Raw genomic sequence first — 44,183 nt, forward strand, 5'->3', positions numbered from 1 at the left:
CCCGGGACAGCGCCTCCCACAGCGTCTCGGCGCCGACGAACGCGCCCGCCGTGGTGGGCCGCCCGTCCGGCAGCGTCAGCGTGATGCGGACGGGCCGGACCGGGGTCCCCGAGTCGAGCGCGGCCTGGAACACGGCCCGCCGGAAGGGCCCGGACGCCGACCCGCACCAGGTCGTCCCCTCGGGGAAGCAGCCCACTGTGGCGCCCTCGCGCAGCGCCCCCGCGGTCCGGTCGACGATCCCGGGCAGGCTGCGCAGCCCGGCCCGGTCGACGAAGAGGGCACCGGTCCGCCGGGCCAGCGCCCCGATCAGCGGCCAGCTCCCGACCTCGGCCTTCGCCAGCATCCGCACGGGCGCGACCGCACCGAGCGCGACGACGTCGATCCACGACAGGTGGTTGGCCACGACGAGCCCGCCGATCCGCCCCTCCCCGGCAACCCGCAGCCGGATCCCCGCGGCCCGCAGCACCGCCCGGTAGGGCAGCCGCCGCGCCCCGACCAGGAGCAACGGTGCCGCCACCAGCAGGGCCGTGACCAGCGCCGTCACCCGCAGCGAGACCCGCAGCCCGGTCCGCAGCGAGCCCGGCCCGGAGGCCGGCAGGCAGGCCGGACCACAGGGTGACGACGGCGCCCACGCCGGCCGCTCGGCGATCGGCGCCAGACCCGGGTGGGTCGGGTGATCGGGTGCGGACGGGTACGGGGGCGTCGGCCCGCCGGGCGCAACGCCGACCGTGCGGAAGGGGACCGAGCCGGCGCCCACCGCGGCACCGGCGGTGACTCCCGTGGACCCGCCCACCACGGCGGCGGACACGATCCCGGGGCTGTTCAGCGCCGAGCTCAGCACCGCACCCAGCTCCTGCTCGGGCGCCCGGGCCGAGAGCCCCGCCGCGGGCTCCGGGGCTGCCTGTTCGGCACGGCGGGCCGCATCGAGCGCGGGCACGGGGTCCGCGTTGCGCTCCCGCTCCGGCGCCGACAGCACCGATGGATCGCTCGCACGCTCGCTCACCGCCCCTCCCCGAGGAAGAACCGCAGGTACCGCTCGTCCATCCGGTCCAGGCCCAGCAGCACCAGGAAGTCGGCGCAGTCGAAGTCCGGATCGTGGGCCGGCGGCCCGCACACCCACGCCCCCAGCCGCAGGTAGCCCTTGAGCAGCGGCGGGACCGACGTCCGCCGGTACCCGGAGCCCACCGGCGCGGTCCACGGCCGGTGCGGGACGACCCGGCGGTCCACCGGGGAGAGGTGCCTCGCCTGCGCGGTCTCCCACACCCCCGCGGCCTGCGCCCCGCCGTCGGACAGGCCGACGCTCGCACAGCCCGTCAGCCATCGGTGGCCCGTGAGCAGCAGGTAGCGCGCGATCCCGGCCCACACCAGCCCCACGACGGCGCCGGCCCGGTGGTCGGGGTGGACGCACGAGCGCCCGGCCTCGACGAGGGAGTCCCGCAGCGGGGCGAGGGCGGTGAGGTCGAACTCGCCGTCGGAGTAGAGGCCCCCGGCGGCGCGGGCGCGGCGCGGCGGCAGCATCCGGTAGGTCCCGACGACCTCGCCCGTCTCGTCGTCGCGGACGATCAGGTGGTCGCAGAACTCGTCGAAGCGGTCGGCGTCGAGGCCCTCCCGCGGACTGTGCAGCGTCGCGCCGAGCTCCTCGGCGAACACGCGGTACCGGAGCCGCTGGGCGGCCTCGACGTCGTCGGAGTCGGTGGTCAGCAGCAGCGAGTAGCGCGCGGCGGCCGCCTCGGGCGTCGTGACGAGCACCTGTGAAGAGGTCACGGGCGTTTCGTAACGAATCCGTCCGAACGCCCCGGCCACCCGGCGCGACCGGAGTGTGAAACCGACGTGAACGGCCCCGCCCCCGAGTGCGGGGACGGGGCCGTGGGAGCCGAGAGAACTCAGCCCTTGCGCTTGGTGATCTCCTCCTGGAGCTGCGGCGCGACCTTGAACAGGTCACCCACCACGCCGAAGTCGGCGATCTCGAAGATCGGCGCCTCGGCGTCCTTGTTCACGGCGATGATCGTCTTCGACGTCTGCATGCCCGCCCGGTGCTGGATGGCGCCGGAGATGCCCAGGGCGATGTAGAGCTGCGGCGACACCGTCTTGCCGGTCTGCCCGACCTGGAACTGGTGCGGGTAGAAGCCCGAGTCGACCGCGGCGCGCGAGGCACCCACGGCCGCACCGAGCGAGTCCGCCAGGCCCTCGACCACGGTGAACTGGTCCGCCGAGCCGACCCCACGGCCACCGGACACGATCACCGACGCCTCGGTGAGCTCCGGCCGGTCGCCGCCCACGATCGGCTCGCGCGACTGCACCTGCGCCGAGCGGCCCGGGCCCTCGGGGACCGCGACGGTCTCCTCGGCGCCGGCCCCGTCGGCCTGCTCGACCTCGACCGCACCCGGGCGCACCGTGATCACCGGGTGCGCCGTGGCGGCCTCGGCCTTGGCGATGAACGCGCCACCGAACACGGAGTGCGTGGCCCCGACGACTCCACTCTCGGAACCCGCGGACACGTCCACCACGTCGGTCAGCAGACCCGAGCCGGTGCGGATCGCCACCCGGCCCGCGATCTCCTTGCCGTCGGCGGACACGCCGATCAGCACCGCCGCCGGGTCCGCGGACTCGATCAGCGACACCAGCACCTCGACCTGCGGGGTGAGGAAGTCCGCCACGTCGGTCTCGGCCACGTAGATCTTCGCGGCGCCGTGGGCCTTGAGGCCCTCCGACAGCTTCCCGGCGGTGCCCGCCGGCCCGACGACGACCGCGGACGGCTCACCCAGCGTGCGGGCCGCCGTCAGCAGCTCGAACGTGCTCTTCTTGATCTCCCCGTCGAGATGGTCGACGAGGACCAGGACCTCAGCCATGATTCTCTTCCTTGTCTCGGTGGGGTTCTCAGATGAGCTTCTGGCCGACCAGGAACGCGGCGATCTTGCTACCGCCGTCGCCCTCGTCCTCGACCTTCTCGCCACCGGACTTCGGCGGCTTCGGGTTCGCCTCGGAAACCTGGGTCCAGGCGTTGGCCAGGCCGACGTTCTCCGCGTCGATCCCCGCGTCCGCCAGCGACAGCGTGGTCACCGGCTTCTTCTTCGCGGCCATGATCCCCTTGAACGACGGGTACCGCGGCTCGTTGATCTTCTCGTTCACCGACACCACGGCGGGCAGCTCGGCCGACAGCACGGTCACGCCGTCGTCGGTCTCGCGGCGGACGGTCACGGTCGAGCCCTCGACGGTCAGCTCGCGGCCGTGGGTCAGCGCCGGCAGCCCGAGCAGCTCGGCGATCATCGCCGGCACCGCGCCGGTGCGCCCGTCCGAGGCCTCGTTGCCGGCCAGGATCAGGTCGACGTCCTCCAGGGTGCCGATCACCGTGGCCAGCGCGATCGTGGTCCCGATCGCGTCCGTGCCGTGCAGCGCCTCGTCCGACAGGTGCACGGCCTTGTCCGCACCCATCGACAGCGCCTTGCGGATCGCGTCCGTCGTCCGGTCCGGGCCCATCGCGACCACGGTCACCTCGGAGCCCTCGTTGGCCTCCTTGAGCTGCAGCGCGGACTCCACCGCACGCTCGTCGATCTCGTCCAGAACCGCGTCCGTGGCGTCCCGGTCCAGGGTGTGGTCCCCCGAGGACAGTTTCCGCTCGGAGTAGGTGTCCGGCACCTGCTTGACCAGCACGACGATGTTCATCGGACCTCTTCGACCTCCTGCCGATGGCACATCACCCCGCACCACACGGGACGACGGCACCACGTGATTCCTCGCCTGACTGCCTGCGAACCTAGCGCCGATCGCGACGCTGCGCGTCGGCAGCGGCGGCGCGGTCTGACTCGGCAACCGATTGTTACCGCGTGGTATCGGTGCGGCAAACCCACAGGGGGGTGAGACTGCTCACCGAGGTCTCTCACCAGCGACGTTGCCCCGGACGGTCGTTCACCCCGCGTCACCGCGCGGCGACCGGCGCTAGGGTCGCCCCCGCAGGGCGCGACGGCCGTCCGGCGGACGGGGGCACGCGCGTGCGGGTGACGGGTTTCGACGACCGGACGGGCCAGGGGTACGTGGTGCGCACCGGTGGCGACCTCGCGGGCGGGGACCCGGCGGACGCGGCGGGCACCCGCACGGTGACCCACCAGGGCGTCTCGGTCTCGCTCACCGACGGCCTCGCGCTGCTGCTCGACGACTCCCTGGCCAACCGCCCCGTCACGCTGCTCTCGTGGTCGGGTCCGGAGGTCCCGCTGACCCTCGACGACCACACGCTGCTCGCCTGGCTGACCAACGTCGTGGGCGGGATCGTGGCGGTCAGCGGGGACCCCGGCCCGGACCCGCGCCTGTGAGCGGCGCCCGCCGCCTGTCGCCGGGATGATCGGCGACCGCTGGGGCGTCACCGACGCCGAGACCCGGCTGCACTTCCCGTGCGACGACGTCGTGCCGCGGCCGGTCCTCCAGGCCTGGCGCGGCGTCACCGTCCACGCGCCACCGGAGCGGGTGTGGCCGTGGATCGCGCAGATCCGGCTGGCGCCCTACTCCTACGACTGGATCGACAACCTCGGGCGGCGCTCGCCGCAGGAGCTCCGGGGCCTGCCCGAGCCGACGCCCGGCGAGCCGTTCAGCCGCTCCGGCGGCCGTCCCCTCGGCCGCATCCTCTCCGTCACGCCGGGCACCCAGCTCACGGCCCGGATCATGGGCGCCGCGATGTCCTACCTGCTCGCACCGGAGGGCGCGCGGACCCGGCTGCTGCTGAAGGTCGTCACCGGCGGCGGCCGCCTGCTCGCCCCGTTCGTCTCGGTCGGCGACCTGGTGATGGCCCGGCGGCAGCTGCTGAAACTGAAGGCCCTGGCCGAGTCCTCGTGAACGGTGCCCTGCCCGGCAGGAGGGCAGCGCGGTGCCGGGCTCAGGCCGGGGCGCCGGCCGCCAGCGGCACGATCACGCGGACCTTCCCCTGCTCCGCGGCGTAGGCCAGCGTGTACCAGGTTCCGCCACCGCCGGACTCGGACCCACGCGGGAAGCCGATCACGAGGTCGCTGCGATCGACGATCCACCGGTCCCGCGCGTGGTAGGCGGCCTTGCCGAGCAGCGTCGCGCCCAGCTCGACGACGGCGAGCCGCCCCTGGTCGCGCAGCGTCTCGATGACCTCCACGGACCCGGCGGGCTGGTCGAGGATCCGGCAGGGCACGACCACGGTCAGCGCGGCCTCGGTGTTCTTCGCGAGCCACTGCAGCGCAGCGGTGTCCACGCCGGACGCCCCACCGACGAGGAACTGCGCCGTGGGGTCCGCGAACGGGCGCAGATAGGTCTCGAACGCCCCCGCCAGCTCGTCGTCGGGCGCATCGCCGATGCTCCGGGTGCCCGTGACAGCCACACGTCGTTCCACTCGGGCACACTCCTCGGCGAGTCCTGGGTACTGCTGGGCCGCGTCCGAACCTACGTGACCGCGGCAGCAACCACGGCGGGAGAACCCGCGAGCGGTAGGGTTCCCCCACGATGACGGACGTCTCAGCAGCTCAGGCCCCTGGTCTGCCGATCACGGGCGAGCGGACGGTCCCCGGCGTCGCCGTGGAGAACTACTGGTTCCGGCGCCACGAGGCCGTGTACGCGGCGATCGCGGGGCGGTGTGCCGGCGGCGTCGTGCTGGAGGCGGGCTGCGGCGAGGGCTACGGCGCCGACCTCCTCGCGGAGGCGGGCGCCCAGGTGCTCGCCCTCGACTACGACGTGGCGACGGCGGCGCACGTGCGGCGCCGCTACCCGCGGCTCGGGATCGCGCGGGCCAACCTGGTCGCGCTGCCGGTGTCGTCTGGCGCGATCGACGCCGTGGTGTCGCTGCAGGTGATCGAGCACCTCTGGGAGCAGGAGCGGTTCCTGCGCGAGTGCCGCCGGGTGCTCGCCCCGGGCGGCACGCTGCTCGTCTCCACCCCGAACCGGCTCACCTTCTCCCCCGGCCGCGACACCCCGCTCAATCCCTTCCACACCCGCGAGCTGTCCCCTGTGGAGCTCGCGGACCTGGTGTCCGCCGGCGGGTTCACCGACGTCAAGGTGCTCGGCCTGCACCACGGCCCCCGGCTGCGGGAGCTGGACGCGAGGCACGGCGGGCTCGTCGACGCGCAGGTCGCGGTGGCCCTGAACGGCGGCGACTGGCCGCCCGAGCTGCTCGCGGACGTCGCCTCCGTGACCGTGGACGACTTCGTGCTCGGCGCCGACGACCTCGACGCGAGCCTCGACCTGCTGGTGATCGCGCAGAGGCCGGCGGAGCCGGGGAGCGCATGAGGGGCACCTTCTGCCTGGTCCTGCACTCCCACCTGCCCTGGCTCGCGCACCACGGGCGCTGGCCGGTCGGCGAGGAGTGGCTCTACCAGGCGTGGGCCCAGTCCTACCTGCCGCTGTCCGCCATGCTGCGCCGCCTCGCCGCCGAGGGCCGCCGCGACCTGCTCACCCTCGGCGTCACCCCGGTGCTGGCCGCCCAGCTCGACGACCCGCACTGTCTGCGCGGCGCCCACGACTGGCTCGCGGGCTGGCAGCTGCGCGCGCACTCCACCGCGGGCCGGCTCGCGGTCGCCGCCGACGAGCACCGGCGCTCCGCCGCGGCCCTGCGGGAGTTCGAGGAGCACTGGCGCCACGGCGCCTCCCCGGTCCTGCGCACGCTCCCCGTCGAGCTGCTGGGCGGGCCCGCGACGCACCCGTTCGGCCCGCTGCTCGACCCCCGCGTCCGCCGCTTCGCGCTCGCCGAGGGGCTCACGGATGCCGTGTGGCGCACCGGTTCCCGACCCGGCGGCATCTGGGCGCCCGAGTGCGGCTACGCCCCCGGGATGGAGGCCGAGTACGCCGCCGCGGGCGTGCACCACTTCCTCGTCGACGGCCCCTCCCTGCACGGCGAGACCGCGTTCGCGCGCCCCGTCGGCGACGTGCTGTGCGTCGGGCGGGACCTCGAGGTCACCTACCGGGTCTGGTCGCCGCGCAAGGGCTATCCCGGCCACCGCGACTACCGGGACTTCCACACCTACGACCACGACTCCGGGCTCAAGCCCGCCCGCGTGACCGGGCACCAGGTCCCGCCGCACGAGAAGGCCCCGTACGACCCGGCACGCGCCGCGGCACAGGTGGAACGGGACGCGGCGGACTTCGTGGCCACCGTCGGGGCCAGGCTCGACGCGCTGCGCGAGCGGCACGGGCGCCCCGCGCTGACCGTCGCCGCCTTCGACACCGAGCTGTTCGGGCACTGGTGGCACGAGGGCCCGGCGTGGCTGGAGGCGGTGCTGCGGGCGCTGCCGGCGACCGGGGTGCGGGTGACGACGCTGGCCGGCGCCCTGGCGGACGAGTCCCTGATCGGCGAGCCCGTCGACCTCCCCGCCGGCTCGTGGGGATCGGGGAAGGACTGGCGGGTCTGGGCGGGGTCCGCCGTGACCGATCTCGTGGAGCTGAACGCGCGGGTCCAGGAGACGCTCCTCGCCGCCGTCGACAAACAGGGGGGCGGGTTCCGCGACCGGATCCTCGACGCCCTGGCCACCCAGGCCCTGCTCGCCCTGTCCAGCGACTGGGCCTTCATGGTCACGACCGGGTCCACCGTGGAGTACGCCCGCGAGCGCGCCCACCGGCACGCCGGGCGCGTGGAGGAGCTGGCCGGGCTGCTGGCGGCCGGGCGGCGCCCGGCGGCGGAGCACCTGGTGGCGGGCTGGGAGCCGGCGCCCTTCGGTCAGCTCGACGCGCGGGTGCTCAGCCGGACGCCCGAGCTCAGCCCGAGGCCCTGTTGACCGTGGTCGAGTCCGAGTCCCCGACCGCCTGCGCCTCCAGCGTGCCGAAGTCCGGGCTCAGGTAGGTCGAGTACGAGGTGTCGAAGTCGTAGCCGCCCTGCTCGTAGCCGCCCGTCACCCCCACGATCTGCAGCCCGGAGGCCGAGTCGCGCAGCCACGGGCCGCCGCTCGTCCCGTTCTCGAGGCCGGGGGCCGGGAGCTCGAGCTGGGTCGGCGAGTAGAGCTTCGTGACGCCGGACCGCGTGGTGGGGGCGTTGATCCGGATCGGGTAGCCGATCGCCTGCACCTGGTCGCCGGTGCCGGGATCGAGCGCCACGCCGAAGCCGCCGGTGACGTCCTGGATCGCGGGCGCGCCGTTGTCCGGGACGACGGTCAGGAAGGCCACGTCGAAGTCGGGATCGGCGTTGTCGAGGAAGTGCTGGTCGACGTAGGCGCTCTGCACCGTCCACACGCCGTAGGGCACCGTGCCGTCGTGGTAGCCGGGCACGAAGGACTGCCCGGTGTGCGCCGGGGTCCCGTCCCCGTCGGCCACGCAGTGCGCCGCCGTCATCACGACGTCGCCCGCCGGGCTGTCGATCACCGAACCGCTGCAGAAGTGGTCCCCGAGATCGTCGGCGTCGCCGCCGAAGATGGCGCCGACCGCGCTCTGCGGGGTCGCGGCCGGGCGCACGATGCTCGTCGCCGTGGGCGCCGGGGTGTCGGGCGTCTGGGGCAGGGTCGACACCGCGGCGGCCGAGGGCGTGCCGCAGGCGGCCACGAGGGCCAGGGTCGAGAGGAATGCGCCGGCGGCGGCGAGCACCCCGAGCCGGGTTCCGCGCATCGCTCCTCCGATCGTTCCGGCACGCAATACCCAGGGTATCCGGGCTCCGCGAGGCACGCTCGCTACCCCGGGTAACACCACACCGGAGGTTTTGCCAGGATCTTCCCGATGCGCGTGCTGCTGGTGTCCTGGGAGTACCCGCCGGTCGTGGTCGGCGGGCTGGGCCGGCACGTGCACGCGCTGGCCCGCGAGCTGCACGCCGCGGGGCACGACGTGGTGGTCCTCACCCGGCAGCCGGCGGGCACGGACGCGAGCACCCACCCGACCGTCGACCAGATCGTGCACGGGGTGCGGGTAGTCCGCGCGGCCGAGGACCCGGCACACCTGGAGTTCGCCCGCGACCTCGTGGCCTGGACACTCGCGATGGGCCACACGCTGGTCCGGGCCGCCCTCACCCGGCTCGGCGGCTGGCGCCCCGACGTCGTCCACGCCCACGACTGGCTCGTCGCCCACCCCGCGATCACCCTCGCGGACGCCTTCGAGGTCCCGCTCGTCGCCACGGTCCACGCCACCGAGGCCGGCCGGCACGCGGGCTGGCTCTCCGCGCCGCTCAACCGCCAGGTGCACTCGGTCGAGTGGACGCTCGCCGCCCGCGCCGACGCCGTCGTCACCTGCTCGCAGGCGATGCGCGCCGAGGCGGCCCAGCTGTTCGACCTCGATCCGGATGCCGTCCACGTCGTGCACAACGGCATCGACGCCCGGGGGTGGCGGGTCCGGCGCGATCGTGCGACGAACGTGCGGGCCCGGTACGCGCCCGGTGACGCACCGCTGCTGCTCTTCCTCGGGCGGCTGGAGTACGAGAAGGGCGTGCAGGACCTGCTCGCGGCCCTGCCCCGGATCCGCCGCCGGCATCCCGGCACCCGGCTGCTGGTCGCCGGCACCGGCACCCAGGCGGAGTTCCTGCGCGCCGAGGCCGTCCGGCTGCGGGTGAGCCGCTCGGCGACCTTCACCGGGCACCTCCCGGACCGCGACCTCGCCGCCCTGCTCGTCGCCGCGGACGCCGTGGTCCTCCCGAGCCGCTACGAACCGTTCGGGATCGTGGCGCTCGAGGCCGCGGCCGCGGGAGCCACGATCGTCGCCTCCACGGCGGGCGGCCTCGGCGAGCTCGTGGTGGAACACGAGACGGGCTGGTCGTTCACCCCGGGCGACGTGGTGGGTCTGGCCGGGGCGGTCGACCGGGCCCTTCTCGACCCGCACGAGTCCGCCCTCCGCGCCCGCGAGGCCCGCGCCCGCCTGCGGTCCGACTTCGCGTGGCCGGCCCTGGCCCGACGGGTGTCCGAGATCTACGCGAGCACCCGGTTCGGCGGTCCCCGCGACCTGCCGCGCCCCAAGATCCCGACCGGCAACGTCCTCAGCGGTCCGTGAGTGGCAATAGTCGCCATGGCGACCATTGCCACTCACGACCGTTCGAGCCGCCTCCGCACCGCCGCCTGCTGCTTGCGGGCCATGTCCGCCACGGCCTCGCGCTCCGCGGCGGCGGCCCCGTAGTCGTCGAGCCGGTTGCGGACCACCCGGGCCGGCGCGCCCACCGCGATCGAGAACTCCGGCACGTCCCCCCGCACGACCGCGTGGGCGCCGATCACCGAGCCGCGCCCGATCCGCGTCCCGCGCAGCACCGAGGACTTCACGCCCAGCCAGGTGTCCGGCCCGATCCGCACCGGCGCCTTGACGATCCCCTGGTCCTTGATCGGCGTGTGGACGTCGTCGATGCGGTGGTCGAAGTCCGTGACGTACACCCAGTCCGCGACGAGCGTGGCCGCGCCGATCTCGACGTCGAGGTAGCAGTTGACGGTGTTGTTGCGCCCCATGACGACCTTGTCCCCGATCCGCATGGAGCCCTCGTGGCAGCGGATCGAGTTGCCGTCACCGAGGTGCACCCAGCGGCCGATCTCGAGGCGCCCGTAGCCGGGCCGCACGACGATCTCCACGCGCCGGCCGAGGAACACCATGCCGCGCAGCACGACGTGCGGGTTCGCGATCCGGAAGCGCAGCAGCCGCCAGTAGCGGAGCAGGTACCAGGGCGTCCAGGCCCGGTGGCGGACGATCCAGCGCAGCGAGGCCAGGGTGAGGAAACGGGCCTGCCCGGGATCCCTGCTGCGCACCCCGCGACCCTAGCGAGCACCGGCACCTCCCCGCCCCACGCCCGCCCCCACCGGCCCCATGATCGCGTGGGGCGGCAGGGGACGGTCGTGATCACTTCCGGCGGCACCAGGCGGCCGTCGAGTGCCGATCACCGGTTTGCCCGACGGCGGACGGGGCAGCCCGGCCCATGACCTCCTCCAGAACCGGCGACGCCCCCGGCGACGAGGGCTCCGACTCCGCCCTGACCGGCGCGGGTGGCGGCACCGCCCGCGACCGCGGCCACCAGGGCGAACCCCGCCCGGAGCACCTCCCCCACGACTCCGGCGCCACCGACGAGGCCGCCCGGGAGCTCGACGAGGAGAACGAGAGCGAACCCACCCGCAGCGAGTAACCACCCGCGAGTCGGCACTATCGGGAGGCCGAAACACACATCTGCGACGTCGTGAGCGTGGAGTTCACCCTCCCGAATGTGCCGACTCGCGGACGGGGGTGGGCGGCGGGAGGCACTGCGGGGGCGGGCGGCGGCGCTACTGTCCGGGGCGTGCCGACCCCCCTGATCATCGACACGGACCCGGGTGTCGACGACGCCGTCGCGATCCTGCTGGCCCTGCGCAGCCCCGAGGTGGATGTGCGGGCGGTGACCGTCGCCTTCGGCAACGTCGGGATCGAGCACACCCTGCCGAACGCGCGGAAGCTCGTCGCGCTGGCCGGCCGTCACGACGTCCCGGTCGCCGCGGGAGCCGCCCGGCCCCTCGTCCACCCCCGGGCCGAGCAGGCCGGGGACGTCCATGGCGCGGACGGCCTGGGAGGGCGTGCGGCGGAGCTCACCGCGCTCGCCCCGCTCGATCCCCGGCCCGCCGTCGAGGTGATGGCCGCGGTGTTGCGCGAGGCATCCGAGCCCGTGACGGTCGCGTCCATCGGTCCGGCGACCAACAGCGCCGTCCTGCTCGCCGCGCATCCCGAGCTGGCCGGGCGGATCGGCCGCTTCGTGGTGATGGGCGGCGCGCTGAGCGGCGGCAACATCACCGGTGCCGCCGAGTTCAACGTGCACTGCGATCCCGAGGCGATGCAGCGCCTGCTCACCCAGGCCGACGTCCCGGTGACGATGGTGCCCCTCGACCTCACCCTGCGCTGCGCCGCCGGTGGCGAGTGGGTGGAACGGCTGGCGGCGGGCGGCCCGGTCGGCGCGACCCTCGCCGGGATCATCGCGTCCTACCGGGCCGTCTACTCGAAGTACTTCGGCCGGGACGCCGTGGCCGTCCACGACGCCGTCGCCCTGCTGGAGGCGATCCACCCCGGAGTCCTGCGGACCACACCCCTGCCGATCCAGGTCGCCTGCGACCTCGGCCCGGCACGCGGCGCCACCGTCCCGAACCGGCGCGCGGACGCCGCGGGCCCACCCGTCCACGTCGCCCTCGACGCCGACATCCCGGCGGTCCTCGACGACATCGCCACCCGCCTCACCGACTGATCTCCCACGAGCCGGCGGGGCCGACCACGGATCAGGGCCGGCAGCCCGACACACCTCCACGACGGCACCCCCGCCGCCGCCCCCAGCCGACAGCGACAGCCCTCGTGAGTGGCGATAGTCGCCATGGCGACTATCGCCACTCACGGGGCGGCGGGGTGAGCGTTGCTCCGCACGGGCGACGACGGGCACGGACGGTGCCCGATCCGGCACACGTCGTGATCCGAAACGGTGATTCGCCGCGCGCCGCCCTCGCGCCCGGGGCCCGGCTCCGGAAATGATCGACTTCTCGCGGGGGGAGGGGGAACGCCGTGGATCTGGTCGTGCTGGCCGTCGGGCAGGTGCCGGAGCTGCCGGTCGGCCTGACCGTGCGCGCCGTCGCCGCGCCGTCCGAGGCGGTCGCCCTGGCCCGCACCGTGATGCCGGACGTCGTCCTCGTCGACCTGGGCGGTGGGACCGCCGCGGCCGCCGCGGTCGGGGCCCTGGCCGCCGAGCTGCCGGCCCTGCCCGTCGTCACCATCGCCGACGGGCCCGACCAGGTGCTCGACGTCGTCCGGGCCGGGGCCACCGGCTACGTGCTGCGGACCGATCCCGCCCTGCCGGAGATCGTGCGGGCCGCGGCGGCGGGCGGCACGGCGTTCGGCGACGGGCTCGCCGCGCACGTCCTCGACGCCACCGCGCTCGCCGACGACAGCGAGCTCCCGCGGCTCACCGGCCGCGAGACGGAGGTGCTCAAGCTGGTCGTCGAAGGGCTCACGGCCCGGCAGATCGCGACCCGGCTGACCCTCTCCCCACGGACCGTGGAGAACCACATCCAGAACATCCTGCGGAAGTTCTCCGTGCCCGGCCGCGCGGCGCTGGTGCGCTACGCGATCGAGCACGGTCTCGCCTGAGCCGTCGGGAGAGTCCTAGTCGTCCGCCAACCCCTGCTCGATCGCGTACCGGACGAGCTGGGAGCGGTTGTGCAGCTGCAGCTTCCGCAGCGTGTTCTGCACGTGGCTCTCCACGGTCCGGTGCGACACCGCCAGCCGCTCCCCGATCTGCTTCGCGGTCAGCCCCTTCGCGACGAACCGCAGCACCTCGGTCTCCCGGTCCGTGAGTGCCGGGACCGCCGGCCCGTCGCCCGCGATCCGCCGGTACTCCCCCAGCACCAGCCCGGCGAGCCCCGGGGTGAACACCGGGACCCCCTCGGCGGTGCGCTGCACGGCGTCCACCAGCTCGTCGACGCTCGCGGACTTGACCAGGTAGCCGGTCGCCCCGGCCTTGAGCGCCTCCAGCACGTCCGCGTGCTCGCCGGAGGCCGACAGCACCAGCACCCGCGTCTGCGGCAGCGTCGCGACGATCCCGGTGATCGCGTCCACCCCGGACGTCTCGCCGAGGTTGAGGTCCATGAGCACGACGTCCGGCCGCACGGCGGGCGCGATACGCACCGCGGCACCGGCGTCCGGGGCGGTGGCCACCACCTCCAGGCCGCGTTCGCCCAGGTCACGGGCCACGCCCTCGCGCCAGATGGGGTGGTCGTCGACCACCATGACCGTCACGCCCACAGCTCCCCCTCGACGGTCACGCCGGGATCCGGATCGTCCACTCGGTGCCCCGCCCGGGCCCGGTGTCGAGCTCGAGGCTCCCCCCGAGGTCGGCGACCCGCCCCCGCATCGACCGCGCGACGCCGATCCGGCCCTGCTCGGCGGCCTCCGCGAGCCGGCCCGCGGGGATGCCGGGGCCGTCGTCGCGCACGCAGACCTCCACGGCGTCTCCCAGTTCCTCGACGAGCACCCAGGCCGGCGCGCCCGCGCCGACGTGCCGCTCGACGTTGGCCAGCGCCGCCCGCACCACCCCGTCCAGCTCCGTGACGACGGCGGCGGACAGCTCCACCGGATGCGCCGGCGCCGACACGGTGACGGACGCCGAGGCGAGCGCCCGCAGCGTGGCCGCGAGATCGCGCCGACCGTCCCGCTCGTCGGTGCGCCCGCGCGTCAGCAAGGTCCGCAGGGCGAGCTCCTGCTCACCGGCGAGGGTGCCGAGCTCGGCCGCGCCGCCGCCCAGCTCCGCGGCCCGGCGCTTGACGTGCGAGAGGACCTGCAGGGTGCCGTCGTGCACCGCGCGGGCGAGGCGCTCGCGTTCCGCCGTCGCCGCCTCCTCCGCCGCGGCCAGGCGCACCCGCTCGGCGGCCCGCCGCAGCACGACCGACGCGTACCCGACCGTCAGCCCGGCGAGGGCCAGGATCTGGATGTCGCTGAGCTCGACCAGCGTGGCCCGCGACTTCGCGACGACGAGCACCCCCGAGATCACCGCGGCGGCGACGACCCCGCCGGGGATCCGGTAGGCGACGGCGCAGGCCAGCACCGCGCCGGAGGTCCAGATCGAGCCCATCCCGGGCGTCGACGCGTCGAGCTGCGCGTCGGTGACGATCAGCGGCGTGGTCAGCATGATCGCCGCGCAGAGCACGAGGTCCGCGATCGCGAGCGCGTCGCGGTGGGAGCTCAGGTACCCGCGCGCGAGCACGCCGGTCCAGATCGTCATGACGCCGAGGACCAGCCCCGCGCCCAGGGGCGAGGCGTACGAACCCATGTGGAACGCGGCCACGGCGATCACGAGCACCAGGGTCAGCACCCGGTACACCACGACCCCGCGCCACAACGGCTCCAACGGGCGGTCCACGTCGATCAGTGTGGCGGGTTGCGGCGCACGACGGAACACGAGCCCACCCTGCCCCGCGCCCCCGCGCGCGAGATCCGCAGAACTACCGACCCCGTGGGTGTCTCTGCCCCTGCGGAGGAGCCGACGTCCTCCCTACCCCCACTGACCTGCGGTTCCGGTGATCAGGGCGTTGTAGAACCAGGCCCGCGGGACGACCCGGCTCAGCACCGCGTCGAGGGCCGAGAGCCGCTGCCACGAGTGGTAGGCGAACATCGCCCAGTTCCAGCCCAGCTTCCCCGGCGGCACGGCGGCCTCGAAGGTCCGCACCGGCCAGCCCAGCATCGCGGCCGTGAGCTCCTCGGTGACCGCGCGAACCTGCTGCGCCCCGGCCCGCGTCGCCATCGCCTCGAGGTCCGCGGGATCGAAGGTGTGGATGTCCACCACCGACTCCAGCGCCGCCACGCGGCTCGACTCGTCGAGCTCCGCCTGCGGCCGTCGCCAGCCCTGCAGCGGCGGCAGCTTCGTGACGGTCGTGGCGGCCTTCCAGGTGAGCCGGGAGAGCGTGCGCGCGTAGGCGTCCCCGACCGTGGTGGGCTCGCCCGCGAACACGAACCGGCCCCCCGGCTTCAGCACGCGCAGCACCTCGCGGAACGCCTGCTCGACGTCCGGGATGTGGTGCAGCACCGCATGTCCGACGACGAGATCGAACGTGTCGTCGTCGTACGGGAGGATCTCGGCGTCGGCCACCGTCCCGTCGACCGGCAGGCCGAGGTGCTCCGCGTTGCGCAGCGCCGCAGCCACCATGCCGGGCGACAGGTCGGTGACGGACCCGGTGGTCGCCACCCCGGCCTGCATCAGGTTGAGCAGGAAGAACCCGGTGCCCGAGCCGAGCTCCAGGGCGTGACCGTAGGGGCGGCCGTCCCAGCCGGTGGCGAGGCGGAAGCGGCCCGCGGCGTAGTCGATGCAGCGCTCGTCGTAGCTGATGGACCACTTGTCGTCGTAGCTCTGCGCCTCCCAGTCGTGGTAGAGCACGTTGGCCAGCTTGGGGTCCTTCCACGCCGCCTCGACCTGCTCCGCGGTGGGGCGGGCAGTGGGATTCTGCGGAGCCGTACTCATGGGTAGGGACCCTAACGCCGCTTCGGCACCGGCACCCGCATCAGGTCCGCCGCCACGTGCAGCTCCCCGTCGAACACCTCCCGCGCCTCCTTCTCGAAGGCGAGGGGGTCGGTGTAGCGCTGCGAGAAGTGCGTCAGGACCAGGCAGCGGACCCCGCACCGGGCTGCCACCGAGGCCGCCTCCCGCGCGGTCAGGTGCCCGTAGGTGTGGGCGAGCGAGGCGTCCTCGTGCAGGAACGTCGACTCGATGACGAGCATGTCGGCGCCCTCGGCGAGCGCGAACACCGCGTCACAGAGCCGGGTGTCCATCACGAAGGCGAACACCTGGCCGGGCCGCGGCGCGGAGACGTCGCCCAGCGAGATCCCGTCGAGCGAGCCCCGGGCCTGCAGCTCCCGGATACGGGCCCCGGTGATCCCGTGCCGCGCGAGCTCCCGCGGCAGTATCCGACGCCCGGGTGGCTCGGTCAGCCGGTACCCGAAGGACTCGACGGAGTGCTCCAGGCGCCGCACCTCCAGCCCCGGCGCGACCGGCCCGTCGGCGGAGTGCGGGTGCTCCGGGATGTCGGCGTGGTCCTGGAAGGCGGAGGCGTGCCGGAGCCGGCGGAACCACTCGTGCCCGGACGCCGGGAAGTGCGCGTGGACGGGATGCGACACCCGGTCCAGCGAGATCCGCTGGACGACGCCGGGGACCCCGAGGCAGTGGTCCCCGTGCAGGTGGGTGAGGCAGATCCGGGTGATCGCGCTCGCGGGGATCCCCGCGAACACCATCTGCCTCTGGGTCCCCTCGCCCGGGTCGAACAGGTAGCCGCCGGAGACGGAGCCTGCGGAGTCGACCATCGACCCGGAGGCGGAGCCCGCGGAGCCGACCGTCGATTCCGAGACGGGGCCTGCGGAGTCGACCGTCGACCCGGAGCCGGAGCCTGCGGGGTCGGCCGCCGATGCCGAGTCCCAGCGCAGGAAGTAGCCGTTCTGGTTGCGGGTCCGGGTGGGCGCCTGCGAGGCCGTGCCCAGGACCACCAGCTCCCGCACGCGCGCTCCCTACCACGGGTCGTGAGTGGCAATGGTCGCTCTGGCGACCATTGCCACTCACGGACGGTTCAGCGGCCGGTGAACTCGGCCTTGCCCGGGCCGTTCTCGACGAAGGACGTCATGCCGATCGCGGCGTCGTCGCTGGCGAAGATGCCCGCGAACAGCTCGGACTCGATGTCCAGGCCGGTGCGCAGGTCCGTGTCCAGGCCGCCGTCGATCGCCTTCTTGGCGGCCGCGTAGGCCAGGGCCGGGCCCGCGGTGAACTGGGAGACGTACTCGACCGACCGGGCGTAGACGTCGTCGGCCGCCACCACCTCGTCGACCAGCCCGATCTCCAGGGCCTCCTGCGCGGTGACCATCCGGCCGGTGTAGATGAGGTCCTTGGCCCGCGAGGGCCCGACCAGCCGGGCGAGGCGCTGGGTGCCGCCGCCGCCGGGGAAGATGCCGAGCAGGATCTCGGGGAAGCCGAGCTTGGCGTTGTCCCCGGCGATCCGGCGGTCCGCGCCGAGCGCGACCTCGAGGCCGCCGCCGAGGGCGTAGCCCGTGACGGCTGCGACGGTCGGCTTCGGGATGATCGAGAGCGCCCCCAGCCCGGCGGACAGCTTGCGCGCGACGGGTGCCATGTCGGAGTACGACATCGTCGCCATCTCCTTGACGTCCGCGCCCGCGGCGAGCACCTTCGCACCGCCGTAGACGATCACCGCGCGCACGTCGGCGCGGGCCGACGCCTCCTCGGCGAGCTGCAGCAGCTCGGCCTGGACCTGGCGGTTCAGCGCGTTCATGGGGGGCCGGTCCAGCCGGATGGTGCCCACGCCGTTCTCGACCTCGAGCCTCACGAATTCCGTCACGTCCGGACCCTAACCCGGGGCGGCCCTCAGCGGAGCCAGGCGCTGTACCGCTTCCGCCGCTTCTGCACCGCCAGCGGCAGCCCGAAGGTCTCGGTGAGGTTCTCGTCGGTCAGCACGTCGTCCAGCAGCCCGGCGGCGACCACCCGGCCCTCGCGCAGCAGCAGGCCGTGCGAGTACCCCGGCGGGATCTCCTCGACGTGGTGCGTGACCAGCACCGATGCGGGCGCGTCGGCGTCGAGGGCCAGGGCCGACAGCCGGGACACCAGGTCCTCCCGACCACCGAGGTCGAGGCCGGCGGCCGGCTCGTCGAGCAGCAGCAGCTCCGGGTCCGTCATCAGGGCGCGGGCGATCAGCACCCGCTTGCGCTCCCCCTCCGACAGGGTCCGGTACTCGCGGTCCGCGAAGCCGGACATGCCCAGCTGCTCGAGCAGCGCGGCGGCCCGGCCGGTGTCCATCGCGTCGTAGCGCTCCCGCCAGCGGCCGAGCACCCCGTACCCGGCACTCACCACGACGTCGGAGACGAGCTCGTCGCCGGGGATCCGGATCCCGAGGTTCGCCGAGGTCAGGCCGATGCGCGGGCGCAGGTCGAACAGCGCGACCCGGCCGATGCGCTCCCCGAGCACGTGCACCGCGCCCGACGTCGGGTGCATCTCGGCGGCGGCCAGCCGCAGCAGCGTCGTCTTGCCGGCGCCGTTCGGGCCGAGGACCACCCAGCGCTCGTCGAGCTCGACCCGCCAGTCGACGGCGTCGAGCAGCACGGTCTTCCCGCGGCGCACGGTGACGTCGTCCATGCGGATCACAAGATCAGTGAGATCGGGCGCGGCGGTCGGTCCGGGAGTGCTCACCCCCTTATCCTGGCCGATCGTGCCGGTCTTCCCGTTGGGTGCCCATGTCGACGCCGAGGGGGCGCGGTTCGCCGTCGCCTCCACCAGCGCCGATGCCGTCGAGGTCTGTCTGGTGGACGGGGGCGCCGGACATCTGACCGAGCGACGCTTCGCGCTCACCGAGCAGACCTTCGGGGTGTGGCACGGACACGTGCCCGGGGTGCTGCCGGGGCAGCGCTACGGCTACCGCGTGCACGGCCCCTACCAACCCTGGGACGGGCACCGCAGCAACCCGAACAAGATCCTCGTGGACCCGTACGCCCGCCGGATCACCGGCCGCGTCACCGACCTGGCGGCGGCGCGCGGCTGGCGGGACGACCCGATGACCGGCCCGGCGAGCCCGCTCGACTCGCTCGGCCACGTCCCCCTCTCCGTGGTCGACGACCCGGACGGCGGCCCGCTCCCCCCGCGCCCGGACGTCCCGTGGTCGGAGACCGTGGTCGCCGAGCTGCACGTGCGCGGCTACACGAAGCTCCATCCCGAGGTGCCCGTCGAGCAGCGCGGCACGTATCTCGGGATGGCGCACCCCGCCGTCGTCGAGCACCTGTCGCGGATCGGGGTGACCGCGGTCGAGCTGCTCCCGGTGTGCGCCAGCGCCTCCGAGCCGTCGCTGGTCGAGCGGGGCGCGAGCAACTACTGGGGCTACTCCACGCTCGGCTTCATGGCGCCGCACGGCGGCTACGCGAGCATGCCCGGCGAGGAGACGGCCGAGTTCCGCACGATGGTCGACGCGCTGCACGCCGCCGGCATCGAGGTGATCCTCGACTTCGTCCCCAACCACACCTGCGAGGGCGGCGTCGGCGGCATGACGCTCTCCTACCGCGGCCTGGACGCGCGCAGCTACTACTCGTTGGGCGGCAACGGTTTCGACGCCGACATCACCGGCTGCGGCAACACCCTCGACGCGGGCTCCCCCACGGTCATCCGGCTGATCTGCGACGCCATGCGGCACTGGGTGACCCGCTACGGCGTGGACGGCTTCCGCATCGACCTCGCCTCCGTGCTCGGCCGGCCGCACTCCGGCCCGTTCGACCCGAACTCCGCGCTGCTCACCGCGATCGCCGTGGATCCGGTGCTCTCGACGTGCAAGCTGATCGCCGAGCCCTGGGACGCCACCGGCGAGGGCTACCGGGTCGGCGGCTTCGCCGTGGCCTGGTCGGAGTGGAACGGCCGCTACCGCGACGCCGTGCGGGACTTCTTCCGCGGCCACGGCCACATCGCCGAGCTGGCCTCCCGGGTCACCGGCAGCTCGGACCTGTACGCGCTGTCCGGGCGCAGGCCGTGGGCGTCGGTGAACTTCGTGACCGCGCACGACGGCTTCACCCTGCGCGACCTGGTGACCTACGAGCGCAAGCACAACGAGGCCAACGGCGAGCAGAACCGCGACGGCACGGACGACAACCGCTCGCAGAACTTCGGCGTCGAGGGCGAGAGCCGCTCACCGGTCGTCCGGGCGCGGCGCCGGGCCACCGCCCGCGCCATGCTCGCGACCCTGATGCTGTCGATCGGCACGCCCATGATCGTCGGCGGCGACGAGCGCTGGCGCACCCAGGGCGGCAACAACAACGCCTACTGCCTCGACGACGAGACCACCTGGGTCGACTGGTCCCCCGACGCGCTCGACCCCGGCGCCGCGGAGGCGATGACGGCCTTCACCGCCCGCGTCGCCGCGATCCGCCGCTCCTCCCCGGACCTGCACCGGGACGTGTTCCTCCGGGAGGAGGACGTGCGCTGGTGGAACCCCGCCGGCCGCTCCATGGCCACCGGCGACTGGTTCGACGGCAACGCCCGCACCCTGGGCCTGCTCACCGGCCACTGGCTGTTCCTGCTCAACGGCGACGGCGACGCCCAGCCCTGCAAGCTCCCCGGCAACTCGGTCCTGGTCCCGATCCTCGACACCACCCGGGAGGACGGCGTCCCGGTGACCTCCCGCCGCCTCCGCGGCGGCAGCACCATCACCCTCCCCCCGCACTCCCTCACCCTCTTCCAACGCCTGTGAGCACTCGCGCCCCCGGGAGGCCCGTCTGACCTGCGGTTCCACCGTCCGCACGCGGGGAGCGGTGCGCGAGCACGGTTCCCCGCGCACCGGGGTTCGGCGTACGCTCCGACGATGCCGCGCTACGAGTTCCGCTGCCGGGAGTGCACCGCGACGGGGCGGGCGTCGACCTTCGAGGTCGACCGTCCGATGTCCGCGGCCTCGGATCCGGCGGCCTGCCCGGAGGGCCACGCCGACACCGTCAAGCTGCTCTCGACCGTCGCCCTGGGTGGGCGGGCGCGTGGGGGCGGAGCGCCGATGATGGCGCCGGCCGGTGGTGGGGGCGGATGCTGCGGCGGCGGGTGCGGCTGCGGCTGAGCCGCACGGGCCCGCGCTCTCGCGGGCCGGCGGTCGCCTCGGCCGATGATCGACGTCCGGGTCCGCGGAGCGACGATCCCGGCGGGTCCGCGGACGGACTCGGCGATCATGCTGTGAGGACGGCCGTGACTGCGGCGCGAGCGCTCGCCCAGCCCTCCGCGATCTCCTCGGCCCAACGGAGCACCACCGCCCCGTGCTCCTCGGCGGTGGAGGCCGCGGCGACGTCGTCGATCGTCAGGGTCCAGCGCCCCGACGGCGGGTCGAGGGCCGGCGTCCGGGCCCGGAGCAGCGGCGCCGCCCAACGGATCCGCTTCTCCAGCGCCGCACCCCGCAGGCCCGATCCGGCGCCCTCCAGCACCACCAGCCCCACCGCCACCGAGTACGGCGTGACGGTCGCGGGGTGCTGCACCCGGTAGGCCGCGGCGGTGATCGCGTGGACCGCGAAGTACGCCGGGTTCCCGAACTCCCGTTCCGCCACCACCAGCGCCTGCTCCGCGCACCCGGGCGAGGCCGTCCACGGCTCGGTGCCCGTGCAGCCGGGACAGCCTGCGGTCACCGCACGGCCCCGCCGGTGGACCCCGCGGCCTCCGCGGCCGCGATCACCGGGGGCCGTCCCGGTGCAGCGGACCCCGCGCGCGGCACCGTCACGCCGCACCCGGCCGCACGAAGCTGACCTGCAGCGCGTCCCGTCGCCGGTCCGAGTCGTTGCGGGTCCCCGAGTGCCACAGGTGCCCGTCGAACAGCAGTGCGTCCCCCGCCGCGAGCGGGACCAGCCGCTCCTCCGGATGCCGACGACCGGGGTCCCCGCCCGGCGCGACCTTCCGCCACCGATGGGTCCCCGGCACCACCCGGGTCGCCCCGCCGTCCGGGGTGACGTCGACCAGCGCCACGATCGCGACGGCGATGGCCGCGCCCTCGGGAGGCGGCGGCCCGGCGAAGTCGGCGTGCAGGGACTGCCCGCCGAACCCCGGCAGCGGCGCCCGGAAGTGGACCTGCCGCAGCTCCGCGGCCGGCCCGAGGACCTCCCGGACCGACGGCAGCAGTGCCGCGACGAGCCGGTCGACCTCGGGTCCGGCGAGGTCCGGGACGTGCACCGTCCCGCCCTGCCGCGCGAGATCCGGGGTCGCGAGCGCCGACGTGATCGAGGCGCGCAGGGCGGCGACGTCCGCCGGGGACACCACCCCGCGCAGCACGACGTACCCGTCCTCGGCGAGAGCGCTCACGCCCGGATCATCCCGCCGCCGCCCACCGCACCGCGACCGGATAACCGACCGTGGCTCAGGCCAGGACGACCTTGCCCAGCTCCGCGGGCGAGGCGAGCAGCGGGTGGTGCGGGAGGACCCGGACCGTGTAGCCCGCCAGGCCCGCGTGCGGGAGCGGGACGACCGTCTCGAAGCGCTCCGTCCCGTCCGTGGTCCCGACGTGCTTCATCGCGACCCGGACCGTGTCCTCGAGCTCGTCGGACTCGTCGACCCGCCCGACGATCGCCTCGACCGTCACGTCCTCCGGGGTCAGGCCGGCGAGGTCGACGGCCGCGCGGACCGTCATCGGCGCCCCGACGACCGGGGTGTCCGGCAACCCCGACGCATCCACGCCGGTGACCTGCACCTTCGTCCACGCCGCGTCGAGCCGGCCCCGGTAGGCCGCGACCTCGCGGGCCCCCGCGAAGGCCGACGCGGTGACCGTCCGGGCCGCCGACGCGGCCGGCGCGTACCAGTCCTCGACGTACTCGCGCACCATCCGCGTCGCCTGCACCTCGGGGCGCAGGGTCTCGAGGGTGTGCCGGACGAGCGCGGTCCACTTGGGCGGCACCCCGCCGTCGCGCTCGTAGAAGGCCGGGCCGACCTGCGTGGCGAGCAGCTCGTAGAGCGCCTGGGCCTCCAGGTCGTCGCGGCGGTGCGGGTCCGCGATGCCGTCCGCGGTGGGGATCGCCCAGCCGTTGGCGCCGTCGTAGAGCTCGTCCCACCAGCCGTCGCGGATCGAGAGGTTCAGGCCGCCGTTCAGGGCGGACTTCATCCCCGAGGTCCCGCAGGCCTCCAGCGGCCGCAGCGGGTTGTTGAGCCACACGTCGCAGCCCCAGTACAGGTACCGGGCCATCGACATGTCGTAGTCCGGCAGGAACACGATGCGGTGCCGCACGGCCGGGTCGTCGGCGAACCGGACGATCTGCTGGATGAGCGCCTTGCCGCCGTCGTCGGCCGGGTGGGACTTGCCCGCGACGATCAGCTGCACCGGGCGGTGCGGGTCGAGCAGCAGGTCGCGCAGCCGGTCCGGGTCGCGCAGCATCAGCGTGAGCCGCTTGTAGGTGGGGACGCGGCGGGCGAACCCGACCGTGAGGACGTCCGGGTCGAACACGTGGTCGGTCCAGCTCAGCTCCGGCGTCGACGCGCCGCGCTCGATCCAGGCGGCCCGGACCCGACGGCGCACCTCGTCGACCAGCCGGGCGCGCAGCGCGTTGCGCAGGCCCCACAGCTCCGCGTCGCCCACGTGGTCGAGCGACGAGCCCGGCTCACCGATCGCGACGGACACCTCCGGCGACTCCCAGGTGTGCCCGTGCACCCCGTTGGTCACCGAGCCGATCGGCACCTCGGCGGCGTCGAAGCCGCGCCAGAGGCCGCCGAACATCCCGCGCGAGACCTCGCCGTGCAGCCGGGAGACGCCGTTCGCGCGCTGCGCCAGCCGCAGGCCCATGTGCGCCATGTTGAACATGGCCGGGTCGTCCTCGGACCCCATCGCGAGGAGCCGGTCCGTGGGGACGCCCGGGAGGAGCGCGTCCGTCAGGTACCTCTTGACGAGCTCGACGGGGAACCGGTCGATGCCCGCCGGCACCGGGGTGTGGGTGGTGAAGACCGTGCCCGCGCGCACCGCCGCGAGCGCCTGGTCGAAGTCGAGGCCCTGGCCGTCGGCGAGCTCGCGGATGCGCTCGAGGCCGAGGAAGCCCGCGTGGCCCTCGTTGGTGTGGAACACCTCCGGCGCGGGGTGCCCGGTCGACTCGCAGTACGCCCGCACCGCGCGGACGCCGCCGACGCCGATCAGGATCTCCTGCTGGATCCGGTGGTCCTGGTCGCCGCCGTAGAGCCGGTCCGTGACGGCCCGCAGGTCGGCGTCGTTGGCCTCGATGTCGGTGTCCAGCAACAGGAGCGGGACGCGCCCGACCGAGGCCTGCCAGACCCGCGCGGCCAGGGTCCGGCCGCCCGGCATGGCGACGTCGACGACCACCGGCGCGCCGTCGGCGTCCGTGAGCAGCTGCAGCGGCAGGCCCTGCGGGTCCAGCACCGGGTAGTGCTCGAGCTGCCAGCCGTCGAGCGAGAGCGACTGCCGGAAGTAGCCGGACTGGTAGAGCAGCCCGACGGCGACGAGCGGCACACCCAGGTCGGAGGCGGCCTTGAGGTGGTCCCCGGCCAGCACGCCGAGGCCCCCGGAGTAGTTCGGCAGCACCTCCGAGACGCCGAACTCCATGGAGAAGTAGGCGATCGCGGCCGGCAGGTCCTCACGGCCCTGGTACCAGCGGTCGGCCGTGAGGTAGCGCTCCAGGTCCGCCGCCAGGTCCCGGACGGTGTCCACGATCTGCGGGTCGCCGGCCAGCTCGGTCAGCCGCGAGGTGGAGATCTCCCCGAGCAGCCGCACCGGATCCTCTCCGGCGCGGGCCCACGCGTCCGCGTCGAGCGACGCGAACAGCTCGCGGGTGCCGGGGTGCCAGCTCCAGCGGAGGTTGGTGGCGAGGGTCTGCAGCGGCGCCAGCGACTCGGGCAGCTGTGCACGGACGGTGAACCGTCGGAGGGCTCTCACGACGCGGGAGAGTAGTACGGGATCGGTACCTCGACCGATACAGCTGCGCCCACCGGGCCGGCGCCCCCGATCGGGTGGTCTCGTTCCCGTGTTCGGAGGAGTGAGATCGGCGCCGCCCGGACCAGCAGTTCGTCACGATCCGTGACGACGCGGGCCGCTGAGCGCCGACGGATCGCCGGGCGGTCCTGTCCGCTCGATGAAGAGCGTGTGAATCGTGATGCGACACCCCGTCCCGTTACACGCCGCGGTGGACGGGGTAGGTACGGTTGTGACGCACGCGAAACGCGGGGTGCCCGCGTGCACAATCGGACCTTACGGACACGGGGGTGGCGTCGATGACCGGTCGGCTCGGAATCGATGACGTGACGCCCGCGGTGGGCGACGGGCGTCATCCGAGCAAGGCGGTCGTCGGTGAGATCCTGCCCGTCCGCGCCACCGTGTGGCGCGAGGGGCACGACGCCGTGGCCGCGAACGTCGTGTGGAAGCGGCTCGGCTCCCGCGAGGCGGCCGAGCACGTGCGGATGACGCCGGACGGCGTGGGCACGGACCGGTTCGTCGCCACCGTGGCGGCGGACGAGCCGGGCCTGTGGACCTTCCGCGTGGACGCGTGGAGCGACCCGTGGGCCACCTGGCGACACGCCGTCACGGCGAAGATGCGCGCCGGCCAGAGCGCGGACGAGCTGGCCAACGACCTGGAGTCGGGCGCGCGGCTGCTGCAGCGGGTCGGCCGCCGCCCGAGCGAGCGCCCGAACCGGGACCTGCTGCTCGGCGCCGCGCACGCGCTGCGCGACACCGCGCTCCCCCTGCACGCCCGGGTGGCCCCGGCACTGTTCCCGGCCGTGCACACGATCATGACCGAGCGCCCGGTGCGCGAGCTGATCACCCGCGGCCGCACCCAACAGGTGTACGTCGACCGCGACCGCGCGCTCTTCGGTTCCTGGTACGAGTTCTTCCCGCGCTCCACGGGCGGGCGGGACGAGACGGGCCGCGCCGTGCACGGCTCGTTCGTCACCGCGGCCAAGGAGCTCGACCGCGTCGCGGCCATGAACTTCGACGTGGTGTACCTGCCGCCGATCCACCCGGTCGGCCGGGTGCACCGCAAGGGCCGCAACAACTCCGTGCACGCCGAGTCCGGGGACGTCGGCTCCCCGTGGGCGATCGGCAGCGCCGACGGCGGGCACGACGCCATCGATCCCGAGCTCGGCACGCTCGAGGACTTCGACTCGTTCGTCGCCCGCGCCCGCGACCTCGGCCTGGAGATCGCGCTCGACTTCGCGCTGCAGTGCGCGCCGGACCACCCGTGGGTCGAGGCCCACCCGGAGTGGTTCACGGTGCTGCCCGACGGGACCATCGCCTACGCGGAGAACCCGCCGAAGAAGTACCAGGACATCTACCCGATCAACTTCGACAACGACCCGGCCGGCCTCTACGCCGAGGCCCTGCGCGTGGTGCTGCACTGGGTCGAGCACGGGGTGCGGATCTTTCGGGTGGACAACCCGCACACCAAGCCGCCGAACTTCTGGCACTGGCTGATCTGGCAGGTCAAGGCCCGCTACCCGGACGTGCTGTTCCTGGCCGAGGCCTTCACCCGCCCCGCCCGCATGTTCGGCCTGGCCCGGCTCGGGTTCACGCAGTCCTACACCTACTTCACCTGGCGCACGGAGAAGGAGGAGCTGACCGAGTTCGCGCTCATGCACGCCGAGCGCGCGGACGAGGCCCGGCCCAACCTCTTCGTCAACACCCCGGACATCCTCCACGAGTCGCTGCAGACCGGCGGGCCCGCGATGTTCGCGATCCGCGCCGTCCTGGCGTCGACGATGTCGCCGACCTGGGGCGTCTACGCGGGCTTCGAGCTGTTCGAGGGCACCGCGGTGAAGGCAGGCTCCGAGGAGTACCTGGACTCGGAGAAGTACGAGCTGCGCCCGCGGGACTTCCAGGCCGCGGTCAACGAGGGCCGCTCGCTGGAGCCGTTCATCGGCCGTCTCAACGAGATCCGCCGCGGGCACGCCGCGCTGCAGCAGATCCGGGAGATCCACTTCCACGAGACGGACAACGACGAGATCCTCGCCTACTCGAAGAAGGACCCGGCGACCGGCGACACGATCATCATCGTCGTCACGCTGAACTCCTTCGACATGCGCGAGGGCTTCGTCCGCCTCGACATGCCGGAGCTGGGCCTGGACTGGACGGACAGCCTCGAGGTCACCGACGAGCTCACCGGCGAGACCTTCCACTGGGCCGAGCGCAACTTCGTCCGCCTCCAGCCCTGGGAGAACGTCGCGCACATCCTGCGCGTCCACTAGGACCCACGCCCGGCCACACCTCGAGCGAACGGCACTCTCGTTCACACCTAGTGAGCGAGAGTGCCGTTCGCTCATGTCCGGGCGGGCTCCGCTCGCCAAAAGTGATATCACTTTGCTATGGTGGACATGTCACGAAAGGAGCCCGACATGTCCGACTCCCCCATTCCCACGCTGCCCCCGGCCGAGGTGCCCGCCATGCCGGAACCCCACGTCGAGGAGCGGCGCATGGCCGGCGCCGGCGGGTTCGGCATGCTGGCCCTGTCGCTGCTCCTGATCGTCGGCGGCGTCCTGCTGATCGTCTTCCTCGTCGAGTCGGCGCCCGCCACCGGCGCGGTCGGCGGGCTCGCGATCGCGGCGGGCCTGGTGCTGAGCATCGGCCTCACCGCCGTCGCCCCCGGCGAGGCGCGCGTGGTGCAGCTGTTCGGCCGCTACCTCGGCACCATCCGGCAGAGCGGCTTCCGCTGGGTCAACCCGTTCACCAACCGCCGCAAGATCTCCACCCGGATCCGCAACCACGAGACCGAGCTCGCCAAGGTCAACGACGCGGACGGCAACCCCATCGAGATCGCCGCGGTCGTCGTCTGGCAGGTGCGGGACACGGCGAAGGCCTCCTTCGAGGTCGACGACTTCGTGGAGTTCGTGGCCATCCAGTCCGAGACGGCGGTGCGCCACATCGCGACGAGCTACCCCTACGACAACCAGGGCGCGCCCGGACTCTCGTTGCGGGACAACGCCGACGAGATCACCGGCCGGCTGTCCGCGGAGATCGCGGCGCGGGTCGAGTCGGCCGGCGTGGCCGTCATCGAGTCCCGGATCACCCGGCTGTCCTACGCGCCGGAGATCGCCCAGGCGATGCTGCGCCGCCAGCAGGCCGGCGCGGTCGTCGCGGCGCGCTCGCAGATCGTCGACGGTGCCGTCGGGATGGTCAAGATGGCCCTGGACAAGCTCTCCGAGCAGGACGTCGTGGAGCTCGACGAGGAGCGCAAGGCCAGCATGGTCTCCAACCTCCTGGTGGTGCTGTGCGGCGACCGCGACACCCAGCCCGTCGTGAACACGGGCTCGCTGTACTCGTAGCCCGTGCCCCCCGAACGCAAGAAGATCCTGCTGCGCCTGGACCCGGCGGTGCACGACGCCCTGGTCCGCTGGGCGGACGACGAGCTGCGCAGCACCAACGCGCAGATCGAGTTCCTCCTGCGCCGGGCCCTCGGCGACGCCGGCCGCCTCCCGAAGGCGGCCGAACCCATCCGCCGCCCCGGCCGCCCGAGAACCACCCCGTGAGTGGCGATGGTCGCCAGAGCGACTATCGCCACTCACGAGATCTGACCTGCGGAAACTCCCGAGGAGGACCCCATGCCCGACGCCGCGTCGCTCACCCTCCCCGAGCGCCTCTACCTGCTCACCTACGACGCCGAGCGCAACCGGTTCGGCGCCTCCGGCGAGCGGGGCGCCCTGGTCCGCGCCGCGGCGCTGACCCAGCTGCTGGCGGCGGGGGCCCTGAAGGACGAGGACGGCCGGGTGGTCGCCGTGCCCCGGGCCCGCGTCACCGATCCGTTCCTCGCGCAGGTCCTCGCCGAGGTCGCCGAACACACCGGACGACCCCGCCGCTGGCAGACCTGGGTGGGCCGGCGCGCGGGCAAGGCGAACCGGCAGGTCCGCGATGCCCTCGCCGGGGCCCGCTGGATCAGGGTCGAGGAGCGGACGCTGCTGCCGGCCCGGGTCACCCCGCGGGACCCCCGCGCCGTCCGCAAGCTCGTGGACGCCACCCGGGCCGTGCTGCGCGCGCCGCGGCTCGACACCGCCGACCGTACGGATGCGGACGCGCTGGGCCTGGCCGCCGCGGCCCGGCTGCGGACCGTGGTGAGCCGCGCGGAGGCCAAGCAGCACAAGGAGCGGCTCGACGCCGTGACCGGCCCGCCCGCGAAGGGCCTGCGCAAGGCCATCGACGCCCAGCACGCCGCCGCCGCGTCCGGATGACCCGCTCCGTCCTGAAGTTCCCGGCACCCCCCGATAGAGTCACCGGCGATGACTGAGACGGTCGAGACGGGCGGCGAGATCCTCGTCGCGGAACACGAGTCGGACGAGTACGGGCACGCCCGTGCGCTGGAGATCCAGCCGGACTGGTTCAAGTCGGCGGTGTTCTACGAGGTGCTGGTCAGGGCCTTCAACGACTCGAACCGGGACGGTTTCGGCGACCTGCGCGGGCTCACCGAGAAGCTGGACTACATCCAGTGGCTCGGCGTGGACTGCCTCTGGCTGCCGCCCTTCTACGACTCGCCGCTGCGCGACGGCGGGTACGACATCCGGGACTTCCGCGCCGTCCTGCCCGAGTTCGGGACCGTGGACGACTTCGTCGTGCTGCTCGACGAGGCGCACAAGCGCGGCATCCGGGTCATCACCGACCTCGTGATGAACCACTGCTCGGACCAGCACCCCTGGTTCGAGGCGTCGCGGCGCGATCCCGACGGCCCCTACGGCGACTTCTTCGTGTGGTCCGACGACGACACCCGCTACCCGGACGCGCGGATCATCTTCGTCGACACCGAGACGTCCAACTGGACCTACGACCCGGTGCGCGGCCAGTTTTACTGGCACCGCTTCTTCTCCCACCAGCCGGACCTCAACTACGACAACCCGGCCGTGGCCGAGGCGATGATCGACGTCCTGCGCTTCTGGCTGGACATCGGCATCGACGGGTTCCGGCTCGACGCCGTGCCGTACCTGTTCGAGCGGGACGGCACGAACTGCGAGAACCTCACCGAGACCCACCAGTTCCTCAAGCGCTGCCGCAAGGTGATCGACGACGAGTACCCCGGCCGGGTCATGCTCGCCGAGGCCAACCAGTGGCCGTCGGACGTCGTGGAGTACTTCGGGGACCCCGAGGTCGGCGGCGACGAGTGCCACATGGCCTTCCACTTCCCGCTGATGCCGCGCATCTTCATGGCCGTCCGCCGGGAGAACCGCTTCCCGATCTCGGAGATCCTGGCGCAGACCCCGCCCATCCCGTCCGGCGCGCAGTGGGGCATCTTCCTGCGCAACCACGACGAGCTCACGCTCGAGATGGTCACGGACGAAGAGCGCGACTACATGTACGCGGAGTACGCCAAGGACCCGCGGATGAAGGCGAACATCGGCATCCGCCGCCGGCTCGCCCCCCTGCTGGACAACGACCGCAACCAGCTCGAGCTGTTCACCGCGCTGCTGCTCTCCCTGCCGGGCTCCCCGGTGCTCTACTACGGGGACGAGATCGGCATGGGGGACAACATCTGGCTGGGCGACCGGGACTCCGTCCGCAGCCCGATGCAGTGGACCCCGGACCGCAACGCCGGGTTCTCCAGCTGCGACCCGGGCCGGCTGTTCCTGCCCGCGGTGATGGACCCCGTGTACGGCTACCAGGCGGTGAACGTCGAGGCGCAGTCGAACTCGTCGACGTCGCTGCTCAACTGGAACCGGCACATGATCGAGATCCGCAAGCGGCACACCGCCTTCGGCCTCGGCGACTACCACGAGCTCGGCGGCTCCAACCCGTCCGTGCTGGCCTACACGCGGACCCATTCCGGGGACACCGTGCTGTGCGTCAACAACATGAGCCGCTTCCCGCAGCCGGTGGAGCTGGACCTCTCGTCCTGGGAGGGACACGTGCCGAACGAGCTGACGGGCGGGGTGTCCTTCCCCCGCATCGGCCGCCTGCCCTACCTGCTGACGCTGCCGGGTCACGGCTTCTACTGGTTCGCCATCTGCCCGGTGGAGGATCCCGCGTGACCCCGGATCCCCTGGTCGCGGCCGAGCTTCCCGCCCATCTGCCCGAGTACCTGGGCCGCCAGCGCTGGTTCCCGGCGAAGGGCCGGCCGGTGGAGTCGGTCGCCGTGTCGGAGACGACGGCGCTGGTCGACGACGGTGCGCTGCTGCTGGACCTCTGCGTGCTGCGCGTGCGGTTCGCCGACTCTCCCGTGCCGGAGCACTTCCAGCTGCTGCTCGGCCGTCGCCACGAACCGGAGCACCAGCTCGAGTACGCCACCATCGGCGCCGTCGGGGACCGGATCGCCTACGACGCCATGTGGGACCACGAGGCCACCACCTGGCTGATCGACGCCCTGGCGGACGGCCGGCAGGTCGGCTCCGGTGACGCTGCCGTGCGCTTCGTGCCCGAGGAGGGCGCCGAGATCCCGCGCGGGATGCCCGGTCGGATCCTCGGCGTCGAGCAGTCGAACACGTCGGTCGCCTACGGCGAGAAGAGCATCTTCAAGCTGTTCCGGCGCATCGCCCCGGGCGTGAACCCGGATCTCGAGCTGCACCGGGCGCTGCGGCGCGAGGGCTCCGAGCAGGTGGCGTCGCTGCAGGGCGCCGTCGAAGGCGCGCTGAACGGCGAACCCGCCACGCTCGGCATGCTCCAGGACTACCTGGGCAACTCCGCCGAGGGCTGGGCGATGGCCCTGACCAGCGTGCGGGACCTGCTCGCGGAGGCGGACCTGTACGCCAACGAGGTGGGCGGGGACTTCGCGGGCGAGTCCCGCCGGCTCGGCGAGACCGTCGCGATCGTCCACAAGGAACTGCGGTCGGCGCTCGGGACCGGGACCCGCGACGGCGCCTCGCTCGCGGCGGCGCTGACCACCCGGCTGGACGCGGCGGCGGCGCAGGTCCCCGAGCTCGCCCCCCACGTCGACGGGATCCGCGCGGTCTACGCGGCGCTCGACGGCGAGATCACCACCCAGCGGGTGCACGGAGACCTGCACCTGGGCCAGACCCTGCGCACGCCCTGGGGCTGGGTGCTGATCGACTTCGAGGGCGAGCCGTCGTCGACGCTGGCGGAGCGGACCCGGATGGACTCCCCGCTGCGCGACGTCGCCGGGATGCTGCGTTCCTTCGACTACGCCGTGTACCACCAGGTCACCCTCGCCGACACCGCGGACGAGCACGAGGAGCTGCAGCTCCTGCGCCGCGCGGACGAGTGGGCGGTGCGCAACCGCTCCGCCTTCTGCGACGGCTACGCCTTCGGCGCGGGCACCGACCCCCGCTCCGAGGCCGCCGTCCTGCGGGCCTTCGAGCTGGACAAGGCGGTCTACGAGGTCGTCTACGAGACGCGCTCGCGCCCCACCTGGGCGGTCATCCCCCTGTCCTCCATCGCCCGGATCCTCGAGGACACCGCGGAGAAGGGCCTGGACTCGAGCGACAGCGAGTCGGACCCGCACATCTCGCTGTAGGACGCGGCCCTGACGGTGCCGGATCCCCAGCAGGCCGCTCGCGTCCGCTGGAGGGACACGATCGCTCAGCGAGCGTTGTCCTCCGGTGTCGCCTGGGCCGGGCGGGCCAGGAGCGGCGCCCGGTCTCCAGGGGCGGTGCCGGCGCTTCCGCCGGACGGCTGACCGATCGGTTGACAGCAACCCGTTCGGCGGACCACGTTGGGCGAGTGCGGGCTTGGGGCACTACGGTTCCCGGGTGGCACACGAGGACACCCGCACGATCGACCCCTGCCCCCCGGACCAGGCGACGACCGACAAGCTCCTGGGTGGTGCCCACCACAACCCCCACGGGGTTCTGGGTGCGCACCCGACCGCGGGCGGCGGCACCGTCGTCCGCGTCCTGCGACCGCACGCCGACGAGGTGTCGGTCCTGCGCAACGGCGATCCGAACGACGCGTTCCCGCTGGTCAAGGTGCACGACGCCGGCCTGTTCTCGGGCGTGGTCGACGGCCCGGGCGGGGACTACCGCCTCGCGGTCCGCTACGGCGACCGCACGGACGTCGTCGACGACCCGTACCGCTGGCTGCCGACCCTCGGCGAGGTGGACCTGCACCTGATCGGCGAGGGCCGCCACGAGCGGCTCTGGGACGTGCTGGGCGCCCACGTGCGCGGCTACGACACCGCCTCCGGCACGGTCACCGGCACCAGCTTCGCCGTGTGGGCGCCGAGCGCGCAGGGCGTGCGCGTCACGGGTGACTTCGACGGCTGGGCGGGCTGGGCGCACCCGATGCGCTCGCTCGGCTCCTCGGGCGTCTGGGAGATCTTCGTGCCGGGCGTGGGCGTCGGCACCCGGTACAAGTTCCGGATCCTGGGCCAGGACGGCGTGTGGCGGGACAAGGCGGACCCGATGGCGTTCGCCACCGAGGTCCCCCCGGCCACCGCGTCCGTGGTCACCGCGGTGCACCACCAGTGGCAGGACGAGGAGTGGATGGCCGCCCGCGCCGTCCGGGCGCCGCACGCCGAGCCGATGAGCGTCTACGAGCTGCACCTCGGCTCGTGGCGCAAGGGCAACGGCTACCGCGAGATCGCCGACCAGCTCGTGGAGTACCTGGACGAGACGGGCTTCACCCACGTCGAGCTGCTGCCGGTGGCCGAGCACCCGTTCGGCGGGTCCTGGGGCTACCAGGTCACCTCGTACTACGCGCCGACGAGCCGCTTCGGCACCCCGGACGACTTCCGCTACTTCGTGGACACGTTGCACCGCAGCGGGTACGGCGTGATCGTCGACTGGGTCCCCGCGCACTTCCCGCGGGACGAGTGGGCACTGGCGAAGTTCGACGGCACCGCGCTCTACGAGCACGCCGACCCGCGCCGCGGCGAGCAGCCGGACTGGGGCACGCTCGTGTTCGACTTCGGGCGCACCGAGGTCCGCAACTTCCTGGTGGCCAACGCGCTCTACTGGCTCGACGAGTTCCACGTGGACGGTCTGCGGGTCGACGCCGTGGCCTCGATGCTCTACCTCGACTACTCCCGCGCCGACGGGCAGTGGCTGCCGAACATCCACGGCGGCAGGGAGAACCTCGACGCGGTCGCGTTCCTGCAGGAGATGAACGCGACCGTCTACAAGCAACACCCGGGCGTCATCACCATCGCCGAGGAGTCCACCGCCTGGCCGGGCGTCACGCGGCCCACCTACATGGGCGGGCTCGGCTTCGGCTTCAAGTGGAACATGGGCTGGATGCACGACACGCTCGACTACACCGGGCGCGACCCCATCCACCGCAGCTACCACCACAACCAGATGACGTTCTCGCTGATGTACGCGTTCAGCGAGAACTACGTCCTGCCGATCAGCCACGACGAGGTCGTGCACGGCAAGGGCTCGCTGTGGACCCGGATGCCCGGGGACGACTGGAACAAGGCCGCAGGAGTCCGCGCGCTGCTGGCGTTCATGTGGGCCCACCCGGGTAAGCAGCTGCTGTTCATGGGGCAGGAGTTCGGGCAGGTCCGGGAGTGGTCCGAGGAGCGCTCGCTGGACTGGGAGCTGCTCGCGGACCCGCTGCACGGCGGGATCAAGACGCTCCTCGGCGACCTCAACCGCGCCTACCGGGACCATCCGGCGCTGTGGACGGCGGACCACGATCCCGAGGGCTTCTCCTGGATCGACGCCAACGACGCCGCGGGCAACGTGCTCTCGTTCCTCCGCCAGGGCACCGACCACGACGGGCGGCCGGCGGTGCTGGCGGCCGTCGCGAACTTCTCCGGCCAGCCGCGGGAGAACTACCGCATCGGGCTGCCCTTCGCCGGCCGCTGGAAGGAGCTCGTGAACACCGACGGGCAGAGCTACGGCGGCTCGGGCGTGGGCAACCTGGGCTCGGTGGAGGCCGAGCGCACGGTGTGGCACGGCCGCCCCGCGAGTGCCGTGCTGCGGCTGCCCCCGTCGGGCGTGCTGTGGCTCGTCCCGGAGTCGACGGGAGGCCCGGTGCACCCGAAGCGGCCGGCCGCGGCGCCCGAGACCACCCCGGCCCCCGAGGTCGGCCCGGCGGACGAGGACGTCCGCGACTTCTGACGTCGCAGACGTGCGTCTCACCCTCCCGAATGTGCCGACTCGCGGGTTTCCGAAACCCGCGAGTCGGCACATTCAGGAGGCCGTGTGTGACGCTGACGCGCGGGCGTGGTGCAGCAGGGTGAGCCAGTACGCCAGCAGGATCGCGCAGTAGAGGCTGCGGGCGAGCGGGGACCACGGGTTCGTGTCCTGCCAGAGGTCGCCCCAGCTCACCGGGATCAGCGGCAGCGCGAGCAGGGCCCCGACCCGGGCCCGCGCGGTGCTGCCCGCGGCGGTGAGCGCCACGACGACCAGGATCCCCGGCCACAGCAGCAGCAGGTAGTTGTGCCAGGAGATCGGGGACATCAGCAGTCCCGCCGCGATGACGGCCCATGGCGCCGTGCCGGTCGGATCCGCCCTGCGGCGGACGATCCACGTGAGCGTCGCAACCAGGACGACCAGCCCCAGCACCGTCCCGATGGCGGACGGCACGTGCAGCCGCATCGCGAGGCCGGGGAACGCGGCGTTGTCCAGGACGTCCGGGACGGGCTCGCTCAGCGCCATCCGCACCCAGTCCACGGCGCTCGACGGCCCGGCGGCCAGCGCCCCGACCACCGTCGCACCGGCGGCCCCACCGACACCGCCCCAGAACGCCGGCCAGCGGCGCTGCACCAGCGGCAGCAGCAGGACCGGGGCGAGCGAGGGCTTGAGCGCCACCGCCACGCCGTACAGGATCCCGCCGAGCACCGGGTGCCCGTGCCGGTCCGCGACCCACCCCCCGACCAGCACGACCAGCAGCAGGCCGTAGATCTGCCCGAGCAGCAGCGTGCCGTGCAGCGGGGACGAGGCGAGCATCGCCAGCGCCGCCGCGGCCGTCCAGCCGCGGCCCAGCCGCAGCTCCCGGCACACCGCCAGCACCGCGCCGAGCACCAGCAGGAGCGTGAGCACGGCGAAGATCCGGTACGCGGTGAGCGACGCGAACCCGGCCAGCGGCGCGAGCAGCAGGCTCAGCACCGGCGGATTGAGGTTCCGCAGCTTGGCGCCGGTGTCGTAGATGTCGGTGCCGTGCACGAGGGCGACGGCGGAGTGCCAGAAGGTGTCGAAGTCGACGTGCAGGTCCCGCATGTCCGGGGCCGGCAGCAGCGTGACCAGCGCGTTCGGGTGCGTCGCATGGAGCACGACGGTGAGCGCGAGCGCGACGGCCGCCACCCCCGCCGCAGCGATCCGCCCCGCCGGCCACCGCCGCGCGGGCGCCTCCACGGGGCTCGGCGGACTGGTCGTAGACACGGCTGGCAACGCTAGCCGCTCACCGGGAGCCGCCGCCGTCCGGGCGCATCATGCCTAGAAGAGGGCGCGGCCCAATGCGCGGCGGGACTTCGCGACGCGGGGATCGTCCGTGGGAAAGAGCTCGAAGAGGCCCACGAGGTGGACGCGGACCCGTTCGCGGTCCTCGTCGAAGGTGCGGGCCACCGTGTTCACCAGGCGCTGGAAGGCGGCCTCGGCGCGGTCCATCGCGACCTCGGCGTCCGCGGCGGCGAGCTGGGCGTCGACGTCGTCCGGGGCGGAGTCCGCCTTCGCGATCGACGACGGGTCCGCGCTCTCCGCGCGGGCCAGGAACCGGACCTGGGCCTGCGCGGCCCGGGCCATCTCGTTCCCCGGCTCGGCGTCGAGGATCGCCTGGTAGGCGGCGTCGGCCGCGGCGTAGTCGCCCTGCTCGAGCGCGTCCTCGGCGGCGGTGAACCGCTCGTCCTCGGGCTCCTCGGCCGGCTCCTCGCCACCCGCCTCGGCGGCGCGGCGCTCGCCCTCCGCGATCGCCGGCATCCGCTCGCGCAGCGCGTCGAGCAGGGCGGTGATCCACTGCTTGACCTGCGGCTCGGGCAGGGCGCCCTGGAACGCGTCCACCGGCTGGCCGGCGACGACCGCGACCACCATCGGGATGGACTGCACGCCGAAGGCCTGCGCGATCCGCGGGTTGGCGTCGACGTCGACCTTCGCGAGGATCCACGCTCCCCCACTGGCGGCGGCGAGCCGCTCGAGCACCGGGGAGAGCTGCTTGCACGGCTCGCACCAGGTGGCCCACAGGTCGACGATCACCGGGACCTGGGTGGAGCGTTCCAGCACGTCCGTCTGGAAGGTCGCCTCGGTGACGTCGACGACGTTGCCGACGGTGCTGCCTGCGGACGGGGCGGGGGCCGGGGCGCCGGGGCGGGCCGCGGTCTGCTGCCGGGCTGCCGCCTCGGAGCGGGCCTTCAGGGCGGACAGGTCGACGGCGCCCGCCATCGCGGACGACAGCGCCGCGCTCTGGGCGGCCCTGCGGGGATCGGGTCGGGACACGACGACCATCCTGGCACGTTTCCCTTCGTGACCGCCCCTCGCGGGCGTCCCTGCCGACGTTGGGCCGATCCGGTGATGGCGGCCACCGGGCGTTCCCCCCGTCCCGGCCGTTGATCACCGATCCGGCGGAGCACCCCCGGGGCGTGCGCGCTCGTTAGCAGAGCAGAAGTGACTCCGACGTCACTCTGCGTAGAAGCCGGACGGCCGCCCCCCGAGCCCCGTCCCCCGACCGGAGGATCCCCATGAGCCAGGACAACACCGTCGCCGACCGCCTTCTGTCCGACGCGCGCAAGAAGACGGCGCGCCAGGAGAGCTCGTCGCTGGGCAAGGTGTCGCTCATCGTGGGCATCATCGCCCTCGTCGCGAGCCCCATCTCGATCGCGGGGTGGATCGGCGGCGTGCTGGCGATCGGCCTCGGCATCGCGGCGGTGCGCAGCCCGCAGACCGCCAAGCTCGCCAAGATCGCGATGGCGCTGGGCTTCGTCGCCATCCTCGTCGGCACGTTCTTCTTCACGCTGAACATCGCCTGACAGGCAGCCCGCCGACGGCCCGGTCCCCGCGAGGGTGGCCGGGCCGTCGTGCCGTCCGGGCGCTGCCGACGAGCGGGCACCGTCGTGCCGGGTCCCCCGGATCAGGACGGCGGTGGTGAGCTCACTCGCCGAGTGCCCGGTTGACGCGGTCGACCTTGGCCGAGAGCTGTCCCGACCAGCCCGGCCGGATGTCGGCCTTGAGCACCAGGCTGACCCGGGGCGCCCGCGCCTGCACGGCCTCGACGGCCTTCTTGACCACGGCCATCGCCTCGTCCCAGGTCTCGGCCTCGATCGTGGTGAACATGGACGTGGTCTCGTTGGGGAGGCCGGACTCCCGCACGACCCGGACCGCCTCGGCGACCGCGTCGCCCACGCTGCCGTCCGGGCTCTCGGCGCTGCCGGAAGGTGCGATGCTGAACGCTACGAGCATGGTGTCCACCCTGCCCCACGCCGGGGAGCGCCGCCATGATCGGGCCGCGTCCGCCCTGCTAGCGTCCCTGTTCATGGCATCGCGTGGCCCCCTGCCCTTCGACCCGATCGAACGGGCGGCGCAGCTGTGGGCGGACCGGGTCGGGCCCTCGGACACGATGGCCGCGGTCACGAGCGTGATGCGGGTGCAGCAGATCCTGCTCTCCGCCGTCGACGGGGCGCTGCGGCCGCACGGGCTGACCTTCGCCCGCTACGAGGCCCTGGTGCTGCTGAGCTTCTCCCGCCGCCGCCGGCTGCCGATGCGCGTGATGGGCGAGCGCCTGCAGCTGCACCCCACGAGCGTCACGAACATCGTGGACCGGCTGCAGAACGACGGGCTGGTCCGCCGCATCCCGCACCCGACGGACCGGCGCGCCACGCTCGTCGAGATCACCGACACGGGACTGGGGCTGCTCGAGGAGGCCACGAAGTCCGTCACCGCCGTGGACTTCGGGCTCGCCGGGCTGGACGCGGAGGGCAAGAGCACCCTGTTCGGCCTGCTCGGCAAGATCCGCGCGGCCTCCGGAGACTTCGGGGACTAGCAGGCCGGCGGGGGTCGCGACGGCGTCCGGCCCGTCGGAGGGGCGCAGGGGCTCACAGCGCCTCGAGCAGCTCGTCCGCCGCCGCATAGGGGTCCAGCTCGCCCCGGACCACCCTCGCCGCCAGCTCCGGAAGGCGACGGCCGTCGAGGCGGGTGCGGACCTTCTCCAGGCCGATCGCCTCGATCTCCCGTTCCGCGCGCCGCCGGCGGCGGGTGGCGCCGACGCCCGAGGAGTCCAGCCAGGCCCGGTGCTCGCCGATCGCCGCGACCACCTCGTCGATGCCCTCGGCCCGGGCGGCGACGGTCCTGCACACCGGCGCCTTCCAGCTGTCCCGCTGCTGGCCGAGCGACATCATGTACCGCAGGTCGCGCACGGTCTGGGCGGCGCCGTCCCGGTCCGCCTTGTTGACCACGAAGATGTCCGCGATCTCGAGGATCCCCGCCTTGGCGGCCTGCACCCCGTCGCCCATCCCGGGGGCCAGCAGGACGAGGGTGGTGTCCGCGAGGGACACGACGTCGATCTCGGACTGCCCGACGCCGACCGTCTCGACCAGGACGACGTCGCAGCCCGCCGCGTCGAGCACCCGCAGCGCCTGCGGGGTGGCCCAGGCCAGCCCGCCGAGGTGCCCGCGGGTGGCCATGGACCGGATGAACACGCCGTCGTCGATCGCGTGGTCGCCCATCCGGACCCGGTCGCCGAGCAGCGCGCCGCCCGAGAACGGGGACGACGGGTCGATCGCGAGGACGCCGACCTTCTTCCCGGACGCGCGAAAGGCGGAGACCAGCGCGGAGGTCGTGGTCGACTTGCCGACGCCCGGGGAGCCGGTCAGCCCGACCACCTGCGCCCGCCCCGTGTGCGGGGCGAGCAGCGCGGCGATCTCGGGCAGGTCCGCCGAGCCGCTCTCCACGCGGGAGATCAGCTGGGCGACCGCGCGGTGCTGCCCGGAGAGCGCGCGCTCGACGAGATCCGCAATCACACCTTCAGGATGAGGGCGTCGCCCTGGCCACCGCCACCGCAGAGGGCCGCCGCACCGACGCCGCCGCCGCGGCGCTTGAGCTCCAGCGCCAGGTGCAGCGCGATCCGGGCGCCGGACATGCCGATCGGGTGCCCGATGGCGATGGCGCCACCGTTGACGTTGACCTTCTCGTCCGGGATGCCGAGCTTGCGCGCCGACACCACGCCCACCGCCGCGAACGCCTCGTTGATCTCGACCAGGTCGAGGTCCTTCGGGTCGATGCCCTGCTTGGCGCAGGCCTTGGCGATCGCGTTGGCCGGCTGCTCCTGCAGGCTCGAGTCCGGGCCGGCGACGACGCCGTGCGCGCCGATCTCCGCCAGCCACTCGAGGCCGAGCTCCTGCGCCTTCGCCTTGCTCATCACGACGACGGCGGCGGCACCGTCCGAGATCTGCGACGACGAGCCGGCGGTGATGGTGCCGTCCGCGGCGAACGCCGGGCGCAGCTTGCCCAGGCTCTCGGCGGTGGTGTCCGCACGGATGCCCTCATCGGTGGCGAAGACGATCGGGTCGCCCTTCCGCTGCGGGATCTCGACGGGGACGATCTCCTCGTCGAACACGCCGTTCTTCTGGGCGGCGGCGGCACGCTGGTGGCTGCGCGCCGCGAACTCGTCCTGGTCCGCGCGGGTGAGCTCGTAGCGGTTGTTGTACTTCTCGGTCGACGCACCCATCGCGACCTGGTCGAAGGCGCAGAACAGCCCGTCGTAGGACATGCTGTCGACCAGCGCGGTGTCGCCGAACTTCGTGCCCTCGCGGGACTTCGGCAGCAGGTGCGGCGCCTGGGTCATGGACTCCTGGCCGCCCGCCACCACGATGTCGAACTCACCGGCGCGGATCAGCTGGTCCGCCAGGGCGATCGCGTCCACACCGGACAGGCAGACCTTGTTGATCGACAGCGCCGGGACGTCCATCGGGATGCCCGCGGCCACGGCCGCCTGGCGGGCCGGGATCTGGCCGGCGCCCGCGGTGAGCACCTGGCCCATGATCACGTACTCGACCTGCTCCGGCGCGACACCGGCCTTCTCGAGCGCGCCGGCGATCGCGACCCCGCCCAGCTGGGCGCCGGTGAACCCCTTCAGCGAGCCGAGCAACCGTCCCACGGGGGTACGGGCTCCAGCGACGATGACGGACTCGGTCACGGCGACCTCCAGCTCGGGTGCAACCAGGATTGAACGCCGACGATACCTGCCGGTCACCGCCGTGAGACGGGTCGTCCGGAGGGGGTGAGGAGCCACACAGGCCCCATCCGACGGGTGAGGATGGGATTCTCGTGCGCATGACCACCTCCGACACTCATGCGGACCACGCGCCCGGCGGCGCCCTCGGTGCGCTGCTCACCCAGATCGACCACGTGGGCATCGCGGTCGCGGACCTCGACGAGGCGATCGCCTGGTACGGCGACGTCTTCGGCCTGGTCAACACCCACGAGGAGGTCAACGAGGAGCAGGGCGTCCGCGAGGCCATGCTCGCCGCCCCCGGCACCGACCCCACCTCGACCAGCCGCATCCAGCTGCTCGCGCCGCTGCGCGCGGACTCCGCCATCGGGAAGTTCCTCGACCGCAACGGCCCGGGCCTGCAGCAGCTGGCCTACCGGGTCACGGACATCGACGCCGCGATGGACGCCTGCAAGGCGAAGGGCCTGCGGCTGCTCTATCCGGAGGCGCGGCGCGGCACCGCGAACTCGCGGATCAACTTCATCCACCCCAAGGACGCCGGTGGCGTGCTCGTCGAGCTGGTCGAGCCCGCGGCGGACGCGCACTAGTCCGGACCGTTCCGGCCCCGACGGCCCCTCCGACCGGGTGTCATCCACCTGACCGGAGGGGTCGTCGTCGTTTCCACCGGTGAGGTGCATCACCTGGATCTGAGAGACTGGTGGATACCATACTGAGCGGTAACTGTTCAGTATGCCAAGCAGTCGTCCCACACCTGAGCCAGCGGAGGCCGGAGAAGTGCAGGAGATCCTCGACGCCATCCTCGCCGAGCGTTTCGACGCCGTCGGGGACCTTGCGGTGCCGGACCACTATCGGGCCGTCACGGTGCACGCCGACGAGGCCGAGATGTTCGGCGGCATCGCCACCCGGGACAAGGACCCGCGCAAGAGCCTGCACGTCGAGGACGTGCCCACTCCCGAGCTCGGGCCGGGTGAGGCGCTGGTCGCGGTGATGGCGAGCGCCATCAACTACAACACCGTGTGGACCTCGATCTTCGAGCCGGTGTCCACGTTCGGCTTCCTCAAGCGCTACGGCCGTGAGTCCGAGCTGGCCAAGCGCCACGACCTGCCGTACCACGTCGTGGGGTCCGACCTGGCCGGCGTCGTGCTCAAGACGGGTGCCGGTGTCAACGCCTGGAAGCCGGGCGACCAGGTCGTCGCCCACTGCCTCTCGGTGGAGCTGGAGAGCCCGGACGGGCACAGCGACACGATGATGGACCCGCAGCAGCGGATCTGGGGCTTCGAGACCAACTTCGGCGGGCTCGCGCACGTCGCACTGGTGAAGTCGAACCAGCTCATGCCCAAGCCGGCGCACCTGACCTGGGAGGAGGCGGCCTCTCCCGGGCTCGTCAACTCCACCGCGTACCGCCAGCTCGTCTCGCGCAACGGCGCGGACATGAAGCAGGGCGACACCGTCCTGATCTGGGGCGCGAGCGGCGGCCTGGGCTCGTACGCCACCCAGTTCGCCCTCAACGGCGGCGCGACGCCCATCTGCGTGGTGTCGTCGCCGGAGAAGGCGGAGATCTGCAGGTCGCTCGGCGCGGACCTGGTCATCGACCGCAACGCCGAGGGCTACCAGTTCTGGAAGGACCCGCAGACCCAGGACCCCAAGGAGTGGAAGCGCTTCGGGGCCAAGATCCGCGAGCTCACCGGCGGGGACGACCCGGACATCGTGTTCGAGCACCCGGGCCGGGAGACCTTCGGCGCGTCGGTCTATGTCGCGCGCAAGGGCGGCACCATCGTCACCTGCGCGTCGACCTCGGGCTTCATGCACGAGTACGACAACCGCTACCTGTGGATGAACCTGAAGCGCATCGTCGGCTCCCACTTCGCGAACTACCGCGAGGCGTGGGAGGCGAACCGGCTGATCGACAAGGGCCTGATCCACCCGACCCTGTCCAAGGTGTACTCGCTCGACGAGGTCGGCCAGGCCGCGTACGACGTCCACCAGAACGCCCACCAGGGCAAGGTCGGCGTGCTCGCGCTGGCTCCCGAGGAGGGTCTCGGTGTGACGAACCCCGAGAAGCGCGCCCAGCACCTCGAGGGCATCAACCGCTTCCGCGGGGTCTGACCGGCTCCCCGGCCGGGCGGGCCCTCCCCGCCCGGTCGGGTGACGACGTTCACGCCGGGGAGCGCGTCACGCTCCGCGAGCGCCATCGCCCGGTACGGTGACGGGCATGGTCGGAGAACCGGAGAACCCCACGTCCGACGCCGGTTACCAGCCCGGATCCGGCTTCCGGCTGGTCCGCCGCGGCTACGACCAGCAACAGGTGGACGGCCACCTCCACCGGTTGGACGCCGAGGTGCGGCTGCTCGCCGCGGACCGGGACGCCGCCGTCGGCCAGGCCGGCCTGCTCGGCCGCGAGCTCGACGAGGCGCGCGGGCGGGTCGAGTCGATGCGCCAGCAGGTGCGCAAGCTGGCCGGTCCGCCGGACAGCGTGCAGGGCATGAGCGAGCGGATGCGGTCCATGCTGCGGCTCGCGCAGGACGAGGTCGCCGAGACCCGGGCCACCGCGGACGCGGAGGTCGCCCGGCTCCGCGCCGAGTGCGACCAGGAGCTCGCCACCCGCCGCGCCGACACGGAGCGGGAGCGCGAGTCCGCGCTCGCCTCGGCCCGCAACGAGGCCGACCGGCGGATCGCGCAGGCCAAGGCGCTGCAGGCGCAGGCCGCGCAGGACAAGCTCGCCGCCGACGAGGAGATCCGCACCCGCCGCGCCGAGGCGGACGCCGAGATCACCCGGCTGCACGCGGAGGCCGACACCCGCCGCGGGCAGGTCGAGGAGGACTTCCGCCTCGCGATGGACCAGCGCCGGGGCGACGCCCTCGCCGCGCTGACCACCGAGCGGGAGACCGCGGACCGCGAGATCACCCGCCGCCGCGCCGAGACGGACGAGTACGCCCACCGCACCACCGCGGCCGCGGACGAGCAGGCCCGCGCCACGGTCGCCGGCGCCCGCACCGAGGCCGCTGCCCTGGTCGCGGAGGCGCAGCAGAAGGTCGACGCCCTCACCGCCCTGCGCTCCCGCCTCGCCGAGCAGCTCACCCACGCCGCCGCAGCCCTGCGGACCGACCTGCACACCCTCGCACCCCTCCCCGAGGAGACGGCAGCCGAGCAGACCGCAGCCGAGAAGGCGCCGGCACCGGCCGACAGGACCCCGGGAGCAGCCGCGACGACCGGCGGAGCCGGCCCGGCGGTCCCCACCCAGGCGACCACCACCCCGTCACCGGGCCTCCGCCCGACGGACCCCACCCCGACCTCCCGCTCCCCCCGCTCCAGCCCCGAGCGCCAGGCGGCCGCCCGGGCCCGCGCCTGACCGAC

The 44,183-nt window shown here is 73.4% G+C and carries 43 protein-coding genes (1 of these 43 running past the window's edge); 22 read left to right on the top strand and 21 right to left on the bottom strand.

Annotation, left to right across the window (positions count from 1 at the left end; genetic code table 11):
- The 4 genes from ABD324_RS23575 to ABD324_RS23590 all read right to left on the bottom strand — a co-directional run.
- A protein-coding gene (locus tag ABD324_RS23575; protein WP_344421012.1) for a lysophospholipid acyltransferase family protein crosses the window boundary here: on the bottom strand, nt 1-1,003 show its 5' portion. It extends 110 nt beyond the left edge of the window; only the first 1,003 of its 1,113 coding nucleotides appear in the window; it begins with the start codon at nt 1,001-1,003; its stop codon lies beyond the left edge, outside the window.
- Entirely contained in the window at nt 1,000-1,764 is a 765-nt protein-coding gene (locus ABD324_RS23580; RefSeq protein WP_344421014.1) for a GNAT family N-acetyltransferase, read from the bottom strand. The genes ABD324_RS23575 and ABD324_RS23580 overlap by 4 nt, the downstream gene beginning before the upstream one ends.
- A 119-nt stretch (nt 1,765-1,883) precedes the next feature.
- Nucleotides 1,884-2,849 carry an electron transfer flavoprotein subunit alpha/FixB family protein gene (locus ABD324_RS23585; protein WP_344421016.1) on the bottom strand — a complete coding sequence of 322 codons (966 nt, stop codon included), beginning with the start codon at nt 2,847-2,849 and terminating at the stop codon, nt 1,884-1,886.
- 28 nt (nt 2,850-2,877) lie between these two features.
- Nucleotides 2,878-3,663 carry an electron transfer flavoprotein subunit beta/FixA family protein gene (locus ABD324_RS23590; RefSeq protein ID WP_344421020.1) on the bottom strand — a complete coding sequence of 262 codons (786 nt, stop codon included), beginning with the start codon at nt 3,661-3,663 and terminating at the stop codon, nt 2,878-2,880.
- A 332-nt stretch (nt 3,664-3,995) separates the two neighbouring features.
- On the opposite strand from ABD324_RS23590, the gene ABD324_RS23595 reads away from it, so the two are divergent.
- Together ABD324_RS23595 and ABD324_RS23600 are read left to right on the top strand one after the other, a co-directional pair.
- Nucleotides 3,996-4,307, top strand: a complete 312-nt coding sequence (locus ABD324_RS23595; RefSeq protein ID WP_344421023.1) for a hypothetical protein — start codon at nt 3,996-3,998, stop codon at nt 4,305-4,307.
- A gap of 25 nt (nt 4,308-4,332) precedes the next feature.
- The gene (locus ABD324_RS23600) at nt 4,333-4,824 is read left to right on the top strand and encodes an SRPBCC family protein (RefSeq protein WP_344421026.1); all 492 of its coding nucleotides are present in this window, start codon (nt 4,333-4,335) and stop codon (nt 4,822-4,824) included.
- A 40-nt stretch (nt 4,825-4,864) separates the two neighbouring features.
- On the opposite strand, the gene ABD324_RS23605 is transcribed toward ABD324_RS23600, so the two are convergent.
- A complete protein-coding gene (locus ABD324_RS23605) occupies nt 4,865-5,344 on the bottom strand; it encodes a hypothetical protein (RefSeq protein ID WP_344421029.1) in 480 nt (159 codons plus the stop codon).
- A gap of 110 nt (nt 5,345-5,454) precedes the next feature.
- On the opposite strand from ABD324_RS23605, the gene ABD324_RS23610 reads away from it, so the two are divergent.
- Together ABD324_RS23610 and ABD324_RS23615 are read left to right on the top strand one after the other, a co-directional pair.
- Entirely contained in the window at nt 5,455-6,234 is a 780-nt protein-coding gene (locus tag ABD324_RS23610) for a class I SAM-dependent methyltransferase (protein ID WP_344421032.1), read from the top strand.
- Nucleotides 6,231-7,715, top strand: coding sequence for a 1,4-alpha-glucan branching protein domain-containing protein (locus ABD324_RS23615; protein WP_344421035.1), 1,485 nt, complete (start codon nt 6,231-6,233; stop codon nt 7,713-7,715). The genes ABD324_RS23610 and ABD324_RS23615 overlap by 4 nt, the downstream gene beginning before the upstream one ends.
- On the opposite strand, the gene ABD324_RS23620 is transcribed toward ABD324_RS23615, so the two are convergent.
- Nucleotides 7,696-8,535: a trypsin-like serine peptidase gene (locus ABD324_RS23620; RefSeq protein WP_344421038.1), complete on the bottom strand. Its 840-nt coding sequence runs from the start codon at nt 8,533-8,535 to the stop codon at nt 7,696-7,698. The two genes, ABD324_RS23615 and ABD324_RS23620, sit on opposite strands and share 20 nt — an antisense overlap.
- A 108-nt stretch (nt 8,536-8,643) precedes the next feature.
- Between ABD324_RS23620 and ABD324_RS23625 the strand changes: the two genes are divergently transcribed.
- A complete protein-coding gene (locus tag ABD324_RS23625) occupies nt 8,644-9,900 on the top strand; it encodes a glycosyltransferase family 4 protein (protein WP_344421042.1) in 1,257 nt (418 codons plus the stop codon).
- Between the two features lie 32 nt (nt 9,901-9,932).
- Here ABD324_RS23625 and ABD324_RS23630 read toward each other — a convergent pair whose 3' ends face one another.
- Nucleotides 9,933-10,637 carry an acyltransferase gene (locus tag ABD324_RS23630; RefSeq protein ID WP_344421045.1) on the bottom strand — a complete coding sequence of 235 codons (705 nt, stop codon included), beginning with the start codon at nt 10,635-10,637 and terminating at the stop codon, nt 9,933-9,935.
- A gap of 167 nt (nt 10,638-10,804) precedes the next feature.
- Between ABD324_RS23630 and ABD324_RS23635 the strand changes: the two genes are divergently transcribed.
- From ABD324_RS23635 to ABD324_RS23645, 3 genes are all read left to right on the top strand, one after another.
- Nucleotides 10,805-11,008, top strand: a complete 204-nt coding sequence (locus ABD324_RS23635; RefSeq protein WP_344421047.1) for a hypothetical protein — start codon at nt 10,805-10,807, stop codon at nt 11,006-11,008.
- Between the two features lie 150 nt (nt 11,009-11,158).
- Nucleotides 11,159-12,088: a nucleoside hydrolase gene (locus ABD324_RS23640; RefSeq protein ID WP_344421050.1), complete on the top strand. Its 930-nt coding sequence runs from the start codon at nt 11,159-11,161 to the stop codon at nt 12,086-12,088.
- Nucleotides 12,089-12,396: 308 nt separating this feature from the next.
- Nucleotides 12,397-12,978 carry a LuxR C-terminal-related transcriptional regulator gene (locus ABD324_RS23645; protein ID WP_344421055.1) on the top strand — a complete coding sequence of 194 codons (582 nt, stop codon included), beginning with the start codon at nt 12,397-12,399 and terminating at the stop codon, nt 12,976-12,978.
- Nucleotides 12,979-12,993: 15 nt separating this feature from the next.
- On the opposite strand, the gene ABD324_RS23650 is transcribed toward ABD324_RS23645, so the two are convergent.
- The 6 genes from ABD324_RS23650 to ABD324_RS23675 form a co-directional block, all read right to left on the bottom strand.
- Nucleotides 12,994-13,617 carry a response regulator gene (locus ABD324_RS23650; protein ID WP_344421827.1) on the bottom strand — a complete coding sequence of 208 codons (624 nt, stop codon included), beginning with the start codon at nt 13,615-13,617 and terminating at the stop codon, nt 12,994-12,996.
- A 31-nt stretch (nt 13,618-13,648) separates the two neighbouring features.
- Nucleotides 13,649-14,746 (bottom strand): MacS family sensor histidine kinase, encoded by a 1,098-nt coding sequence (gene macS / locus ABD324_RS23655; protein WP_344421058.1) that lies wholly within the window; start codon nt 14,744-14,746, stop codon nt 13,649-13,651.
- 132 nt (nt 14,747-14,878) lie between these two features.
- Nucleotides 14,879-15,841, bottom strand: coding sequence for a methyltransferase domain-containing protein (locus ABD324_RS23660; RefSeq protein WP_344421061.1), 963 nt, complete (start codon nt 15,839-15,841; stop codon nt 14,879-14,881).
- Nucleotides 15,842-15,852: 11 nt separating this feature from the next.
- The gene (locus tag ABD324_RS23665) at nt 15,853-16,869 is read right to left on the bottom strand and encodes a ribonuclease Z (RefSeq protein WP_344421064.1); all 1,017 of its coding nucleotides are present in this window, start codon (nt 16,867-16,869) and stop codon (nt 15,853-15,855) included.
- 68 nt (nt 16,870-16,937) lie between these two features.
- Nucleotides 16,938-17,717 (bottom strand): enoyl-CoA hydratase/isomerase family protein, encoded by a 780-nt coding sequence (locus ABD324_RS23670; protein WP_344421067.1) that lies wholly within the window; start codon nt 17,715-17,717, stop codon nt 16,938-16,940.
- Nucleotides 17,718-17,743: 26 nt separating this feature from the next.
- Nucleotides 17,744-18,508 carry an ABC transporter ATP-binding protein gene (locus tag ABD324_RS23675; RefSeq protein WP_344421830.1) on the bottom strand — a complete coding sequence of 255 codons (765 nt, stop codon included), beginning with the start codon at nt 18,506-18,508 and terminating at the stop codon, nt 17,744-17,746.
- A gap of 73 nt (nt 18,509-18,581) precedes the next feature.
- Between ABD324_RS23675 and glgX the strand changes: the two genes are divergently transcribed.
- The gene (glgX, locus tag ABD324_RS23680; RefSeq protein ID WP_344421070.1) at nt 18,582-20,600 is read left to right on the top strand and encodes a glycogen debranching protein GlgX; all 2,019 of its coding nucleotides are present in this window, start codon (nt 18,582-18,584) and stop codon (nt 20,598-20,600) included.
- Between the two features lie 111 nt (nt 20,601-20,711).
- Nucleotides 20,712-20,954: an FmdB family zinc ribbon protein gene (locus ABD324_RS23685; RefSeq protein ID WP_344421073.1), complete on the top strand. Its 243-nt coding sequence runs from the start codon at nt 20,712-20,714 to the stop codon at nt 20,952-20,954.
- Nucleotides 20,955-21,060: 106 nt separating this feature from the next.
- Here the strand turns inward: ABD324_RS23685 and ABD324_RS23690 are convergent, their stop codons facing one another.
- The 3 genes from ABD324_RS23690 to glgP form a co-directional block, all read right to left on the bottom strand.
- The gene (locus tag ABD324_RS23690) at nt 21,061-21,510 is read right to left on the bottom strand and encodes a DUF5946 family protein (protein WP_344421077.1); all 450 of its coding nucleotides are present in this window, start codon (nt 21,508-21,510) and stop codon (nt 21,061-21,063) included.
- 88 nt (nt 21,511-21,598) lie between these two features.
- On the bottom strand, nt 21,599-22,177 hold the full coding sequence (locus tag ABD324_RS23695; protein WP_344421080.1) for a phytanoyl-CoA dioxygenase family protein: 579 nt from the start codon (nt 22,175-22,177) through the stop codon (nt 21,599-21,601).
- A gap of 55 nt (nt 22,178-22,232) precedes the next feature.
- Nucleotides 22,233-24,743, bottom strand: a complete 2,511-nt coding sequence (gene glgP, locus ABD324_RS23700; protein WP_344421083.1) for an alpha-glucan family phosphorylase — start codon at nt 24,741-24,743, stop codon at nt 22,233-22,235.
- A gap of 335 nt (nt 24,744-25,078) precedes the next feature.
- On the opposite strand from glgP, the gene ABD324_RS23705 reads away from it, so the two are divergent.
- The 7 genes from ABD324_RS23705 to glgB all read left to right on the top strand — a co-directional run bounded on the left by ABD324_RS23705 (nt 25,079) and on the right by glgB (nt 34,792).
- Complete coding sequence (locus tag ABD324_RS23705) at nt 25,079-27,046, top strand: alpha-1,4-glucan--maltose-1-phosphate maltosyltransferase (protein WP_344421086.1); 1,968 nt, start codon at nt 25,079-25,081, stop codon at nt 27,044-27,046.
- Nucleotides 27,047-27,193: 147 nt separating this feature from the next.
- Nucleotides 27,194-28,120, top strand: a complete 927-nt coding sequence (locus ABD324_RS23710) for an SPFH domain-containing protein (RefSeq protein WP_425565887.1) — start codon at nt 27,194-27,196, stop codon at nt 28,118-28,120.
- Between the two features lie 3 nt (nt 28,121-28,123).
- Nucleotides 28,124-28,324 carry a type II toxin-antitoxin system antitoxin gene (locus ABD324_RS23715; protein ID WP_344421088.1) on the top strand — a complete coding sequence of 67 codons (201 nt, stop codon included), beginning with the start codon at nt 28,124-28,126 and terminating at the stop codon, nt 28,322-28,324.
- Nucleotides 28,325-28,396: 72 nt separating this feature from the next.
- Nucleotides 28,397-29,020, top strand: coding sequence for a GPP34 family phosphoprotein (locus tag ABD324_RS23720; protein WP_344421091.1), 624 nt, complete (start codon nt 28,397-28,399; stop codon nt 29,018-29,020).
- 48 nt (nt 29,021-29,068) lie between these two features.
- Complete coding sequence (gene treS, locus ABD324_RS23725) at nt 29,069-30,805, top strand: maltose alpha-D-glucosyltransferase (protein WP_344421094.1); 1,737 nt, start codon at nt 29,069-29,071, stop codon at nt 30,803-30,805.
- Nucleotides 30,802-32,244, top strand: coding sequence for a maltokinase N-terminal cap-like domain-containing protein (locus ABD324_RS23730; RefSeq protein WP_344421097.1), 1,443 nt, complete (start codon nt 30,802-30,804; stop codon nt 32,242-32,244). Before treS ends, ABD324_RS23730 begins: the two co-directional genes overlap by 4 nt.
- 235 nt (nt 32,245-32,479) lie before the next feature.
- Entirely contained in the window at nt 32,480-34,792 is a 2,313-nt protein-coding gene (gene glgB / locus ABD324_RS23735) for a 1,4-alpha-glucan branching protein GlgB (protein WP_344421100.1), read from the top strand.
- 72 nt (nt 34,793-34,864) lie between these two features.
- Here glgB and ABD324_RS23740 read toward each other — a convergent pair whose 3' ends face one another.
- Together ABD324_RS23740 and ABD324_RS23745 are read right to left on the bottom strand one after the other, a co-directional pair.
- Entirely contained in the window at nt 34,865-36,055 is a 1,191-nt protein-coding gene (locus ABD324_RS23740; RefSeq protein ID WP_344421103.1) for a glycosyltransferase family 87 protein, read from the bottom strand.
- Nucleotides 36,056-36,109: 54 nt separating this feature from the next.
- Nucleotides 36,110-37,111, bottom strand: coding sequence for a tetratricopeptide repeat protein (locus ABD324_RS23745; protein ID WP_425565888.1), 1,002 nt, complete (start codon nt 37,109-37,111; stop codon nt 36,110-36,112).
- Between the two features lie 233 nt (nt 37,112-37,344).
- On the opposite strand from ABD324_RS23745, the gene ABD324_RS23750 reads away from it, so the two are divergent.
- Nucleotides 37,345-37,632, top strand: coding sequence for a hypothetical protein (locus tag ABD324_RS23750; protein WP_344421106.1), 288 nt, complete (start codon nt 37,345-37,347; stop codon nt 37,630-37,632).
- Between the two features lie 121 nt (nt 37,633-37,753).
- Here the strand turns inward: ABD324_RS23750 and ABD324_RS23755 are convergent, their stop codons facing one another.
- A complete protein-coding gene (locus ABD324_RS23755) occupies nt 37,754-38,062 on the bottom strand; it encodes a thiamine-binding protein (RefSeq protein ID WP_344421109.1) in 309 nt (102 codons plus the stop codon).
- Between the two features lie 73 nt (nt 38,063-38,135).
- On the opposite strand from ABD324_RS23755, the gene ABD324_RS23760 reads away from it, so the two are divergent.
- The gene (locus tag ABD324_RS23760; RefSeq protein WP_344421112.1) at nt 38,136-38,642 is read left to right on the top strand and encodes a MarR family winged helix-turn-helix transcriptional regulator; all 507 of its coding nucleotides are present in this window, start codon (nt 38,136-38,138) and stop codon (nt 38,640-38,642) included.
- 52 nt (nt 38,643-38,694) lie between these two features.
- Here ABD324_RS23760 and meaB read toward each other — a convergent pair whose 3' ends face one another.
- Together meaB and ABD324_RS23770 are read right to left on the bottom strand one after the other, a co-directional pair.
- A complete protein-coding gene (gene meaB, locus ABD324_RS23765; protein WP_344421115.1) occupies nt 38,695-39,618 on the bottom strand; it encodes a methylmalonyl Co-A mutase-associated GTPase MeaB in 924 nt (307 codons plus the stop codon).
- Nucleotides 39,615-40,793 (bottom strand): acetyl-CoA C-acetyltransferase, encoded by a 1,179-nt coding sequence (locus ABD324_RS23770; protein ID WP_344421118.1) that lies wholly within the window; start codon nt 40,791-40,793, stop codon nt 39,615-39,617. Before ABD324_RS23770 ends, meaB begins: the two co-directional genes overlap by 4 nt.
- 137 nt (nt 40,794-40,930) lie before the next feature.
- On the opposite strand from ABD324_RS23770, the gene mce reads away from it, so the two are divergent.
- From mce to ABD324_RS23785, 3 genes are all read left to right on the top strand, one after another.
- Nucleotides 40,931-41,416 carry a methylmalonyl-CoA epimerase gene (mce, locus tag ABD324_RS23775; RefSeq protein WP_344421121.1) on the top strand — a complete coding sequence of 162 codons (486 nt, stop codon included), beginning with the start codon at nt 40,931-40,933 and terminating at the stop codon, nt 41,414-41,416.
- A 187-nt stretch (nt 41,417-41,603) separates the two neighbouring features.
- Nucleotides 41,604-42,935, top strand: a complete 1,332-nt coding sequence (ccrA, locus tag ABD324_RS23780) for a crotonyl-CoA carboxylase/reductase (RefSeq protein WP_425565889.1) — start codon at nt 41,604-41,606, stop codon at nt 42,933-42,935.
- 106 nt (nt 42,936-43,041) lie between these two features.
- On the top strand, nt 43,042-44,178 hold the full coding sequence (locus tag ABD324_RS23785) for a coiled-coil domain-containing protein (RefSeq protein WP_344421127.1): 1,137 nt from the start codon (nt 43,042-43,044) through the stop codon (nt 44,176-44,178).
- Nucleotides 44,179-44,183: the final 5 nt, after the last annotated feature.

It is taken from the genome of Pseudonocardia ailaonensis (genome assembly GCF_039531635.1).
GTDB lineage: Bacteria > Actinomycetota > Actinomycetes > Mycobacteriales > Pseudonocardiaceae > Pseudonocardia > Pseudonocardia ailaonensis.

Excerpts from the sequence above, each read along its gene's own strand:
- ABD324_RS23660 (WP_344421061.1), bottom strand. The coding sequence starts at position 15,841 with ATGAGTACGGCTCCGCAGAATCCCACTGCCCGCCCCACCGCGGAGCAG.
- ABD324_RS23710 (WP_425565887.1), top strand. The coding sequence starts at position 27,194 with ATGTCCGACTCCCCCATTCCCACGCTGCCCCCGGCCGAGGTGCCCGCC.
- ABD324_RS23685 (WP_344421073.1), top strand. The coding sequence starts at position 20,712 with ATGCCGCGCTACGAGTTCCGCTGCCGGGAGTGCACCGCGACGGGGCGG.
- ABD324_RS23720 (WP_344421091.1), top strand. The coding sequence starts at position 28,397 with ATGCCCGACGCCGCGTCGCTCACCCTCCCCGAGCGCCTCTACCTGCTC.
- ABD324_RS23650 (WP_344421827.1), bottom strand. The coding sequence starts at position 13,617 with ATGGTGGTCGACGACCACCCCATCTGGCGCGAGGGCGTGGCCCGTGAC.
- ABD324_RS23755 (WP_344421109.1), bottom strand. The coding sequence starts at position 38,062 with ATGCTCGTAGCGTTCAGCATCGCACCTTCCGGCAGCGCCGAGAGCCCG.
- ABD324_RS23600 (WP_344421026.1), top strand. The coding sequence starts at position 4,333 with ATGATCGGCGACCGCTGGGGCGTCACCGACGCCGAGACCCGGCTGCAC.
- ABD324_RS23590 (WP_344421020.1), bottom strand. The coding sequence starts at position 3,663 with ATGAACATCGTCGTGCTGGTCAAGCAGGTGCCGGACACCTACTCCGAG.
- ABD324_RS23785 (WP_344421127.1), top strand. The coding sequence starts at position 43,042 with ATGGTCGGAGAACCGGAGAACCCCACGTCCGACGCCGGTTACCAGCCC.
- ABD324_RS23625 (WP_344421042.1), top strand. The coding sequence starts at position 8,644 with ATGCGCGTGCTGCTGGTGTCCTGGGAGTACCCGCCGGTCGTGGTCGGC.
- ABD324_RS23610 (WP_344421032.1), top strand. The coding sequence starts at position 5,455 with ATGACGGACGTCTCAGCAGCTCAGGCCCCTGGTCTGCCGATCACGGGC.
- ABD324_RS23705 (WP_344421086.1), top strand. The coding sequence starts at position 25,079 with ATGACCGGTCGGCTCGGAATCGATGACGTGACGCCCGCGGTGGGCGAC.
- ABD324_RS23635 (WP_344421047.1), top strand. The coding sequence starts at position 10,805 with ATGACCTCCTCCAGAACCGGCGACGCCCCCGGCGACGAGGGCTCCGAC.
- ABD324_RS23750 (WP_344421106.1), top strand. The coding sequence starts at position 37,345 with ATGAGCCAGGACAACACCGTCGCCGACCGCCTTCTGTCCGACGCGCGC.
- mce (WP_344421121.1), top strand. The coding sequence starts at position 40,931 with ATGACCACCTCCGACACTCATGCGGACCACGCGCCCGGCGGCGCCCTC.
- ABD324_RS23620 (WP_344421038.1), bottom strand. The coding sequence starts at position 8,535 with ATGCGCGGAACCCGGCTCGGGGTGCTCGCCGCCGCCGGCGCATTCCTC.
- treS (WP_344421094.1), top strand. The coding sequence starts at position 29,069 with ATGACTGAGACGGTCGAGACGGGCGGCGAGATCCTCGTCGCGGAACAC.
- ABD324_RS23760 (WP_344421112.1), top strand. The coding sequence starts at position 38,136 with ATGGCATCGCGTGGCCCCCTGCCCTTCGACCCGATCGAACGGGCGGCG.
- ABD324_RS23745 (WP_425565888.1), bottom strand. The coding sequence starts at position 37,111 with ATGGTCGTCGTGTCCCGACCCGATCCCCGCAGGGCCGCCCAGAGCGCG.
- ABD324_RS23615 (WP_344421035.1), top strand. The coding sequence starts at position 6,231 with ATGAGGGGCACCTTCTGCCTGGTCCTGCACTCCCACCTGCCCTGGCTC.
- ABD324_RS23585 (WP_344421016.1), bottom strand. The coding sequence starts at position 2,849 with ATGGCTGAGGTCCTGGTCCTCGTCGACCATCTCGACGGGGAGATCAAG.
- ABD324_RS23675 (WP_344421830.1), bottom strand. The coding sequence starts at position 18,508 with ATGGACGACGTCACCGTGCGCCGCGGGAAGACCGTGCTGCTCGACGCC.